Origin of the sequence: Candidatus Dedyshia acidiphila (assembly GCF_051025295.1) — a bacterium.
GTDB lineage: Bacteria > Acidobacteriota > Terriglobia > Terriglobales > Acidobacteriaceae > KBS-83.
Window position 1 is genome coordinate 1 of sequence record NZ_JBMGJV010000034.1, and the last position, 49,836, is coordinate 49,836.

Sequence of the window (49,836 nt, forward strand, 5' to 3'; positions counted from 1 at the left end):
TAGTGCGGCGAAGGTGACGCTGGGCCGAAGGCGACCGGGTAGTGCGGCGAAGGTGACGCTGGGCCGAAGGCGACCGGGTAGTGCGGCGAAGGTGACGCTGGGCCGAAGGCCACGTGTGGGCTGGGCGACGCCGGGCTGAAGGCGACCGGGTAGTGCGGCGAAGGTGATGCCGGGCCGAAGCTCTGGTTTGCTGTCGATACTGATGCGTAAGTAATCGTGGGTACGGCGAGAGTGGCGCAAAGTGTGGCGATCGACAGCAGCTTCATGAAAGGGTCCCCCAACAGGTCTAACAACACGCGTCCTAGTGACTGCGTGTCTTGAACTTAGCTAATGGTTTGGGGGGTTGCTACAACTTTGGTGGAATTTAACAAGGAGGCGACTGGTAACATTACTGGAGTACTAGAAGTATGGACATGCGATCGGCGCGACCGTCACGCAGGAGAGGGACTGATGGCCGGTTTGGTCACAAGAGCATCCATTCCGTGACTCCTCAGCCAACCCGTCTACTCTCTTCGTGGGATGGGCGGCCAGGACGGGCACCCCTACAGTGAATCTTATGAACTCCGCGCTCTCGACAGAGACCAGGGCGGAGGCGCCGGTCGAACTCAGAAACGCCGTCCGCTTCCCCTTGCAGATCCCGCTCCGGCTATTCACAGCTTCCGGGGAGACGGCTGCGGTGACAGAGAACATCTCAGCCACCGGGGTGGCGTTTACGCTGCCACGCCCGTTAGAGGTGCAAACCCAGGTGCGTTTCACCATGAAAATGCCTGCAGAGGCCATGGGCACCCCTACAGATGTTGTGGTTCACTGCACGGGCCGTGTGGTACGCTGCAACACCAGCGAGACCTGTTGGCGTGCCGCAGCAGTTATCGATGAATATTACTTCAGTCAGTAGAGTTGTCATGAGCGCAGCGAAAACCGACATGTTGGACGAAACCTCCGCCGACGAATCCGTTGAGTCCGGGGCTCCGACGGAGCCCAACATCATCCGTGTCATTCTGGCCGATTCGCAGGCTATCTACCGCGTCGGCATGCGGAAGATCTTCGCGCTCGAGGACGACATCCGGGTGGTGGCACAGGTCGACAATCTGGCCAACCTGGATGCGTCGATTCAACGGTTTCCGAGCGACCTGGTCATCCTCGAAGGCGGGCTGATTGCCGGCACAACGGACGCCATTCCGGCTATCGTGCGCCGCAATCCTCAGATCAAGATCATCATCCAGGCGGTAGGGACCGACGAGCAGAATACCGTCGAACTCTACCGTCGCGGGGTGCGCGGCATCATCCCGCGGTCGATCTCTCCTGACCTGCTGGTCAAGTGCGTACGAAAGATTGCCCAGGGTGAGACTTGGATTGATAACCAATCAGTAAACTGGGTAATCGAAGCGTACCGTTCACAAGCGACCGCTCTGACCAGCCCCAAGAGCCAGCCTCGTCTCTCGCCCAAGGAGATGTCGATCATTACTTGCATCACCCAGGGTAAGCGCAACAAGGAGATCGCCTACCAGCTCAACACGACCGAGCAGGTGATCAAGAACTATCTCCGGAAGATCTACGACAAGCTGGGGGTTTCGGACCGGCTTGAGCTGGCGCTGTACTGCCTGCATCACCAGCTGCATAAGAAGTTCGCAGAGGGGTCGGCCAATCCTGACGGGGGAGATGCGGTGCTTGCGCCGATTCTCGTGCCCACGGCTCACCTGCAGAAGTAGATCCCAGACACCAATCGTCGTGCATAGCAGAAGAGGGAGGCACATGCCTCCCTCTTCTGCGTTTAGGCGCAGCCCTGGTTTGATTCCCCAACCGCAGGCCTTAAGGCCTGGCGAGGAGCTATAGTGCGCGGACTTCGTCAGCCAGCCCGAGTGGTGGGCAGGGGACGGGTCTCCGGCAGCTTTTCCACGTTGCTCTCCCGGGCACTGTCGCGGGCGGAGCGTCGCACCTCGTCCAGCAGGTCCAGCAACTGCTCGATCCGAGCCTGGGGAAGGTTGGCGAAGAGTTGTCGGACGCGAGCGTCGAGTTGCGGGCTAATGGACGCCAGCAGCGCGGTGCCTGCCTCCGTGATCTCGGTGAGCACGACGCGACGATCGCGGGCATCGCGGCGGCGTCGGACCAGGCCCTGCCGGGCCAGGCGGTCCAGCAGTCGCGTGATGTCCGGGTCGGCGCTGATCAGCCTACTGGCCAGCGCAGAGCAGGTCAGCCCGCCCTGGGCGCTGCTTTCGAGGCTGCGCAGCGCGTTGTACTGCGTGGAGGTGAGTCCGAAGGTGCGCAGCAACAGGTGGATCTCGCGGCGCAGATGATCCGTGGTCCGCTCGAGCGCCAGCAGCGCATGTTCAGGGGCGCTGTCCGGCGACATCGGGGTGCGTTGTTCGTACTTGAAGACCTTCTGCATGTCTCGCGCTCGTTCTCTGCTCTTTGTGATGTGGGCTGAGTACCTCCGGGGTGGATATTCTTCCGGAGGTGAATCCGCAGCGGTTCCGGCTGCGGGTGCGCGGTGCGTTCTTCCCCCTGTGCGGGTACGCTGGCGAGCACCGTCGTCGATTTCAGCTATGCTGGCGCTGCTTGGTAAACGCCCTGGCTCCATTCCGCATGCTGACCGGGAAACAGCGGCACGCCTTTGCCGCATGCTTTCTCGGATGGTCTCTCGATGCGTTCGACTACTTCATCCTTGTCTTTTGCGTGTCCGCCATCGCGACAGACTTCCACGCACAACGAAGCGCGGTGACGGAGGCGCTGGTCCTGACCCTGGCGTTCCGGCCGCTCGGTGCTCTTCTTTTTGGTTGGATGGCGGATCGGGTCGGACGGCGGCCCACGTTGATCGTGAACGTGCTTTGCTATTCAATTCTTGAGCTGGCCTGCGCCTTTACACCGTCACTTCGGGGGCTGCTGGTACTGCGCGCCCTGTTCGGAATCGCCATGGGGGGCGAGTGGGGGGTGGGGGCGGCGCTCGCGTTTGAGACGTTGCCCAAGGAGAACCGCGGCTTCTTCTCTGGCCTTCTGCAGGAGGGCTACGCGCTGGGCTACCTGGTCGCCGCCGCGGCCTTCGGGCTGCTCTTTCCCCTGATCGGGTGGCGCGGCATGTTCATCGTGGGCGCGTCACCGGCGCTGGTCGCCGGCTACATCGGCTGGAAGGTGGAGGAGTCGCCGGCCTGGGAGGAGGGCCGGGCCGCGCGCGGCGCGGGGCTGTCCCTGACTGGACTCGGGCGCGCCATCAAGCAGCATCTGCCGCTCTTCCTGTTCCTTGTCCTGCTCATGACCGGGTTCAATGCATTCAGCCACGGCAGTCAGGATCTGCACCCGGTCTTTCTACAGGCGGATCACCACTTCGACCCGCACACGGTAAGCCTGATCGGCATTGTGCTGGCGCTCGGGGCGATCTCGGGTGGCATTGTCTTCGGTTCGCTGTCGGAACGTTGGGGACGCCGACGCGCGATCATCACCGCTGCGCTGCTGGCCATTCCGGCGGCGCCGTTTGCGATGCTGGCGCACGGACCGGTGGCGCTGGCAGCGGGCGCCTTCCTGGTGCAGTTCATGGTGCAGGGCGCGTGGGGCATCGTGCCCGTCTACCTCAGCGAAATCTCGCCCGGTGCGGTGCGCGCCACTTTCCCGGGCGTGGTCTACCAGCTAGGGAACCTGCTGGCTTCGCGGATCACGAACATCCAGGCACGCGCGGCAGAGCGCACCGGCCGCTATGGGCCGGTGCTCGCCGTCACCATCGTGGTCGTGGCGCTCTGCATCGCAGTCATGATGAGCTTCGCCAGGGAGTCCAAGGGTGCTGAAATCACGATCGACGGCTGAGCCGGCTAGCAGAACAGACCGGATGACGTCCGTGCGCATGTATTGCCTGGTGAGCGCTCTCGCCGTGCTATTTCCCATCGTTGCTCTCGGTGCTTCTCCGCAATCCTCCTCCACCACTCGCCCCGCGCGAACCATGAACGTGTACCCCGGGCCCGTGCCTGGCGCGCTGGGCTCCTCTGCCGCGGATCGGCCCACAATCGATGTCTACCTGCCCGCGTCGAACCCGACCCACACGGCCGTGCTGATCATTCCGGGCGGTGGTTACACGATCGTGGTGGCCGATCGCGAGGGAGCGCAACCTGCGCAGTGGCTTGTTGAACGTGGCGTTGCGGCCTTTGTGCTGCACTATCGCGTCGCGCCTTATCGCTATCCAGCGGAAATAGAAGACGGTCGTCGCGCCATGCGCCTGCTGCGCAGCCAGGCCGCGAGCCTTGGCTTCGCACCGGATCATCTCGGTGTTTGGGGCTTCTCCGCCGGTGGTCACCTGGCGAGCACGTTAGCGACACTGTTCGATGGTGGCATCGCCGCCGATCCCGATCCGATCGAACACCAGAGCGACCGTCCAGATTTCGCGGTGCTCGCTTACCCGGTGATCAGCATGAAGCCGGGGATCACGCATGCCGGGTCGCTCGAGGCGCTGCTTGGACCGCAGCCCAATGCTGCTCTCCAGGCGCTGCTCTCGACCGAGGATCACGTCACCCCGGAGAGCCCGCCAGCGTTTCTCTTCGCGACAAACGACGATCCCGTGGTGCCGGTCGCAAACAGCATGTTGTACGCGGCCGCATGTCAGCGGGCGCAGGTCCCTGTCGAGATTCACGTCTTCGAGCACGGCCGGCACGGTGTCGATCTCGCGAGCGACGACCCAGTGCTGCGGCAGTGGACAGTCCTGCTCGAGAGCTGGTTGCGCGCGAACCACTGGATGGCGTCCCGCGATGAGGTTAGGTCCGCAACGCGGTGAGTCCGCGCAGCAGCCGTGAGCCGAAGGTCATCACCAGGCAGAGCACTGCAACCGAGAGCAGGATCGATGTGAGGCCGAAGTGCTTGCCCACGAAGCCGAGGCCGGGGGGCCCGGCGAGCAGGCCCGCGTAGCCGATACCCACCGCGGTCGCGATGCCGGTACCAGCGGGAATGTTCGGCACGCGGCCGGCCGTGCGATAGATCACTGGCGAGCTGTTCGCGATGCCTCCGCCGACCACTGCGAAGCCAAGCAGCCACCATCCCATGCCGTGCAGATGCAGCCAGCCCGTGGTGAGCACGAAGGCGAGACCCGCCGCTGCGATCAGCGTGCCGATGCGCAGCGTGCGCTCTTCTCCGAAGCGATCGACGATGCGATCGCCGGCCAGTCGGCCTGTGACCATAACGGCCGCGAACATGGCGAAGCCGTAGCCGGACACGCCCGGTCCTGCGGCGCGCATCACGCGCAGGTAGAGACCGCTCCAGTCCGCAATCGAGCCTTCGCAAACCATCGCGACGAACGCGAGTGCGCCCAGCAGCAGAAGCTTCCCGTGCGGCCGGCGAGCATGTGGCGCGTCGTGCAGCCCCTCTTCGCTGCGACTGAGCAGAAAGCGAGAGGCGCCGAGCACGATGACCACTGTGGCGAGCGTGACGCCGAGCACGACGAAGCGCGCAGGCACGTGTCGTGCTAGAAGAAAGCTGGTCAGTGCCGAACCGGCGAAGCAGCCGATGCTCCACAACCCGTGAAGGCGGGAGATGGTGCGCTCGCCGAGCTGCTCTTCGATGGCGATGCCCTGCGCATTCATCGACACATCCATACTTGCGCCTGCGACGCCGAACACAAGCAAGGCGAGCGTCATCAGCCAAACGTTGGGCGCGAGCACGACGCACGTCAGTGCAAGAGGAAAGACCAGGCCCGCGCTGCGGGTGACAGCACGGCTGCCCAGGCGCGCTGTGAGTCGGCCCGCGAGCGGCATGGCGAGCACCGCGCCCAGACCTGAGGCCAGTAGTGTCCAGCCGAGCGAGCCGGCATCGAGGTGCAGCTCGCGAGCGCGATCCGGCACATGCGGCACCCAGCCGCCCATCACTGCGCCATTCGCGAGGAAGTAGGCCGCGACAGCGCGCTGGGCGATGCGGGTGCGCGTGGGAGCCAGGATGGCGGGAGTGGCCATGTCATTCACGGACTGCCTGCAATCGTTCTTGCGTGGCCTCTGCGTGGCCGGCAGTCACGATAAGGTGAGGGCATGCCACTGTCACAGGAAGCCGCGCGTGTGCTGGGCGCGTTGATGGAGAAGGCGACGACCACCCCAGAGTACTATCCGCTTTCGCTGGTTGCGCTCACGGCGGCGTGCAATCAGCGCTCGAGCCGCAACCCGGTCATGGATCTTGAAGAGCACCAGGTGCGCACCGCGCTTGGGGAACTCGAAGAGCTCGGGCTGGCCGGGGCAGCACGGGGCGAGGCTCGGGTCACGAAGTACGAGCACCGTATCGGTGAGGTCTACAACCTGCGCCGCGCGGAGTCGGCGGTGCTTTGCGTGCTGCTGCTGCGCGGTGCACAGACACCAGGTGAGCTGCGCGCACGCACCGAGCGGATGCACAGTTTCACGGCGACCGATGAGGTCGAGAGCGCACTCGATCTGCTGGCGAAGCGCGAGCCGCCACTGGCGCGCGCCCTGCCGCGCGAACCGGGTGCGCGGGAGATCCGGTATGTGCAGCTATTATCGGGAAGCGATGCGGAGAGCAGTGCGCCACCTTCGCGCCCGGCCGGCGAACGCAGCGACACGGACCTCGTGCGGCTGGAAGCCGAGGTCACTGAGTTGCGCGCGCGTGTGGCAGCGCTCGAAGAAAAACTCAACACCGCACTCGGCGGTTGACCGTCGCCGCATTGTGCAGCAGGCACGGCATAAGCTGGACGGTATGACCTGGCTTGTGTGGGCGCTTCTCTCGGCACTGTTTGCGGCGGCAACTGCGATCCTCGCGAAGGTTGGCATCGCCGGCATCGACTCGAACCTGGCGACTGCGGTGCGCACCACGGTGGTGCTGGTGTTTACCTGGGCGATTGCGATTGCACTGGGCAAGCACGGCGACCTTGCGCAGATCGGCAGCCGCTCGTGGCTGTTCCTTGTGCTCTCCGGGATCGCCACTGGCCTGTCGTGGTTGTGCTACTTCCGCGCCCTGCAGCTAGGGCCGGCGTCGTCGGTAGCACCCATCGACAAGCTCAGCGTGGTGCTGGTGATCCTGTTCGCATGGCTGTTTCTGCACGAGGGGATCAACGCGCACAAGATCATCGGCGGCCTGCTGATTGCGGGCGGAGCAGCGACGCTGGTCTTTGGATGAGAGCGTGGGTTAGATCGCGCGGGGGAGGGACCAGCGATCGTCACCGCACGACATCAGCGCACCAGACCTCAGCGGGCGAGACTCAGCGGACCAGGAAGTCAGCACGACATCCGCGATCGACCCAGATACCCCGGCGATCAAAGCCCCAGGTAGAGCCCTGCGTGCACGCACTGCCACTGCGCTGCCGCACCATGCGGACACCCCGCCGCGTATCGACATCGCAGTAGTTGCGTTTGCCGTTGTCGGACGAGCAGGTCACACTGCGTGCGTTGTTCCATCCAGCGTCGGGCCGCTGCGGGTATGGGCCAGGCTGTCCTCCCAGGCGCCCCGGCCGAAAGCCGGAGATCACAAAGTCGGCGCGGCAGCCGCGGTCGACCCAGACGCCGCCACGGTCGAAGCCCCACGTTCTGCCCTGCTGACACGGCGAGCCGCTGCGCTGCCGCACCATGCGAACGCCGCGAGAATGAGACGGACTGGCTCACGGAAGCGGAGAAGGTCTTTGCGCCAGAGCGGACGATGTCAGATGTTTCAAAAGCCTGCAAAGGCGGAAGAAGGCGCCTCGCCCGAAGCCAACCGAGAAGCGCCAAGGCAGGAGGCAAGCTGCCCTGAGTGAGAGGGTCGCATTTCCGGCCCGGCTTCGTCGGGAGCGTTTTTTGCCACTCAAACGACGCGGGAGAAACCGCTTGGGTTCGTCCTGCGACCTTCGTCCGGCTTATGATCCGACCCGGCGCGCTGGCTGCACATAAGAAGTGCAATCTCGCAGCGCCAATAACGTGCTAAACTCGGCGACCGAGATCATCACCTGCGTGGTTTGGGAAGCGAATCTTACCGCGGTCCCGTGCAATGGCGGATGCGTCAACAATCCCCTCGAATCGGTCGTAAATGCGATCTATCTAAGCCGCACTAGCTCGGATCCAGAACGGGTGAGGGAACTGTTGCAAGTCGCTGAGCAGGAGCTCGCGCGTGTAGCACATGTAGTCACCCGTTCGTTGCGGTTCAATCGCCAGTCCACCACGCCTACACTGCAGGACCTGCAGCAATCGCCGATTCTGCTCTATCGCTCTACAGCGGCCGCTTACACCACGCACCGATTCGATTACTCCTTGACTACCGCCCAGCAGAGCCGCTTATGCGCTTCGAGGCGAGCTTCGGCAGGTATTTGCAACCTGATTGGCAACGCGATCGACGCAACCAGGGAGGGAAGAAATTCAAATTCGAGTCCGTGACGCGCGAGATCGCAGTGGTGCAGCCCCTTGCGTGCGCGTCACCATCGCTGATACCGGATCAGGCATCGACGGTAAAGTACTTCCACGTTTGTTCGAGCCGTTCGTCACCACTAAGGAAGACACAGGTACAGGGCTCGGCCTCTGGGTTACAGGAGAGATCTTAAGACGTCATCACGCATCGGTACGAGTTCGTACGTCGACGCGTGCTGGCCGCTCTGGGACGGCGTTCGTCATCACTTTTCCTCGGAATGACGAGGGTCCAGCACGTACGAGCATGACTGACCAGAGATAGGTGGGCTCAGTTTGGACCAGCAGACCGCCTTCGTCAGGCGGGCGAAATCGCGCCGCGGCTTGCGAGTGTTGGATGCACAGCGCGCGTTTCAGTCACTTTCCGTGTCGTAAGCCGACGCGAGGAAGAGATCGGCAAGCGCGATTCCAAATTGCACCCATGCTAGTGTCGCGAAACTTGGTCGACAGCATGAAAGCCGCCGCGCGGCAGCGAACAGGACAAAAACACAAATGCAGACCCTGCTGTCGCGCGTGAGATCACCGAAGAGAATGGCACGATTCCAACTTCCTAAGACCTCTTCGCCGCAAAGCAGCCAGAGCCGTTCACAGGGAGGCTTTCAATCTGAGATCGCGCAATCCGTCTGACGTTCCCCAAATCACCTCCGCACAGACCGAAGTGGAGCTAGGATGACCGCTAGTGTTCGCAAGTGCATCCCAGACCCAGTGTGGAGGCCTTTGAACATGCAACGCCTGATTACCCTTGCTCTTCTTGCACTCGCTTCCGTAGCGACGACCATCTGCCGGTCCACCACACGCGACCAAGCCGAGCAGCGAGCCCGAACGCTCCTGCAGCAGATGAATCTCGACGAGAAGGTGGGGCAGCTGAATCAGTCAGCCGGCGTGCAGATGCCGATGCTTGGATCGGAGAAGCCCGACAGCCTCATAGCCGAGGGCCGCGTCGGTTCTGTTCTATGGTTGACAGACGTAAAGGAGATCAACCGGCTTCAGCACATTGCCGTTGAAAAGTCGCGCCTCCACATCCCCATCCTGTTCGCGTACGACGTTATCCATGGCTACCGCACCGTCTTTCCTGTGCCGCTCGCCATGGCCTCGTCCTGGGATCCCAGTGTCGAAGAACAGGCACAGCACCTCGCCGCAGAGGATGCTCGCGCCGCTGGCATTCGCTGGACCTTCACACCGATGGTCGACATCGCACGCGACGCGCGCTGGGGTCGCATCGTTGAAGGCGCCGGCGAAGATCCCTATCTCGGCTCTGCCATGGCACGAGCGCAGGTTCGCGGGTTCCAGGGCGACCAGCTCGGCCCGGGCTCTGTTCTCGTCAGCGTGAAGCACTTCGCCGGGTACGGCGCAGCAGACGGCGGCCGCGACTACGACTCTTCTTACATTCCTGAAGAGCTCCTTCGCAACGTCTACCTGCCCCCGTTCCACGCTGCGGAGCAGCAGGGCGCGGGCAACTTCATGTCGGCGTATATGGACCTGAACGACGTTCCGGCGACCGGCAATCGCTGGCTCCTCACCGATATCCTGCGCGACGAGTGGGGCTTCAAAGGCTTCGTCGTTTCTGACGCGTTCGCCGTTGCCAGCCTGCAGGTTCACGGCTACGCGCAGGATTCATCGGACGCTGCGTACAAGGCGTTCACCGCCGGTCTCAACATGGACATGGCCAGCCAGACCTACACACGCAATCTGGCTCAGCTGGTGAAAGACGGCAAGCTCACCCAGGCGCAGATCGATGCCGCCGTCCTGCCGATCCTCACGACGAAGTATCAGCTCGGCCTCTTCGATCATCCGTACCTCGATAAGTCCAAAGTCGAAGCGACGCTGAACCGCCCGGAAGGTCTCGCTCTCGAGCGCAAGCTAGCCGCTCGCTCCATGGTCCTACTCAAGAATGAGAACAAGACCCTACCGCTCACGCCATCTATAAAGAAGATCGCGCTGATCGGCCCCCTTGCGGACTCCACACATGACATCGAGGGCGGTTGGACAGTGGAAGGTCTCTTCGGTGGTGCGCCGAAGAACCATCCGATCACTGTGCTTGCTGGCTTGAAGAACAGGCTGCCCGATGCAGACATCACCGTCGTTCCCGGCCCGGAGATGTCACGTGTCTTCCCCGGACTTCTCGATCAGCTTGCCGGGAAGAAGGTGCTGCCACCGCCGACGCCGGAAGAGAGCGCCGACTGGATTGCAAGGGTGAAGGCAGCTGCAGCCGATGCGGACCTGGTCGTGGCTGCTATGGGGGAAATCGCCAGCATGAGCAGCGAGGCTTCATCCCGAGCCACGCTCGACTTGCCTGGCATCCAGCAGCAGATGCTCGAAGCCGCCAACGCCACGGGCAAGCCGGTCGTTCTAGTGCTTCTCGCTGGACGTCCGCTCGACATCCGCAGGGCTTCGGAGCACGTACCTGCCATTCTTGAAGCTTGGTACCCCGGCACAGAGGGCGGCGACGCGATCGCTGATGTTCTGTTTGGGGAAGTGAACCCCGGCGGCACGCTGCCCGTAAGCTGGCCCCGCGTCGCGGGATCCGAGCCCCTCTATTACAACCACAATCTCACTCACGAACCGGAAGACCGTCCACAATTCACCTCGCGGTACTGGGACCTGCAGTCGAAGCCTCTCTATCCCTTTGGCTACGGCCTCAGTTACACCACTTTCAAGTTTGCGAACCTCAAGCTCAGCCAGTCGAGCATCGGCATCAACGGAAAGACTCAGGTCTCCGTCGACGTCACCAACACCGGCTCCATTCCCGGCGATGCGGTGGGACAAATCTACATTCATTAGCGCTACGGCTCAGCCTCGCGCCCCGTTCGTCAACTGAAAGGGTTCGAGCGCATTACCCTCAAGCCTGGCGAAACAAGAACGCTCACTTTTCCGCTCGGCAAGGATGAGTTGGAGTTTTGGAGCCCGCAGACCAAGCGCTGGGCCGTCGAGTCGAGCACTTTCGATGTCTGGGCCGGCGAGGACTCAACAGCAACCCTCCACACCGAGCTGACGGTGACCCAGTAATCCGGTGCTGCTCCACAAAGCTCTCTGAGCCTTACCTTTGCAGCTTTTCGCTTCGGAGCATTAGCGCGAGGTAGACTTGGCTCCCTCAGGTACGAACGCGAGGAAAAGTATGAAAGTCCTAACTTCAGCAGGCATACTCGGCCTATGCGGAGCAGTCGTGGCGCTTGGCCAGAATCAGCAGCCAAGCACTCGCAGTTGCCACATCTAGAGAAGCATAATCAGGTGATCCAAATGATCGTAGATGGGCGACCCTACCTGGCGCTTGCGGGCGAGTTGCACAACTCGAGCGCATCAAGCGCCACGTACATGCAGCCTATCTGGGAAAAGCTCACTGCACTGAATCTCAACACTGTCATCAGCACTGCTTCGTGGGAGATGATAGAACCGACCGAAGGCAATTTCGACTTCAGTTCGGTGGATTACCAAATCCGCGCCGCAGAAGAACATAAGCTGCATCTTGTGCTCATTTGGTTTGGAACTTGGAAGAACGCAAGCTCGAGTTATGTCCCCCTGTGGGTAAAGAAAGACCCCGACCGTTTCCCGATGACCACGACGAAGACAGGCCCCGGATCGTTCATGGGCCTGAAGTTCAACTCATTGAGCCCACTTGGAAGCGCTACGATCGCAAGCGATGCGCGTGCGTTTCAAGCGCTCATGAAACATATCCGGGAAAACGATCCAAAGCACACCATCATCATGGTTCAGGTTGAAAATGAGAGTGGTTTGCTTGGCGATAGCCGCGATCGTTCTTCACTGGCGGAGGCCGCGTGGAACGAGCCGGTTCCCAGGCATTTGTTGAGCTTTCTGTCAGCGCACAAAACTACTCTCTTGCCTGAGGTAACGAGTGCTTGGAGTTCTTCTGGATTCAAGACCAGCGGCACTTGGCCCGAGGTCTTTGGAACAAGTAGCGCTTCCGAAGAGGTCTTTATGGCTTGGTATGTGGGTCGGGCTATCAACACTGTTGCAGAAGCAGGCAAGAAGGAATTGGCACTTCCTATGTATGCGAACGCTTGGCTAGGTCCACAGCCCGGCGCTCTCGTACCCGGACAATACCCAAGTGGAGGCCCTGTCACCGGGATGCTTGATGTCTGGCGAGCAGCCGCACCGTCTCTGGATTTGTTTGCTCCAGACATTTACATCGCAGATTTCCAGGGTGTGTGCGAGCGTCAGGTCAGGTCTGGCAATCCTCTGTTTATTCCCGAGGCGAGAGCCAATATCGCCAACCTCTTTTGGGCAGTGGGACACCACGCAGCCCTAGGCTATTCTCCGTTCGGTATCCATGACCTGGCCGACTATAAGCCGCTGGGGCAGGCGTATGGCTTGCTCCGAGGCATGACACCTTTGCTCATGAGGTATCAGGTGGAAGGAAAGGTAATGACGTTACTAGAAGGCAATGCGGCTTCTGTAAAGGCGTTCGAAGATACGACAGGCCTCTCCGTTACCTTTGGAGGCATGCAGGCTCTGTTTGCTCCGGCGACTAAGAGCAAAGATCAGCAGAAAGATCTTCCTCCTGCTCCCACAGCGGATGCCTTCTCGGTCAAACCTGATGTCGACCCGCGGGGCTTCGCGCTCGTCGTACAGACCGGCCCGCACGAGTACTTCATCTCGGGGTCAAACTTACTACTCAGAAGCGCCAAATCCCAAGTGGGTGTGGTAGACGAGGGAACCTTCGAGAACGGTCAGTGGATAGAAGGCCGTCGCTTGAATGGGGACGAGACGCTTTCTGGCAACGTCGTGGCGTTTGGTCCGGCAAGCATAGACACTCGAAAGGTAATCACTTACTGATCGGTTCGCGCTTAAGCGTTCATGCAATGAGTGAGACGTGACATTCGCTTTCAAATGTCACACTGCTTGACCGCTCTGGCGGCAGGTAAGAAGCTCCGACCGCGGAAGTCCACTTGTCCCACTTGGGCCTCCGTCCTGGTTCACCCACATGTCGCCTTCGCGTCTTGGGCGTGAGTCAGAGGGTAGGTGTGCTGATGAGCCCCTGCCAACTCCATCCACTCCTCCAACCACTTCAACGAACTGTCGACGATCATCTCGGCGAGTTGGAACGCGTCGCTGATAGCCGCCCTCACCTGAGGAGACTTCCGGCGAATCTCCCCTGGATCGACTCTTGCCAATCGGACTGCTGCGAACAGGCTGGCGGATAGCGCGATAATCCCGAGTCTCCGGTCATCGGAAGTGGCTGAGCGGACGCGGCGATTGGGGCAAGGAAACACTCTGATGTCAGGTACTGCCGCGTGTCGCCACAATGCCGGCATTTCACGATCGGATTCGGTTCGACAGGCTCGATCTCTCCAGGGATGGGGAGATCCCGCGCAATCGTAATCTTCAGGCACTTTGCACAGGTCACATTCCAGTGCCGGTAGGGAGGTTCGTTCCGCACACGGGCAGGTTAGCGCACCTCCCGTTGTGGAAGTGAACAAAAGGCGGAAAAGGCATACGAAGGGCAGCTGTCTCGTACTGCTCCGGCAAAGGTCTAAGGGGCAGACCTGGTGGGTTCGACGAGGAGCTCTCGGCGACCATCAAGATGGCTCGCCGCGACCAGTGCGATTGCCCGGACATCACGAGTGCTATGGTTCGACCGGTGCGAGTTTCCAGCCAACCCGGGGTTCATTCCCGTGCAATAAGCCTCGGCGCCAGCCGTGCCCAGGGATTCAAGGGGTACAGCAGCTCAGGTCCCCATCACGGCACCGACTTCGCTACCGCACCGAAGGAACAACGAGCAGTTGACGATGTACCACCGGCTGGACGCCTACTGGAGGCTTTTTGACTTGCGCAACCCTCCTCATGAAAGCATGGGCGAATTCGCTCACGAGTTTCGAACGATTGTCGGCCCGTGAAGCCAGACATACCTCAAGCAAGAGTTGGTCGTCGGCGATGGGACGGACTATGCGCCATGCTGCGCAACGCGCGTAGCGCCGGGCATGCTCACAAAGGCAATGCCGGATGTTTCGGTCACAAGCTGCGCGGCGTCCTACGCAGCGAGCGTCTTCTGGCCGGTCCGCACGTGGATCTCCTCTTCGGACGCCCTACGTAGGATCGTGTCGTGCAGATCCGGATGCGCCTTCCTTTCAAACAGAATCCAGGTGTAGTCCGCGAGATCAGAGAGTGTGACCCCCTCCTTCGCAATCAGCGGGCTGCTTTCCGGAAGGATGGCGTACATGTGAGACTCGGCAACCACGCTGGTCGTCAGCTTCCGATTCGCTCCTGGATTCGCGATTAAGGCCAGATCTAGTTTTCGATCGAGCAGGTCGTGTTCCAGATCAGGCGCGAAGTCGCTATGGAGACTTACTTGAAAGTTCGGAAAGAGGGGCAGATGAATCGAGAGAAGCGCGGAGGTAAGGAACGGATCGGCGTAGGGCGACCGACCGACCTTAAGAATCGATTCCACTCCTTCCACGGCGGCCCTTGCCGACTGGATGGCCCGCTCATCATGGAGGAGAGCAAGCCTCGCCTCCTCAACGAAGATGCGACCAGCGTCTGTCAGTGTGACATTGGAGTGATTCCGTTCGAAGAGCTTGAACCCGTGCTGCGCCTCGAGTGAACTCACTCTCCTGCTGAGTCCGGGCTGGCTGATGCCCAAGCGTTTTGCTGCGCGGGTAAAGTTCAGCTCCTCTGAGAGCGTCACAATCGCGACCAGCAAGTGGACCTCAATGAGTTTGTGCATAGCCCGCCTCCCGGGTTCGAGAAGAGCGTATGTGAACGTGCCTAGTACGGGCACGAAGGCGAATCTATTCGTAACTAGAGCGGACATGCTCATGAAGGTCAAGAGATCATGTCATAAATTCACGTATAGCTGGGCGAACCCCGAGGGATGCACTGTGTCATGCCTTCTCCGCATAACGTGAGTTGCAGAATGCATTGGACAGAAAAGTGAATCGCAGGGGATCTTGTCTGCAGAGAGGCCTCTATGGGCTGGCAGAACGTAAACGATACGGAGCGAGTGACAAAGAAGCCGGTCGAGAGCCATCCGATCCACTCTGTCGCTTTGGAGCCTCACTACACTGTCCCTGAGATCGCGGCTTTGTGGGGAATCAGCGAAAAGAGCGTGCGTCGGCTTTTCGGCGGTGAGGATGGCGTTCTGCGTTGGGGCAGCTCCGAGACAACCTCCAAGCGCGGTTACCAGAACCTGCGTGTGCCCCAAAGCGTGTTGATTCGTGTCCACCAGCGACGTCACCGCGCTTCATGAATAGTCACGCCGCAGTCTTCGCGTTGGCGGCTACCTCGTGATCGCGACAATTCTGGCTCTCTTTCGAGGATCAGGTGCCGGAATCGCGCCAAAGGAGCCCCACGCATTGCGAACACTCGCCGCTAGCTGGTCCTGCCGCGCCTTGACCCAAGGCGAGTAGTGCTTCTCAGTGATCTTCACACTGGAGTGGCCAAGCAGCATCGAGACCTGATCGATCGGCACGCCGGCGAGCAGCATTTCTACTGCGAATGTGTCTCTCAGCATGTGGGGAAAGCATCGCTTCGCGCTGCCGTCCGGCTTCTCTAAACCGGCGAGCGTGAACAGTCGACGGAAGCTTCTTTGCCAATCTGCAACTGCGGTCTTTGGCAGACCGTTCCCCGACCAGAAAAAGTACCGCTGATTAGGCTTGTTTCCCGCTGGTACGTCCCTCAGAGCTTGAGCCACTTGCGGAGGCAGGGGAACGTAGACGGGAGTACCGGTCTTCGCTTGATACAACAGCAGATTGTCGCCCACAAGGCGCGTGCGTTCGAGTGTGATCGCGTCCCGAATGCGCAGCCCACTCCAACGCATGAGGAGTAGAAGTGTCCTGAGTCTCGTCCCTTGCACGCGTCCGATCGCCTCTTCCGAGCGGCTCTCTCGGTACAGATGCGTGCAGTCAAGAAGCCTGTCAAACTCCTCTCGGGTGAAGTAATCGGTTGGTGCTTGCGTGACCGAGATCCGTCCGAGATTGTGCGTGGGATTCGTTACGATCCAGCCCGCACGAATGCAGAACCAGAAGAAGCCGGTGAGGCGTTCCTGTTTTTTTCTTCTTCGCCATGGCGCCATCCTTTCAGGACGCGCGGAAAGAGCGGACAGAGGACAGGTCTAGTTCTGACAGCAACTTGTACCCTTCTGATGTGCACCAGGAGAGCATTTGCTTGCGGAAAAAGATGTCCAGCTTGTAAACGGTGGCTTCGCTCAGTTCACGAGCCCTTGCGTCAGCGAGGTACTCGGCGACTGCCTGCTCAATGGTGACGGGAGGGTCCTTGCGCTCCGGAGCACTGGCCGGATTTTTGGAGTCCTCGATCACCCGGGCGAGCTGGGACGCACGCTCCCAACTCCCGGTCTTCAGGCTCCAGCGAATGTATTCGCCCCTGGCCGTGCCCTCGACCCACATCGGGCACGAGCGGCGCTTGTAGAACCGGTCTGCAGTTTTCGAGCAGAGCTTCAGATGGCGTCGATAGAGCGTCAGCATGACGGGATCTGTCGTACGCGTATCGTACACGGCTGAACAAGCTGCCTGTAATCGTTGATTCTGAATGGTTAAAGCTTGGTGGAGGCGGCGGGAGTCGAACCCGCGTCCGAAATCGCTGTCAGCCGAGAGTCTCCATGCGTAGTCGCGTTCGATAGGTTTCGCACCGTGCGCTTAGAACGGACAAGATACGCACGGCACTAGTCCGATGATCTCGTCGCCTCGATACGGACCGAATCGAGGAAACCAGCCTGCTGTGTGACGTCCTGCCTTGGCCCGCAGACAAAGCCTCGGAGGACGGCTACTTAATTAATTAAGCAGCAAGTGCAAGATTGTTATTGGCAATCATTGTGTTTGCAAGCGATTACGGGTGCTCACACCCCGGCATGCCTCTCGTACCGCAATCAATCCCGTCGAAACCGTGACGCCCCCATCGGGTATGCCGGACAGCCTCGTCCGGTCTGTACAGTCTACCATTTTGAGCTAGCCGGAACTCTGTTGAGACCGTCGCAGGCGCATCTCGGGAAGCCTCGCCAAAAAGGTCTCTGCAGTCGCACGGCAACTCAGCGCCTGCTGCTTCCGGAGCAGCGCTGCTCTTCGCACGTCCTGCTTACAGCGCGCCGTTCAGGTCGATGGTCTGATACTCGTGGGCGGCAATGCCTGCGCGGATCTGGGCGGGCGTCTTGCCCTGCTTCGTCATGCGGTAGGCGTAGACACCCTCCTGCGCGCATGTGCTGCACTCCGCACCATGCAGGCCAGAGAAGCAGCTGTGCAGGCTGGTGTGGCCCAGTCCCCGATCACAGCGACAGTTACATGGCAGCTGCCAAAGCACCCTTGGCACCCGCGCGGCTATGGCATAGACGCGAGCCTGCCAGGGCAGGCGCAGATTCGCCGCCTGCAGCTGCTGTGCCGTCAGGATAGGCGGCAGGGCTGTCGTCGAGGTTGGTGCCTGAGCGTGGAACGCCGGAACATCATCGGAGGGAACCGCAAACTGAGCGGAGGCGCCCAGCGTGAGCAGGGCCAGGCAGAAGACGAGGAATGCGGACCGCATAGTTAAGTTTACCGTGTGCATCGATGGCAAAAAAAAAAGACGGCACGAACATTTGGAATGCCCGTGCCGGGAGGCCAGTGACGCAACTTGTACCAAAACTTCTGACGGTGGGCTTGTGCCTCTCCCGCCTCACATAAGGATAGACGCAGGTTCCACCGTATTGTTGCCCGCTGGGGCAAAATTCTCGCGAATTCTATGGAGGCAGGCACTCACTCGGGGCAGCCGTACGGGGTAGCTGCACCGAACGGACTATAAAGCTCGCTCGAATGCGACGCTGTCAACAGAAATCTGCAGATCGCGCGTCCGCTCAATGTCCATGCAACGGAGAGGCGAGAGACTCTGCTGCCTCCGCCAGGTCCACGTCCTTCTGGGTAATCCCGCCTGCGTCGTGTGTCATCAGGCCGATCCGCACTTTGTTGTAGCGGATATCGAGGTCGGGATGGTGCTGTGTCTGTTCTGCAACCACACCGAGCGATTGGACGAATCCCATGGCTTCTACAAAGTTCGGGAAGGTGTAGGTCCGGGTGAGCACACCCTGTTCAATCGTCCAGCCTGGCAGCTTGGCGACCGCGCTGCGCAGCACTTCTGACTCCAGCGGCTTCAGTTTTGGCTCGGGCATGGCGGGTGAGATGCCGTTTCGGGTCGCAGACGAGTCGCGGCGGGGTAGCAGGTGTTTCACAGCTCCCAGCGAGAAGGGATTGAAGCGTTGCGATTCGCCCAGAATCTCTCCCCGCAAATCCTCCCACACGCGATCGGGAAGCTGCAGGTAAACGTCCACAACACGTGGATCGAACTGCGTGCCCGAGTTCTTGTGGATCTCCTTGCGTGCCGTGGCGAAGCTGGTCGCCCGGCGATAGGGCCGGTCGGACGTGATCGCATCCAGCGCATCGGCCACCGCGAAAATGCGCGCTCCGAGCGGGATCTCTTCGCCGCGCAGCCGGCGTGGATAGCCCGAACCGTCATAGTGCTCCTGGTGGCTGTACACGATCTCCGAAGCCTCCTGCAGGTACGGGATCTTGCGCAGCATCTGGTAGCCCCGCCAGCAGTGCTCGCGCATGGTCGTCTGTTCCTCGAGCGTCAGCCGTCCGGGCTTGAGCAGAATGGCATCGGGAATCGCCATTTTGCCGACGTCGTGCAGGAACGCGCCTCGTGCAATGACGCGGATATCCTGCGGCGCCAGCTGCATGGCTCGCGACAAGGCAATCGTGTACGCGGTCACCCGGCGGGAATGGCCTTCCGTCTCCGTGTCCTTGAGGTCGAGTGCATCGCCCAGCGCTTCGAGAGTGATGTCGTAGGAGCGTTCGAGATCCGCAACCGCTGCGTTCAGCATCTCTGTCCGGGCAGCGACCAGCTCCTCGAGCTGCAGCCGGTACACATTGTTCTGCTCGACCAGTGCACGGTACTCAAGTGCGCGCGTCACTGTGCTGAGCAGGTGTTCCTGTTCGAAAGGCTTCAACAGGTAGTCGTACGCACCGTTGCGCAGCGTGCCGATCGCGATGGACAGGTCGCTGACGCCGGTCGCCATCACAATCGGAATGTCGGGGTGATGCTCCCGCACATGCGCCAGAAGGGAAAGCCCGCTCACCCCGCCCATGACGATGTCCGACAGGATGAGTCTAGGTTTCAGCCCCTCGGCCAACTTGCCGATCGCCTCTTCTGCGGAAGACGCTGTCACCGGCTGAAAGTCTGCGGTCGTGAGCATGGCGGAGACGATCCTGCGAATCGAGGCGTCGTCATCCACCACGAGAATAAGGGAAAGAGCCATGCAGGGATGAGGTGGCGAGGCCTTTCTTTGAGGACGCGTCCGACTGCTCGGTCGATCATAGCGGAAAGCGCAGGGCCGCCCAGTGATCACCACACCACCCGGTCACGCCGCATCGTCCTGCTTCGGGACGGCTTAGCTGCTGCAGGAACGAGGCAACACGGAAGCTCTCTTGACGGATCTCATGCGGGCAGCCATTCTAACGATGTTGCTTCGGATGCCGCCGGGGAGCTGACTGCTTCCGCCACCCATCCCCCAGAGGGCAAAGCTTTTGAACTTCGAACGCGACGTATTTTCCCGGAACACCTGTCAGATCGTTGAGCGGCAGGTCTCGGAACGCTCTCTCCATGAGCGCCAGCAGGACATCTACGAAACCCACAAACATCGCGCCTATGCTGTGGCCTACTACATGGTGGGCAACGAAGTGGACGCGGAAGAAGTGACCAAGGACGCCTTCGTGCGCGCCTTTCGTGCTGCCGAGGAGCCGGATGGGCGCTGCGTGGACAGTGCGCTAGTCAGCGAGCTCCGCGAGCGTGTGGCGCTTGATGAGCAAACCGCACCCGCCACACCCGCGGCCACCACAGCCCTGGGCAGCCGGAACGTTCGCCGCACTGACTTGGAAGAGGCCGTGGGTGATCTGCCTCCGAACGAGCGCCTCGTCTTTCTGCTGCGCGATGTAGAGGGCTACGACGCTGAACGTGTCGCGACTCTGCTCGAAGTGCCACGCGCTCAGGTCGAGCGCACCCTGCTCTCCGCGCGTATCCGCATCCGCGGCCTGCTTGCGCAGATGGAGCGTCCGGCCGCCGCGGCCTGACGCTCTCCTCAACCCTTTTCCAGAACCACCCGTGCTTCCCCAGCCCTCGGCCGCCTTGCGTCCGGGCTAGGATGGTGGCGCATGCCGAGACGAAGCGCCGGCCTCCTGATGTATCGCGGGCAGGGAAGTCTGCTCGAGGTGCTGCTTGTCCATCCCGGCGGACCCTTCTGGGCGAGCCGCGATCTCGGCGCCTGGTCCATTCCCAAGGGCGAATACCACGACGGCGAAGCCGCACTCGACGCTGCGAAACGTGAGTTCCACGAAGAGACCGGCTTCGACCCGGAGGGCGCCTACGTGCCCTTGGGCGAGATTCAGCAGAACAGCACCAAGCGGGTGACTGTCTGGGGCTTTGAGGGTGACGCCGATCCCTCGCTTTTGCGCAGCAATGTGTGCCAGTTCGAATGGCCCCCTCGGTCGGGCCGGCACATTGACATCCCCGAAGTCGATCGCGCCGCCTGGTTCACGATGGATGAGGCGCGCCGCCGCATCCTGAATGGGCAGCGGCCCTTCCTCGACCGCCTCGCCGCGGCTCTCGCTCAACCTCAACCCGGCGCGGGATCGTAGAAGCGGAGGCGGCAGGGAAGCATGCGCATGTTCCTCGGTATTCCAGTCGGCCTTGCGGCAGCGACAGAGCTCGCTGTCCTTGCCGAACGGCTGCAGGCCGCAACTTCACTCACGCAGGCGAACGAACTGCGCTGGTCCGCGCCCGACACCTGGCACATCACTCTGCAGTTCCTCGGATCGGTTACGCCCGGGCAGTTCGACTGCGTTGCCAGCCGGCTGCGCTCATTCTCCGCGCGCAGCTTTCCCGTGACGCTCAGCGACCTCGGCGCGTTCGATCGAGCCGGTGTTCTCTATGCCAGGGTGCAGCCGTCGGCGCCACTGCTCATGCTGCAGCAAAGCATTTTGGAGCTGACCGGGACCTGCGGCTTCCACCCGGAGGACCGGCCCTACCATCCACACATAACGCTGGCCCGCAGGCGGGGCCGCCACTCGTCTCTGTTGAGCGCTCTTGGGCAGCAGCCGTTCGCGGCTGCCTGGTTCACAGCGGAGCAGGTGGTGCTCTACGAGAGCGTGCCTACGCCTGGCGGATCGCGCTATGTACCACGTGAGATAGCGCCGCTGAGCTCAACTTCTACTTGAAAGGATGTCGTCGAGGTTTAGCTGCGGTTCCGCATCTTCTTCGCCCACTCCGGCTTGATCGTCTGGCGCGCGCGGCCCAGCGCCAGTGCGTCCGCCGGTACGTCCTCTGTGATCGTCGAGCCTGCGGCGATGTAGCTGCCGTCCGCGACCGTCAGCGGCGCCACGAGGGTCGAGTCGCTGCCGACGAAGCAATTCTCACCGATGGTGGTGCGGTGCTTGCCCTTGCCGTCGTAGTTGCAGGTGATCGTGCCGGCGCCGATGTTGGTGCCGCTGCCGATCTCCGCATCGCCCAGGTAGCTGAGGTGGTTCGCTTTGGCGCCTCGGCCCATCCGTGTCTTCTTCGTCTCGACGAAGTTGCCGACGTGCGCGCCCTCGCCGATTTCGGACTCCGGGCGCAAATGCGCGTAAGGCCCGAGCAGAGCACCCTTGGCGACGGTCGAGCTCGTGATGATGGTGCCGTGCCGCACCAGCACGTCGTCGTTGAGGGTCGCATCCTCCAGCACCGAATAGGAGCGAATTCGGCAGCCGCTGCCGACCTGGGTGTGGCCGAGCAGTTGCACAAACGGTTCGAGGATCGTGTCCGGCCCCACGCTGACGCTGCCGTCGATCACGGATGTCTCCGGCCGGAAGATCGTCACGCCCGCAGCCATCAGTTCGCGCGCCTTCCGCATGCGCATCGCGGCGTCCAGGTCCATCATTTCGGCGATCGTATTCGCGCCCAGCACCTGGTGAATGTCTGGCGTTTCGAGCGCAATCACGCGTTCCCCGTCCTTCACCAGCAGGGCCGCGACGTCGGTCAGGTAGTACTCGCCATGCGCGTTGTTGGTGGAGAGCTCGCCAATGTGGCGGAACAGCGGCTCCGTACGAAAGGCATAGATGCCCGAGTTGATCTCTGGTGCGGAGAGTTGCTCTGGCGTTAGCGCCTTCTGCTCGACGATCGCGGTTACATCCGGCTGGCTCTCCGCCCGGCGCAGCACGCGCCCGTAGCCGGTCGGGTTCGCTGGCCGCGCGGTCAGGATGGTCATCGCGGCGTTCTCGGCAAAGTGGAAGTCGCGCAGCCCCACGATGGTCTCGGGCGTGATCAGCGGGGCATCGCCGGAGAGCACAAGCAGGTTCTCGTAGCCGGTCACCTCGGGCCGAACGGTTTGGATGGCGTGGCCCGTGCCGCGCTGCTCTGCCTGCAGCACGAAGCGGACACCCGTGCCCTGGACCGCGGCGCGCACCTGCTCTGCTTCATGCCCGATGACGACGTAGATGTCTTTCGGCTCGACGACCTGCGCAGCCGCGGCGATCACATGCTCCAGCAGGGCGCGTCCGCCGATCTGGTGCAGTACCTTGGGCCGGCGCGACTTCAGCCGCGTGCCTTTGCCGGCCGCCATGATCACGATCGCCAGTTGCATGGATGTCCTCTGGTTTGAAGTAACTGCGACGGATACAGCCCGCTACTGGCTGGGGGGTCCGCCCTCGCCGCCTGCAGCTTCCGCGCCGCCGCGCATGCCCGGCGGTATCGGGATGGTGATATCGATCGGGTGCACCTGCCCCAGATCGCTGAGCGGCTTGCCCGCCGTTCCCGACGTGCCCGCAGCCATCTGCTGCGTGTTGCCCACCACCAGCACGGCCAGCTTCGATGCATCGACATATTGCTTCGCGACGCGCTCGAGATCCGCGGTTGTCACCTTTTCGATGGCGGTGCGATAGCGCTCGAGAAAGTCGGCGGGGTAGCCGTAGAACTCGAGCGCGGCCCGCTCCGCCAGCACCTTCTCTGGCGTGGCGTAGCGGAACACAAACGAGTTCAGCAAGGCGTCCTTGGCCCGACGCAGCTCCACGTCCGTGAAGGGCTGGGTCTTCAGATCGTTGATCTGCTCGAGCATCGCCTTGGTCGCGTCCACTGTGCTCGCGCTCTTGGTCGCAGCTACGGTGTAGAAGATGCCAGGATGGTCATAGTCCGCTCCGTACGCCCCACCCACCGAGTAGGCCAGTCCAAGCCGCGTGCGTACGTTCTGGAACAGGCGCGAGCCGAAGCCGCCGGAGAAGACCTGGTTCATCACGCTGAGCGCGTAATAGTCAGGATTCGAGCGCTCCGTGCCGATGCCCACGATCCAGATGTTGCTCTGGTTGACGTCGGCCTTATCGACCGAGTACACGCCCGGTGCCGGCCCTCGGAAGCTCTCCTTCGGCTGCGGCAGGGGCGTGCCCTTCTTCAGGCCGCCGAACGCCGAACGCAGCGTCTGCTCCATGGCCGCGCTGTCGAAGTCGCCGGTCACGCCGATGATCATGCCGTTCGGGATCACCGTCTGCTGGTGAAACTGCTCGAGGTCTGCCACGGTCACGCTCATCACCTGCGCCAGCTCCGGCGTGCGCCCGTAGGGGCTGTCCGCGCCGTAGGTGAGCCGCGCTGCCTCGCGCTCGGCGATCTGGCCCGCATCGTCGTTGCGCCGCACGATCGCTGTGGCCGTCTGCTGCTTGGCGAGCTCCAGCTTGCCGGGCTCGAACTTCGGATGCAGCAGCAGATCTGCTGCCATGTGAAAGACCGGGTCGAAGTCCGTCTTCAGGCACGACCAGCTCAGGCTGGTGGAGTCCAAATCGCCCGAGGTCTCTACCTTCGCGGCCTTCGCCTCGAGCACATCGTCCATCGCATCGCCGGAGAGCGCTGCCGTCCCGCTGGTGCGCCAGGTGTCGCCGTACAGCTCGACCAAACCCGTCTTTGGGGCGGGAACGTTGCGGCCGCCGCCGCGCAGCTCGATAAAGCCATCGATGAAGGGCAGCTCATGATCCTCTTCGAGCAGGATGACGACGCCGTTCTCAAGCACGATGCGCTTCGGCTGCTGCGGGTGGAAGGCCGGCAGCGCGGGGATGGGAATCTGCTTCCACGGCTGCGCCTGTTGCGTGGCTGGAGTCGACGGAGTGGTCTGCGCGCCCGCTGCAACGGCGGCCAGAAGAGTCAGCGTCATGAGTCGCTTCACTGGCCACCTGCCTTCGCCGGAGCGCCGGCGGGCGCCACTGTTTCGATCACTGCGGAGGTGCGATTGCCCTCCGTGAACACCTTGTTCGACACGCGGCGAATGTCTCCCTTCGAGACCTTGTCGATCTTCGCAAGCTGGCGGAAGAGCTCGCGCCAGTCGCCGTAGCGCAACTGGTAGGTGGCCAGCGCCTGCGCGAGCCCCTCATTGTCGTTGAGCGAGCGCAGCAGCCCGACCCGCGCCCGCGTCTTGAACATGGCCAGCTCGTCATCGGTGACATCGGAGGTCTTCAGGCGCTCAATCTCCTTGTGGATCGCCGTGCGCATCTGCTCCGGGGTATGGCCGGGCAGCGGCACGGCAAAGAAAGCGAACAGTCCCGGATACTTGTTGCCGGGAAAGCCGCTGAACCCCTCAGCCACCGCGGCGATCCGCTGATCGCGCACCAGCGAGCGATAGAGGCGCGATACCCGGCCGTTCGAGAGAATATCCGTGATCGCGTCGAACACCTGATCATCGGGGTCGAGATAATCGCCGCGGTGGTAGCCCTCGAGATAAAAAGGCTGCGTCGCCTCGCGAATCACGACCGACTTCTCGACAGTCTGCGCCGGCTCGACCGTGGTCATCGGCTCTGGCTGGGGTCCGGAGGGAATGGGGGCAAAGTACTTTTCGAGCAGCGGCATCGCCGTATCCGGCTTCACGTCGCCAGCGACCGCGATCACCATGTTTGAGGGCGCGTAGTAGGTGCGATGAAAGTCGCTGGCCTCGGTCGCTGTGATCTGCGACAGCTCGGACTCCCAGCCCACACCGGGGCGGCCGTACGGATGCGCGACATAGGCGGTCGCCAGGAACTGCTCGATCATGCGTCCGATCGGGCTGGAATCCACGCGCATGCGCCGCTCCTCCTGCACCACGTCGCGTTCCTTGTAGAACTCGCGCGGCACAGGGTGGCCGATGCGCCCGCTCTCCATGTACGCCCACAACTCAAGCCGGTTCGCCGGCATGCTCCAGAAGTAGTTCGTCTCGTCCAGCGACGTCGACGCGTTGATGCCGGTAGCGCCGTTCTGTTCGGCGATCTCCGTGAACTGGTTCGGAACCACATACTGCTGTGCGTCCTTGCGCGCCGCGTCGAAGTCTGCACGAAGCTGCTTCAGCTTCTCCGGATCGCGGCCCACGCGCTTGCGCAGTTCGCGGTCGTACGCGGCATAGGTCTGCTCCACCTTCGCGAGCGCCACCTTTTCCGCGGGCCAGTTCGTCGTCCCGATCTCTTCCGTGCCCTTGAAGGCGAGGTGCTCGAACATGTGCGCCAGCCCGGACTGTCCGCTTGGATCGTTCGCATCGCCCGCGTCCACGAGCGTGTAAAAGGAGAAGACCGGCGCCTCCGGCCGCTCGATGACCAGCATGGTCAGCCCGTTCGGCAGCACCTTCACCGTCACCCGCTTCTCGAACCGCGCCAGCTCTTCCTGCGCCAGGTCCGGCTTGGTTGTTGAGGGCTGCGCCTGCGCCGTCGCGACCAGCGGCATGGCCGCGACCAGGGGAAGCATGCACCATGCGCGCCGCATCCGCGAGCGTGACGGACGTAACCGAAACGGGAACGACTCAGCCAACCGAACCTCCTCCGAGGGAATCTCTGCACCCACCGAAACACGTAGCCGAAAAGCGTGTCTGGAGATGCGAGCGGTGCCCTGGATCAAACTACCCCGAAGCTATCCGGGGGCCTCCATGGTGTCAAACGAAGCGAAAGTGCATACCGAAGTGTGTGGGACGGAAACCCGCAATAGCGCGGATTCACATGGCTCGTGGATAATGAGCCGCGCGGCGCGAAGCGGACCTGCTCGACCCATGCGCTCGACACCACGCCGATACGGCCTGACCCGGAACAGCGGGAGAAGCCCCAACGGCGTGAATCAGAAGGATTCAGGACTGCTATGACTTTTCCCTTGCCGCGACTGACCCGCACCCGGCCCTTCCGCTCGCTCCTTTCGTTTGGCCTGCTGGTCGCGCCCGCGGTGGCTCTCGCGTCGGGCCCGGTGGCCCCACCAGCCCCGCGCATCATGCAGCCTGTTAACAATCAGCAGCGGATCACGCTTGAGGGCAACGTGCGCCACCTGCCGGCCCGCGCTCGCGATCTTGGCGAGGTCTCTGCCGGTACGCCGGCCAGCCGCGTCCAGCTCCTGCTGCAGCGCTCGCCCGAGCAGGAGTCGGCGCTCGAAACCTTCATCACGGACGTCCACACGCCCGGCAATCCCGAATATCACCAATGGATGACGCCGTCGCAGTTCGGCGCGCAGTTCGGGCCCGCCGACTCGGATGTGCAGGCCGTGGTCGCCTGGCTCCAGTCGCAGGGCTTCGCCGTGGCCCGCGTGAATGCGGCAAAGACAGCAATCGAGTTCTCCGGCACAGCCGCGCAGATCGAAAGCGCGTTTGCGACCCGCATCCACAGTTTTGAGCTCGACGGCGTCAACCATGTCGCAAACGTAACCAATCCGAAGATCCCGGCCGCGCTCAAGCCGGTGGTGGCCGGTCTGTCGCCGCTGAACGACTTCCGCGCACGGCCCATGCACTCCGCGCCGCGTGCGGCCGTCGGCACACCCGCTCCGACGTCCAGCAATCCCCACGCGCTCACCATCCGGCCGGTCGGCTCGCCCGAGCTGAACACATCGAGCGGCGGACACTATCTCGTTCCCGCGGACGCGGCCACCATTTACGACGTGCCGAACGCATCCCTGAATCCGGCGTTCCACGGCACATCGCTCACTGGCAGCGGCGTCACTATCGGTATTGCCGGCACGTCGAATGTCGACGTGACCAATGTGGCGAACTACCGGAATCTGTTCGGCCTGCCGCCGCTTACCCCGAGCGTGATCGTCGACGGGACGGATCCGGGCGTTCTGGGCGATAACGCGATCGAGGCACTGCTCGATCTGGAAATGGCGAGCGCGATTGCGCCGCAGGCCAGGCTCGACCTCTACATATCCCAGGCCACCACCTTCCAGGATGGCCTCTTCCTCGCCATCCAGCGCGCGCTCGACGACAACCAGGTCAACATCCTGAACGTCAGCTTCGGCGCGTGCGAGGCGTTCCAGGGAACAGCCGGCAACCAGCAGGTCCTGAACTACTGGCAGCAGGCGGCTGCGCAGGGCATCTCGGTGACTGTCTCGACCGGCGACAGTGGCGCGGCAGGCTGCGACAGCGCAGACGCCCAGACCGCGACCCTCGGACTGCAGGTGAATGGCCTGGCCTCGACCCCCTACAACATTGCGGTTGGTGGCACAGATTTCAACCAGACCATCAGCAACGAGGGCACGTACTGGAACACCACAAACGCCGCCAACTACGGAAGCGCGAAGAGCTACATCCCGGAGATCCCCTGGAACAACTCGACCACGACCATAGGCGGCCTTAGCGGCAACTCCCCGACCCGCGATAAGAACAGCCAGACGCGGATCGACGGAGCCGGTGGCGGCGCCAGCGGCTGCCTCACCGGAACCTTCGACACGAACGGCAATCTCACCGGTTGCAAGGACGCGTACGCAAAGCCGAGCTGGCAGACGGGCTCCAATCCAACGCGCACACTGCCGGATGTCTCGCTCTTCGCCGCGAATGGTGGCCATGACTCAGCCTGGGTTATCTGCGCATCCGGTCTCGGGCGCGAGACATCCGGCACCGATTGCGTGAACAATGGGAGCGGGATCAACTTCCAGCTTGTCGGCGGTACCTCGGCCTCCGCCCCAGCCTTTGCAGGCGTGCTCGCCCTGGTCACACAGCAGTTGCAGGCGGGCGGCGGCCCAGTGCGTCTAGGCCAGGCCAACTTCACCTTGTATCCGCTCGCCGCTCAGCATGCCTCTGTCTTCCACGACGTCACCACCGGCAACATCTCTGTGGTCTGCAGCGCGGGGTCGTTGAACTGCGGCGCAAATGGCTTTCTGACCGGCTTTGACGCCGGTGCCGGCTACGATGAGGCCACTGGTCTGGGCAGCGTTGACGTGGCTCAACTGGTACAGAACTGGACCGCGATCAGCTTCAGGCCGACCAGCACTGCGCTCTCCCTGAATGGCGCGACCTCCCCAATTACGATCCAGCACGGCACAGCGGTGAACATTGGTGTCGCCGTGACGAGCAGTGGCGGCACGCCAACCGGCTCGGTCGCCCTGGAGGCTGGCACCAGCGCCCCGAACTCGGTGATCTCGCCCGTCAGCGGCTCGACCCCCTCGCCGTCTATTCTCACCCTGAGCAACGGCACGGTGACCGGCAGCTATCCCTACCTGCCGGGCGGCACGTACGCGGTCACGGCCAACTATGCTGGGGACGGCATCTTCGGCGGCAGCGTGTCAAACGGCGTTAACGTCACGGTCACGCCGGAGCCCAGCCAGCTTGGCCTCTTCGCCCGGGTCTTCGACTCTTCCACAGGCCAGGGCAGCAGCGCCTCGAGCGCTGGCGGCATCCCCTACGGCACGTACGTGTCCGTGGCTGCGCAGCCGGTGTCCTCCACATTGCCCGCCACTGCGACTTACGCAGCTCACGCCACTGGGACGGTCTCTTTTCTGTCCAGCTCGCGGGCGCTGAATGCTCCGGGTGTGCCGATCGACAGCGACGGAATAGCCGAGATTCCCAACCAGCAGAACCTCGCCTACCCACCGGGCAACTACTCGGTGTCAGCCACCTACTCTGGTGATCCCAGCTTTACCGGCAGCAGCGCCACCGCGGTCGCCTTTACCATTGTGAAGAACAGCGTCACCATCAATAGTGGCGTCAACTCTAGCGGCGCCACGGTGGTCGAGGTGGACCCGGTCGCGGGCAATCTCTTCTTCAACCCCGGCTTCTCGCTGCCGACGGGCACCGTCGCGCTGCTCAATAGCGCCGGCGCAACCGTCGGGACCGCCAACCTGGCTGTGGTCAACACGAACCAAGGCGCCGTGACGCAGGCGACCATCCCCGGAGCAGGGGCCTTCGCCAGCATCAGCTACAGCGGCGACGGCAACTACAACGGCGGCACTGCAAGCGCCACGCCGTCCTTCGCCGTGACCGCAGCAGGCGCCACACTCGCGATCTCACGCGGCGCCAGCGGCACCAGCACCATCAGCGTCACACCGCAGTCCGGCTTCACCGGCACGGTCAACCTCACCTGCTCTGTGACCGGCACGGGGACGCCGCTGCCCACCTGCTCGCTGGCCAAGGCCACCGTCACCCTGGGTAGCAGTGCGGTCACCGATGTCCTCACCGTCGGCACAGGCTCCGGCAGGGCCGCGTTGCATCTGCCGGCGAACCCGGCCACCGCGCCTCGCGGCACCTGGTACGCCGCAGGCGGCGTCACCCTGGCCGGCCTGCTGCTCTTCGGCATCCCCGGGCGGCGCCGCAACTGGCAGCGCATGCTCGGCCTCGTGCTCTTTGTCAGCGCGCTGGGCCTGGCCGGCTGCGGTGGCGGTAGCAGCGGCGGGGGTGGGGGTGGTGGTTCCGGCACGACGCCGGCCGGCAACTACACCGTGACCGTGACCGCGACCAGCGGCAGTGTCACCCAGACCACGATGGTCGCAGTCAGCGTCCAGTAGTTCACTCGCACTAGACGAGAAGGGCCGTCCACAGGGACGGCCCTTGTTGTTGCTGCTCAATCTGTCTGCCAGCCCACCCGCGCAGTTCCGCTACGCCAAGAAAAAGGGCGGCCACTCGTTGGAGTGACCGCCCCTTCATGCCGCTCGCGCTTTACTGCTGCTGGTCTTGCTGCGGCTGGTTATTGTCCCCATTGCTGTTGTCGTCGTTGAAGGTCCGCACGCCAGCACCGTTCGCTGACCGGCTGGTGGTCACCGACAGCGGCGACTGCAGCCGAAAGTTGATCAGCGTCTCTGCGGGAATCTTCACCTGCTCGCCGCGCGTCACTGCATTCACACCGGCGCCCAGGCCGCCGCCCGAAGCAGCGCCGATGGCCGCGCCCTTGCCGCCACCTGCAATAGCGCCGATGATCGCGCCCAGGGCCGCGCCGCCACCGGTCTTCACCGCAGTGTTCTTGCCCCGCCCCTTGCCCTGCTGCGTGAACGCTGCAGTCGAGATCTGCAGGGGATTGCCCTTCAGGTCCACCTGCGTCATCTCCACGGAGAGCACTGAACTGCCGCTGAAGTGCGCTGCGTCCTTGGCGTCGACCACGCGGCCGGTCACCGTCGTTCCGCGCGGGATGGCGATCATGTTGTCGGCAATGATGTCCGCCGCCAACGTGCCGTGGACCGTCTGCCCCTGCTGTGTAGTGGCGCTGTCGAGCGCATCCGCGAGGCGAATGGGCAGCGACGTTCCGGAGGCAACAGTAACCGTGCGGGATACGGGAGCCGCTGGCTTCGGAGGCGTGGCGGGTACGGTGCGCACCGGCTCATTTGCCTGCGCCGGCGGGGGGGGGCGCACTGGCCGTCTGCTTTGGCGTCTCCTCGCGCTCACGATCGCGGCGCTTGCGTTCCACCGGGGCTGGCGCGGGTTCCCGTGTGGCGCGCTGCGGGGCAACCGTCAGGTTGTTCACCACCGTCCGGATGCCGTTGACGCCGCCCGAATCGGCAGCCGCGAGGGCGCGTGCCGCGTCATTGTTGACGGAGCCGTTGAGCGTGGCCATACCGTTGTTCACGCTGACCTGGATGTTCTGCCCGTTCAGCGCCGACTCGGCGTTGATCCGGGACTGAATATCGTTGGCCAGGTCCTGGTCCGTCCGCTGCGCGGGTGCGGTGGCCATCGAAGAGGGAGAGGTCGCCGGCGTCTCATTGTTGCTCGGCGGCGAGCTCTGTTTGCACCCCGAAGCCACAAGCAGAGAGCCTGCCAGCAGGCCGGCCTGCAGGGCACGGGTTCCATGTCGCATCACCATATAGTCCTGATCCTTTCGCGGCGGCAGCGCTTTCTGACGCCATCGTCCCTATTGTGAACGCGGGTGAGGAAGAAAGTCGCGCAAGTTTTTGTCAACCTGCCCCCGCCCTGGGGAAATTACTTTGCTATCTCTGCTCTGCTGCCTGCCGCGACCGCCGCGGGCGGGCAACTCCAGCTTCCATGAGACGATGAGGGGGCCGGTTTGGCAGCAGATACCCTGAGCCGGGCATCTAGCTAAACAAAGACGCAGCGGAAATTGCCACGGGAGATACCCGCGCTGCTCCGCTGTGACGCGACGAGCAGCGTAGAAGGAGATACAAGCATGTCCTCTGAACGCAGTGGTTTTGGCTGGTTTCTAGTGGGGTTGGGGATTGGCGCAGCCGCGGGGGTGCTCTACGCACCGAAGCCCGGGCAAGAGACACGGGATGAGCTGGCGAACAGCGCCCGCGAAGGCACAGAGTACGTGAAGCAGCGTTCGCGCGATGCCGCTGACAAGGTCAGCGATATGACCGAACGCAGCCGCGATCAGCTCAATGAATACGTCGATCGCGGCAAGGACGCCGTCGATCGTGGGCGCGCGCAGTGGAGCCAGTACGTCGATCGCGGACGGGATGCAGTGTCGGATCACATTGACAAGGCGACCTCGGCAGCGCAGGACGCGACCGACTCCGTCAAGAACGCGTCGAGTGATCAGGCGGAGCGCATTTCCAACGCGGTCGAAGCCGGTCAGCAGGCCTACCGCACCACATAGCAGCGTGCAGTAAACGGGCCAGGTGCGGTGGTCATCCGCCGCCGCACCGCTCGCGATCTTTCTTCAGGAAGTGGCAAAGATGCACGATCCGTTAGTTGCCGTACTGCTCGCTCTCACTATCGTCATCGGGATTGGCGTTCTCATCCTGATTGTCGCGTTGGTCGGCGTCGCCATCGCCGCTATGAAGACCCGCAAGAAGGTGCACGGACTCATCGAACAGTACGAGACGCACGTCGCGCCGCAGATCGGGCCCATGGCCGTGCAGGCCCGCAAGCTGGTGGACGATGTCAGCCCCAAGATTCGCTCGCTCGTCGAGGATCTGTCGCCGAAGATCCGCTCACTCGTAGATGATCTGTCGCCGAAGATCAAGAACATCGCTACAAATGCATCGGAGATCAGCGACAAGCTGCGCGAAGAGACGCAGCATATCTCTGTGCAGGTGAATGATGTGGTCGATCGCACGCACCAGCAGGCCGCGCGCGTGGATCACATCGTGTCCAGCACGCTGAACGGCATAGGCTATGCGACGTCAGCAGTGCAGGAGGGAATTACGGCTCCGATTCGTCACATTGGCGGTGTTCTGGACGGTCTGCGCACGGGTGTGAACACCTTCTTCCGGCGCGATCGCGTGCAGCACAGCTATCGCAACGGCAAGCACGCCCATACGACGGCGATCGTGCACACGGTGGACGTCGAAGTTCAGCCCCCCGAGTACCAGTAGACCGAGCTCAGTCGCGGCGGGAGGCTGGAATCCACCCGCCGCCGACCACCACATCACCTTGGTAGAACACAGCAGCCTGGCCTGGCGTGATCGCCCGCACGGGTTCGTCAAAGGTCGCGGTCACCTCGTCCGCGCCAGTTTTCACCAGCGTGGCAGCCGCGGGCTCATGGCGATGGCGCACCTTCACTTCGACGCGCATCGGCTCGCGCAGATCAGCAATTGCGATCCAGTTCAGCCGGTTCGCAATCAGCGTGCGGCTGAGCAGTTCATCCTCGCTCCCGACCGTCACGTTGTGGCTCTCCGGATGAATCGAGAGCACATACAGCGGCACAGGCGACGCAACCTTCAGTCCCTTGCGCTGGCCTACAGTGAACTGGTGAATCCCCTCGTGGTGGCCGGCAAGCGTGCCTGATGTAGTCACGATCTCGCCCCGCGTGTCGGGCACCGGCTCGCCCTGTTCGTCCAGATACGCATCGATAAAGCGCTTGTAATCGCCACCTGGAATAAAGCAGATCTCCTGCGAATCCGGCTTGCTGGCGATGCCGAGATCGAATGTGCGCGCCTGCTCCCGCACCTCTGGCTTGGTGTAGCCGCCAAGCGGGAAGATCGTGTGCGCAAGCTGCTCCTGCGTTAGCCCGAACAGGAAATAGGTCTGGTCCTTCGCGTGGTCCACGGGGCGCTTCAGCAGCCAGCGGCCGCTCGCCGCGTCGTACTCATTGCGCGCGTAGTGGCCGGTCGCGATCAACTCCGCGCCGATCTGCCGCGCGGTCAGCAGCAGCTGGTCGAACTTCAGGTGGTTGTTGCACAGGCTGCAGGGAATCGGTGTGCGCCCGGCCAGGTACTCCGCCACGAACGGCTTTACCACATCGCGCTCGAAGCGCTCCTGCTGATTCACCAGGTAGTAGGGAATGCCAAGCCGTTCGGCCACGCGACGTGCGTCGTACACGTCGTCAATGGAGCAGCAGCGCCCCTGCACCTCTTCCGGCATGCCCTCGCGCCCGGCCAGCCGACGCTGGTTCCAGAGCTGCATCGTGAGCCCCACCAAGGTGTGCCCCTCCGCTTGCAGCATGGCCGCCACTGCGGACGAGTCGACCCCGCCCGACATCGCGACGGCGATCGTGCGCGGTGCAGCGCCCTTGAGTCGCGCGTCGACTGTCCATGCGTCTGCCGTCGTATCTGTCACTGCTACTGTCATCGATTCTCTCTAGCGCAAAGGGCCGCGACCGGGTCGCCGCTCTTGCTGTACACCGGCGAAAGCTCCCGCAGACGCTCCACCGCGGCGGGCACTAACTCAATGGCAAAGTCCACATCGGCGTCGGTCGCTTCCGTATCGAGGCTGAAGCGAAGGCTCGCCCGCGCGCGCTCCGGAAGGATCCCCATCGCGGTCAACACGTGCGATGGCTCCGTCGCGCCGGACATGCAGGCCGACCCGCCCGAGAGCGCCAGTCCCTTCAGATCGAGTGCGATCACCAGCGCTTCGCCTTCAAGATGATCGAACCAAATGTTGGTCGTGTTCGGCACGCGCGGAGCCTCGCCTCCGTAGACGCCTGCTTCGTCAACACGCGCCAGGATCTCGCGTTCCAGCCGGTCGCGCAGAGCCGCGACCCGCGCCGGCCCGCCGCTCGCGACGAAATCCGCGGCCATTCCGGCAGCTATCCCAAGGCCAACGATGCCAGGTAAATTTTCGGTGCCCGCGCGCCGCTGCCGCTCCTGCGGACCGCCGAAAAACAGTGGCTCCGGATGCGTGCCCCGCCGCACGTACAGGGCGCCCACGCCCTGAGGACCATGGAACTTATGCGCCGTGATGGTCAGCAGATCACAGCCGATCGCGGTTACATCGATCGGCACCTTGCCCACCGCCTGCACCGCATCGGTGTGGAAGTAGACGTCCGCTTCGCGCGCCAGCTTGCCGATCTCGGCTACTGGCTGCAGCGTGCCGATCTCGTTGTTCGCCATCATCACGCTGATCAATTGCGTATTCGGCCGCAGAGCCCGGCGCACATCGTCCGGATCGACCACGCCCGCTGCACCCACTGGCAGGAACGTGACCTCGAAGCCGCGGTCGCGCAGGCGCTCGGCCATGTGCAGCACCGCGTGGTGCTCAATCGCGCTGGTGATCAGGTGCCCACCCGGCGTCAGCAGCCCGGTCAGCGCCAGGTTGTCGCCTTCCGTACCGCCGCTGGTGAAGATGACCTCGGCCGGCCGGCAGTGGAGCAGCTTTGCGACCTGCTCACGAGCCCGCTCGACCGCGGCGCGCGCCCGCTGCCCGTGGAAGTGAATGGAGGACGCATTCCCGAACTGGTCGGTGAACCAGGGACGCATCGCCGCAAAGACCTCGGGGGCGAGTGAGGTCGTGGCATTCGCGTCCATATACACGCGGCGCATGGCTGTCATCAGTTTACGCCGGGGCCAGTAGCGCGCTCGAGGGCCTGCGTGCTCACGATCAACCTGCACTCTGCTACTCTCGTCCGCGGTGCCGTTGTGCACAGGAGGTCGTTCTCAGCTATGAACAGGAATCAGATTCGGGCTTGTTGTCTGGCCCTCGCGCTCGGTTGTTGTGCTTTGCCCGCGACACAGGCGCAAATGGGGGGTGGGGCAGGGAAGTCTGCTGCCGTAGGCGCCAAGCAATCTCCCGCTACGGTTTACAGCGGCATGGCCGCAGGAGTTGAGAAGGAGTTCCTCAGCGCCGCCGAGGCGATGCCGGCCGACAAGTACGGCTTTGCGCCCAGCAACGGCAAGTTCGACGGTGTTCGGACATACGGTCAGCAGGTGCAGCATGTGATCGGCGCGAATTACTACTTTTTCTCAGGTTTTGGTGTCCCGGGCGCGATGGATAGCGCCAAGATCAAGAGCCTGGCCAGCAGGGAAGAACTCCTGGCGGCGCTGAAGGATTCTTTCGCGTACGCAAACAAAGCCATGGCCACCATCACCCCCGAGAATGCATTTGTCGAGGTGGGCAGCGGCGAAGAAAAGATGACGCGTGCCGGGGCGGCCAGTCTGTTCCTGTACCATTCGATGGATCACTACGGCCAGATGGTCGAATACCTGCGCATGAACAACATCGTGCCGCCGGCAAGCCAGAAGTAAGCTCGCCGAAGCTTTATGGACGACAAAGGGCGCAGCCACACGGCTGCGCCCTCGTTGTTTGTGGGTACGCTCAGCGCTTCTCGATCGGCGTGTACGCGGCCGGGTACTCCGGTCCGATGTAGTCCGCACGTGGCCGGATCAGGCGGTTGTTGTCAATCTGCTCGATGACGTGTGCGGCCCAGCCCGCGATCCGGCTCACTGCGAAAATGGGCGTGAACAGATCGATGTCGATGCCCAGCGTCGTGTAGGTCGAGGCGGAGTAGAAGTCGACATTCGCGTTCAGCTTCTTTTCTTCGAGGATGAACAGCTCAATGCGACGCGACATGTCGAACCACTTCGGATTGTTTGACGACTTGCCCAGCGCCTCGCTCATGCGCCGGAGGTGCGTGGCCCGCGGATCTTCGGTGTGGTACACCCGATGACCGAAGCCGGAGACCTTCTGCTTGGCCGCGAGCATGCCACGCACATGTTCGACCGGGTCTTCGCCTGCCTTGTCGATCGCGAAAAGCATGCGCATGACGGCTTCGTTAGCCCCGCCGTGCAGCGGGCCCTTCAGTGCGCCGATCGCGCCCGTGATGGCGGAGTGAATATCAGACAGCGTCGCGGCGATCACACGCGCGGCAAACGTCGAGGCATTCAGCTCGTGATCCGCGTGCAGGATCAGCGCGACGTCCATGGTGCGCGTCGCGGTCTCGGATGGCTTCTCGCCGTTCAGCATCCAGAGGAAATTGCCGGCGTGCGACAGTGAGGGATCGGCTTCGACGAGCGGCTTGCCCTTACGGATACGGTCATAGAGCGCGACGATCATCGCGATCTGCGAGGTCAGCCGGAAGCTCTTGCGCACGTTCGCCTCGTGCGTGTTCTCGGCCTCGTCGGCGTCATAGCAGCTCAGGGCGGAGACAGCCGTGCGCAGCACCTGCATCGGCGTCGCCGCCTTGGGGAACGAGCGCAGCAGGTCGATGATCTTTGGATCGAGATGTCGCGCCTGCGCGAGTTCCTTGCGGAACGCCGCAAGCTCCGCTGCATTGGGCAGCTGACCATGCCAGAGCAGGTAGGTGATTTCCTCGAAGTTGGACTGCTCCGCCAGCGTGTGGATGTCGATGCCGCGATAGGCAAGCACGCCCGCATCGCCATCGATCCAGCAGATGCCGGATGTGGTCGCGACTACCCCTTCCAGACCCTTCGTTGCCACAGCCGTTGCCATCCGTCTCTCCCCCAAATGCTCGTGCGGGTCGCGCTCGCTCTGCTCAGTCACGCTGCCCTGGTTGTCTGCTGATTCGCCGCCGCGTCTCTTGTTTCCATCGCGTCTCTCTTGTAAGGAGATGCGCTGCCGCGCCTTTCAGCACAGGCGCTCTGCGGCTCGATCGTTTGAACCTTCGTTTATAGCGCAGCCGCAAAGTGCTTGTCACATGACGCGCGGAGCGGCTTGCGGTGTGCACGAAACGGCGTGAGATCGACTACCGGGGGAACGCCGCAGATCAGGTCAGCCATCGCCTCTGCCGTGCCTGGCGCCAGCAGGATGCCGTTGCGGTAGTGTCCCGTTGCTGTGAACACGCGCGGGCTGAGTCGGTCGAGCACTGGCAGGTCGTCCGCAGATCCGGGCCGCAACCCCGCCCAGCTCTCGACGGACCGCGCGCTGCGGATGGCAGGGAAGAGCTCGGCGGCGCGGCTTCGCAAGCGCTCGAGCGCATCCGGCTCCACTGTCTTTGAGAACCCCGCATCCTCGACGGTCGCGCCGATGGCAATGCGCCCATCGCCTCGAGGAATCAGGTACACATCCGCCGAGCGAAGTACAGTGTCGAGCAGCGCACCCTCACTCTGCTGGACGGTCAACATCTGTCCCTTGCGCGGGGCAATGGGCAGGTCCGGATCCAGCATCGCGGACCACGCACCTGCACAGTTAAGGAAAACATCGGCGGCATACGCGCCGCGTGCCGTCAGCAGGCGCACGCCGTGCTCCGTCTGTTCGATCGCCTGGACCGGGGTCTGCTCCTCGATCACCACACCAGCGGCCCGGGCTGCCACAGGCAGTGCGGCGCAGAGATCGCGCGGATCGAGGCTGGCTTCTTCAAGCAGCCAGAACTGACGACCCTGCGGCGGCGCACCGACGCCGGGCACCAGCGCACTGGCCTCCACGCCTGTGAGGACGCGGGCCGTCTCACTCGGGGCATGGTGGGCAGACACCATTTGCAGGGTCTGGCGGGTGCGATAGCCCACGCGATGCCCTGAATACACAGCAATTTCATCCAGGAAACGGTCGTAGAGAGCGCGGCTGTAGCGGCTAAGTGGCTGTAAAGCCAGGGGGTTCTCTGGATCTGCGACGGCCAGCATGCCGCCCGCCGCCCAGGAGGCCTCCCGCATCGCGGTTCCGGCTTCCAACAGGGTGACTGCGATGCCGCGCCGGCGCAGCGCCAGCGCACAGGCGAGTCCCACGATGCCCGCCCCGGCAATCGCGACCTGTTGAGGTCGATCCACGTTTCGATTGTAGCGGGATGTCAACAGAGGTAATCTCTGGGTTAACTGACTAGCGACCCACACAAACCGTGCCCTGGCTGCTCTCAAAAGGGAGCCGGGATCGTCAAGGACTGCACCAGCACTTCCCGCGACCATCCGTCCGGCGGGCTGCTGCCATCTCCTAAGGAGAGAGGTTGACCGCATGCGACAGTTAGGCGCCCGAATGCCGGAGCTTCCCGCCCTCGAAGAGGTGCAGGAAGAGCGTCCGACCCGCACGCCTGCCGCCCCCCCGCGCGAACCGGCAACAGCGTTTGCGGCTCCTGCACCATCGTCTGCCAGCGTTGAGGAGATGCCCGCAGCAACCGCGCCCGCGCCCGAGCCCGAAGCCCCGGTGCGCCTCCCAGGCCGGACTCGTATCACGGAGCACATCCAGCCGGCAGCCCCCGCGGGTCCGTCGGACGAAGTTCCCTCTGTCGTGATTCCGTCCGTCACGGAAGCGCCAGCCGCCGCAAGCCCAACCGCTCCGCCGAGCGCCGCACCGGACCTACGCGCGGCCGCCGCTCCCGCCCGGCCAGAGCCTCGCAAGCCCCCGACGCGTCCGTCCGATCCGCCCGCTCCACAGCAGCAGCAGCCGCCTCCACCGCCGCAGCCCGCGCCGCAACAGCGTGCCTCGCAGCCGGTCTACGGCGACGAACTGCCGTTCCGCAAGCTCGGCGGCCCACGATTTGAGGAGCTGCGTGGCGAGCCGCGCGTGGATGAGCTGCGCTTCGACGACATGCGCTTCCGCCACGTGCGTTTTGAAGATGCGCCTGCCCCGGAGGCGTCACCGGTCGTCGACGAAACCGTGCGCGCGGGCAGCATTCTGGGCCTCAGCTCGAACTATGAGCCGCGCCTGTCGACCCGCTCGCGCAGCATGCTCGATGACGAGCCGAAGCACCACTTTCCGTTCATGACCTTCGCTGTGCCCGGCGCGGCTGCGGTGCTGGCGCTCGGGGCGCTGCTGTGGAGCGGAGCGCTGCGCGACCGCATGCACGATCAGGATGCGGCGGTCAGTCAGTTGCAGCAGCAGAACCAGCGGCTGGAGGATGCGCTGGACCAGATGAACCGCGACAACCTGGGCCCGGCCGCACGGACCAGACGCACGGGCCCACTGCCCACGACCACCCATCCGTCGAACGCGCAGGACCTGGTGCCTCCGCCCGACAAGCCGCAGAACGCACCTGTTCCCCCGGTGGCGACGAGCCAGCCTGCCAATGCACCGGCTCCTTCGAACTCGGCTGCGAACACTCCCGACGCGGCGGCCTCGAACCCGGCGACAACCGCGCAACCATCGAGCGCGCCCGCTCCAGCAGCCCAGCTCAACTCGGGCCAGTCCACCCCGCCACCCATGGTTCATCAGGGGGAACGTTCCGTGCGAACGGGGTACCACCCTCAGCTCGTGGCGCCCTACCCGACGAATTTCCAGCCTGGGCACGTTGCAGACGATCGCGGAGCGAGCCAGGCTTCGCCGAATCCAGGGCTCTACGTGGGCCCCTCGGTGCCGCATGCGGGCACGACTCCGACGATCGCCCGCACTGAACGAAGCACTGGGCGCGGAGCCACGCCGCCTGCAACGGCCAGCACTCCTTATCACGCGCCATTCACGGTTGGAGCCGGTGCGACGCCCGTTGGAGGCAGTCCGGCCCCGGTCGGAACGACTGCGGCGCGGACAGCGACGCCGGATACGACACAATACACCGCCACCAGCAGCGGTGCGTACGTCAGCCCGCTGGCGCAGAACATCGAGATGGTGGAGAGCCTGCAGCGGCACAGTCAGGTGCCGCTCGAGGAGTTCCACGCCCGGGAGGGGCTGGTCACCCGAGTCGCACCAACCCTGGGTGTGACGGTCGATCGCCTGGATTCCGGCCACGGCTCGTACGGACTGCTGGTGCACAGTGGCTCAGCCAGCTACCAACTGCACGGGCAGGTGAACGCGCCGGTCATCTTCTCCGATGCCGCGACCAACCGCGCGTACGAACTGGTGGTCCTGCGCATCGCCGATCAGCAGGTGTACGGATACGTGAAGCCGGCTCGTCAGTGAGCCGGCCTCCGCTCTGGCCGCACGTTCTCTGAGTAGGTCGTGACTAGCTTTGGGGCGCGACCAGCGTGACGTCTTTCGCATTGTCGAGTGAGAGCGTGACCTGCATCGACTTGCGGGCGTCCCAATCCTTGCGCGAGAGCGGATAGCTGAACACCAGCAAGCCATCGACCGTCTGCCCCGGCTGCACGACCGTGTCTCGGCGCAGCGGCTCCATCCGCAGGGGTGCCAGCTGCGGGTAGGCCAGGAAGACCTTGTCGAAGTCGCTCGAGTTCGCAGCTAAGCTGCGGCGTGTCTCGCCGTCCGGCAGCGTGACCACGGCCCAGTCGTCCTCCAGCCGGATCGGCTGCTGGTTCGGGTTGTGCAGCCGCACGTGGGCCAGCACCAGCATCTGGTCGATGAACTGGTCCTGTCCCTGCATGCCGGGTGTGCCCGCGGCCCCGCCAGTGATTTTTGCCTGCACGGGGAAGATCGACACGCGCGCAATCTCACCAGTAGCAGCCGGCGTCTTTCGCTCGAAGCGCAGCCACGCAAGCACGATCAGGGATGTGAGGAGCAGAGCCCCGAGCACACGGATCGCGATGCGGCCGAAGTTTGCCGGTTCGTCGATCTGCGCCAGGTTGAGCCCCGAAGAGGAGGAAGGTTCGTACGCTTCAGTCACGGCTGTCCTGCATTCTAGCGCTGTCTCGTGAAAAGCAATCCGGCGCTGTGCAAGGCTTGCTTCACAGAAGCCTGCGCCTCGATGAGACCACACCTCCCCGCGTGGCCAATACCCACAAAGGGTGTAGAGCCCGGCAGTCGCGCCCGGATGGTAGGATCACCCACGCTGGCCACCTATGTTCAATCGGCGAAGACCCCTACGCCTGGCGTATTTCGTCAGCCATCCCATCCAGTACCAGGCACCCCTGCTGCGTCGCATCGCCGCCGAGCCGGACCTCGAGCTCGAGGTCTTCTTCGCGAGCGGCCACACCGTGCAGGGCTACGTCGATGAGGGCTTTGGAGTGAAAGTGGAGTGGGATGTCCCGCTGCTTGCGGGCTACCGCTCGTCCTTCCTGCCTCTTCTGCGGCCTGCGGGACGCGAGCCCGGCTTTGCCCAGCCGCTGAACCACGGAATCTTCTCGCGCCTCTCCGAAGGCCGCTTCGACGCGGTCTGGACCCACGGCTACAGCACCGCAAACAGCCTGCGCGTGATCGCGAGCGCCGCCATGCTCCACCGGCCGCTGTTGCTGCGCGCCGAGTCCACGCTCGATGACCGCGTCCGCTCGGGCGCGAAGCTCGCCGCCAAGCGCGCCTTCTTCGCGACGCTGCGTCCCCAGGTCAGCGGCGTACTCGCCATTGGTAAGGCCAACGCACGCTACTGGCGGCACTACCTTGGCGACGACATACCGGTCTTTCACATGCCCTATGCCGTGGACAACGACTTCTTCCAGCAACGTGCCGGCGCTGCTGCGCCCCTGCGCGAAGCACTGCGCGCCGATCTCGGCCTCTCACCGGGACGACCGGTCGTGCTGTTTGCCTCGAAGCTGACAGCGCGCAAGCGCTGCGCCGACCTGATCGAAGCGGTCGCGAGCATGGCCGAGCCGAAGCCTTATCTGCTGATCGTCGGTGACGGCGAGCAGCGGCGCGCGCTCGAGCAGCAGGCAGCAGCGCAAATCGAGAGCGGCGACGTGCAGTTTCTCGGTTTTCGCAATCAGACCGAGCTGCCGCGCTTTCTCGATCTCTGTGACGTGTTCGTGCTGCCCTCGGAGCACGAGCCCTGGGGTCTCGTGGTCAACGAGGCGATGAATGCAGCGCGCGCCTGTGTGGTGTCGACCGATGTCGGCTGCCAGCAGGACCTCGTGATCGATGGTGAGACGGGCGCGGTCTTTCCGACCGGCGATGTGCCAGCTCTTGCAGCCGCATTGGTGCGCGTTCTCGGTGAGCCGGGCCGCGCGGCTCGTCTTGGAGCGCAGGGGCTCGCGCGGATTGCAAACTTCAGCTTTGAGCAGGACGTGGCTGGTCTGCGCACCGCGTTGGCTGCGCTGGTCCCGGGCTTTCCCGCCGACGGCGCTGAGATCGCCGGCGACACCGCTCAACAGAGCGTGAGCCGATGAGCGCAGCCTCCATCCTCATCCTGACCAGGAACGAGGAACAGGATCTGCCGGGCGCGCTGGCCTCGGTGTCGTGGTCGGATGACGTTCACGTCTTCGATTCCTACAGCACGGATGCGACAGTGTCGATCGCAGAAGGGCTGGGAGCCCACGTGGCGCAGCGCGTCTTCGACAACTACGCCGCGCATCGCAACGCCGCGCTCAACCAGCTCCGCTTCCGTCATCCGTGGGTGCTGCTGATGGACGCGGACGAGCGCTGCACGCCGGCGCTTGGCGAGGAGATCGAGCGGGTCGCCAGCCATGACGATCCCGGCATTGCTGCGTTCCGGCTTCGTCGCCGCGACTACTTTCAGGACACGTGGCTACGCCACGCGCAGATCTCGCCCTGGTACATCCGGCTGGTGCGCCCGCAACTGGCGCGGTACACGCGCGAAGTCAACGAGGTGCTGGAGGTGGCCGGGGCCGTCGGCGAGCTTGCGGCCCCGCTCGATCACTACCCCTTCTCGAAGGGGATCGGGCACTGGCTGCGCAAGCACGACGTCTACTCGACCATGGAAGCCAGGCTGATCGCGGAGGGGGGAGGACTTGAACGGCCATCGCTTGCGACGGCGCTCACTGCCCGGGATTTCCACGAGCGACGCCTGCACCAGAAGGCCCTGTTTTACCGCATGCCAGCGCGTCCCACGCTGAAGTGGCTGTACATGATGCTGGGCCGCCGGGCGTTTCTGGACGGCCAGGCCGGCTGGACCTACGCCCGACTGCAGGCGATCTACGAGTACATGATCGTGCTGAAGACGCGGGAGCTCCGCGCACAGGCGGCGCGCGAGCGGGCCGGAGAGCGATGAAACGCGCTGCCTCTTTTGTGGTGCATGAAGTTGCTTGGGCAGCCTTGGACTGCTGAGGTAGTATCGAGGAACTGGCATCCGCAGAGCACGAGGCGGCCGGCGTGTGCCTTAGGCGCCGGAAGGCAAAAACAATGCCGCCATGCTCGAGCCGGGAACGAGCTACGCTCTTCTCAGAAGGGACGTCGCAGAGACGCCATCGATGGTGGACATCCCACAGTTAGCGCCGGCCAGCTTCGACGGGGACCATCCGCTCGGTCCCAGCGGAGCGAAGGAAGGCCTGTCGCTTACCGACATCGGTCGCATCCTGCTCAAGTGGAAGTGGCTGATCCTGGCCTGCCTGCTCGTCAGCCTGACGCTGGGCTACATCTACTCGAAGACCCGCATTCCCCTCTACCAGGGCACCGCCACGATCGATCTCAATCCATCTGAGACGAACGTCGGGCTGAGCGACCTGATCCAGCAGAGCCTGTCGTCCGAGGACGTGCGCCTGCCCACCGAAGTGGCGCGCCTGCAGAGCAATCAGGTGGTCTTCTCGACCGTCAAGGAACTCTCGCAGGTGCATCGCGGGCCATTCCCGAACGCGTTCGATCACCTGCCCATGGACGCCGGTATGGATGCTTTTCCTCCAGCGACATTGCAGGCCATGATCGGGGCCGTGCGCGGAGGGCTTCGCATCGCGCCCGAACCGGGTACAGACATTATCGCCATCTCCTTTCTCGATCCGCGGCCCGAGGTCGCGCGCGATGTGCCGAACAAATTGATCGAGGTGTACCTGAAGCAGAGCCTGGACCAGCACATGGCTGGCACAGGTCGGGTGACGCGCTGGCTGGCGACCGAGATGGAAGGGCTGAAGCAGCAGGCCACGGACGCGCAGGGCCGGCTCGCCGACTACCAGAAGCAGCACAACTTGATCGGGATGACACCGGGGTCGAATCAGGGCGAGAGCCTGGAGCTCGACCGGCTGCGCAGTGGCAACTCCCAGGTGGCGGGCGCGCAGGCGGATCGCATCGTGCGTGAGGCCAAGCTCCGGCTGGCCCAGTCGAACGATCCGGACATGGTGGCCACCGTCGCCCCGAGCAGCACGCTGGTGTCGCTGCGTGCTGAACTGCTCACGCTGACTGCGCAATTGACGCAGCTCACGACCAAATACGGTCCGAATTATCCGCACGTGCGCGAACTGCGCGATCAGTCTGCACGGGTGCAGTCCGAGATCGATGTCGAGATGCACAATGTGCAGAAGCGCATCCGCGACGAATACGACACGGCGACCCACACGCTCGACCTGATGCAGGCCCAGGTCGACCGGCAGTTGCAGGAGGCCTACAAGCTCAACGACAGCGCGGCGCAGTACGCGCTGCTGCGGCAGGACGCGGAGTCAAGCCGGCAGCTCTACGATCAGCTTCAGCTCAAGCTGAAGGAGTCGAACCTCGCCGCGGGTCTCAATACAGCATCCGTGAACGTGATCGATGACGCCCTGCTTCCGCTCGGCCCGGTCTCGCCGGATGTGCAGACCAATGTCATGATCTGGGGCGCGCTCGGCTTGCTGGTCGGCGTGCTCGGCGCCTTCATCTTCGATTCGCTCGACGACACCTTGCGCACTACAGACGACGTGGAGCTGTTCTCCGGTCTGCTCTCGATCGGCGCCATCCCGCACTTCCAGTCGCTGCCACGCGGACGGCAGGAGACCATGGGCGAGGAGCCGGGCGAGCGTCGCCGACTGATCTCGATCACGGCGCCAGCCTCACCCACGGCCGAGGCGTATCGCGCCCTGCGCTCGTCGATTCTCTTGTCGGCGATCGACAACCCGCTGCGCGCGCTGGTCGTGACGAGTGCATTCATGTCGGAGGGCAAGTCAACGCTCTCTGCGAACATTGCCGTCATGCTGGCCCAGCGCGGCGAGCGGGTCCTCATCGTCGATGCCGATCTGCGCCGCAGCACTCTGCACCTGCTCTTCGGCCTGCGTCGGCCAGCGCAGGGGCTCACCAATCTGCTCAGCCGGCAGACCGACGATTCCGTCATCCTCCATCCGCTCGCACAGGTGCCCACGCTGGCCTATCTGCCGGCGGGAGCGGTGCCGCCGAATCCGGCAGAGCTGCTCGCCTCGCACCGCATGGCAGAGATGATGCGCCAGTGGTCAGAGCAATACGATCGCGTGATTATCGACACGGCACCCATCCTGGCCGTCTCCGATTCGCTCGCGCCCGCTGCTCGCGCTGATGCCGTGTTGCTGGTCGTGCGCGCCGGCGTCACCCGGAAGAAGGCACTGATGCGGACTCGCGAGATGCTGCGCCGCGTGAATGCTCACCTGCTCGGCGCTGTGGTCAACGATATCGACATGCGCAAGGACACTTACTACAACTACTCCGGCCCCTACACGTACGGGTACGGCTATACCAGCGAGACTGTGCATGAAGAGGTCAAGTAAGCGCTCCGCGACCGCCATGCCCACCCGTCCCGCTGTGAACTTCCGATGTACACCGCGCCTTCTGTTCGCGTTTGCGATGAGTCTCGGGGCGCTTCCCCTGGTCGCGCAGACGCTGGGCCAGCAGGTCTCGCCCGACCCCATCGGCGTCCCACAGCAGTCTGGAACTTCTGGCACCACGCCGGGTACGAATGGCGGCTTCCCGCCGTTTGCCGGCTATGGCCAGCAGCAAACGCCCAGTGCGCCGCTCGGACCGGCACCAGGCACCGGACCGATGGTGAGCAGCACAGGACAGTTCGGCACCGGAGCCGATATTCCGCAGGCCAGCCCCAACACCAGGATTGAGCCCGGCGACCTGCTCGACGTTGTCGTCTTCGACACACCGGAGCTCTCTGGCCGCTTTCGCGTGAATGCCAAGGGGGACATCCTGCTGCCGCTCGCCGGCTTGCTTCATGTGGATGGACTCACGCTGGCCGAGATCACTGATGCAGTGAGCGCGCGTTACAAGAACGGCGGATTCCTGGTGAACCCGCAGGTCACCGTCTTCGTCGCCGAGTACACCCGCCGCACTATCACGGTCAGCGGCGAGGTGCGCTCGCCGGGCATCTTCGTCGTGACGGGACGGCGCACCCTGCTCGACACGATCACTCAGGCCGGTGGTCTGAATGAGAGCGCATCGCGCACGGTCAGCATTGTGCATGCGGCCGATCCAAAAAACATCATCCACGTGACGCTCAACGTAGGCGCGCAGACACCGGAGTCGATCGAGCAGGGCCGCATGGAGATCCTGCCCGGTGACCTGATCTTCGTCGCGCGTTCGGGAGTGATCTACGTCGTCGGCGATCTTTCCCGGCCGGGTGGGTACCAGGTCGAGCATAACAATCGGCTGAGCCTGCTTGATGCGATCGCGCTGGCGGGTGGTCCCACACGCACTGCCAACCTCAGCAACGCTCGCCTGATCCGTCGGTCTGCCGCCGGAAGGGAAGAGCTGAAGCTGAACCTGAGACACATCTTCTATGGAACTGGCCCGGACATGCTGCTGATGGACGGTGACATTCTTTACGTGCCGACCAGTCTCGCTCGTCAATACAGCTTCGCCGCTCTGGACGCGGGCATCGGCGCTGCGACCGGCTACGCCATCTACAAGATCAGCAACTTCTAGCGCCCCGCCCATTCACTGGAAAGGATTCATGCGCGTTCTTCTTTTCGGCAGCAACGGACAGGTTGGCCACGCATTGCTGGCACGGGAGCGCGACGGGCTGACGTGGATGCCGGCGACCCGCAGCGATTGTGACCTGGCCGACGCCGCGAGCGTTCGCCGCGTGATCGAGGACGCACAGCCGGACGCGATCGTGAATGCGGCAGCGTACACCGCGGTCGACAAGGCAGAGAGTGAGTGCGAGCTCTGCTACGCGGTGAATGCGCATGCGCCGGCGGCGATGGCCGAGACGGCGGCTGCCCTGGGTGCGCGGCTGATTCACTACTCAACCGATTACGTATTTGATGGCACCAAGCCGACGCCTTACGCCGAAGAAGATCCAACCGGGCCACGCAATGCTTACGGTGCGTCGAAGCTTGCTGGTGAGCAGGCAATTCTCGCCACGAGCGCGAATGCGGCCATCCTGCGCACAAGCTGGGTGTACAGCAACCACGGCGCGAACTTCCTGAAGACGATGCTGCGACTGGGCGGGGAACGCCCTGAACTGCGCATCGTCGCCGATCAGCACGGCGCTCCCACCTCGGCCGACGCCATCGCCGAGGCCACGCTGCGCTTGCTCGAGCAGCCCGCGATTCCGGGCGTGTATCACATGACGGCAGCGGGCGAGACGACCTGGTTCGGCTTCGCCAGGGCGATCTTCGCCGCGGCGGGTGGTGCAGCGCCGCGCCTCATCCCTATCGCCACGTCCGACTACCCCACGCCAGCCGCGCGACCAGCCAACTCGCTCCTCGACAACAGCCGCTTCGAACGCACCTTCGGCTTCCGCCTCCGCGACTGGAACGACCAGCTCGATGCGGTGATGGCCGCGCGACCCACGGCAGCAGCGACCGCGTCCCGATAACCCTATGCGCATCCACGATACCGATCTGAAAGAGGTTCAACTGCTGGAGCCCCGCGTGTTCGAGGACAGCCGGGGCTTCTTCCTCGAGAGCTACAACCAGCGCACTTTTGCCGAGCTCGGGATTCACGACAGCTTTGTGCAGGACAATCACTCGCGCTCGGAGCGCGGTGTGCTGCGCGGCATCCACTACCAGCTCACCCGCCCGCAGGGAAAGCTCGTGCGGACCGTACGTGGTGAGATCTTCGATGTGGCCGTCGATCTGCGACGCAGCTCACCCAGCTTCGGCCAGTGGACCGGTCACATCTTGACCGAAGACAACAAGCACATGCTTTGGATACCGGCCGGCTTCGGGCATGCCTTTCTCGTGCTCTCCTCGAGCGCGGAGGTTCTCTACAAAGCGACCGACTTTTATGCGCCCGACGGCGAGCGCAGCATCCTGTGGAACGATCCGAGCATCGGTATCGTCTGGCCCGATGCGGGCACGCCCGCGCTCTCCGCAAAGGATGCAGTCGGGAAGCCGCTGCTCGAAGCGGAGGTGTTCGCCTGATCGCCGGCCCTGATTCGATGAGGAACGTTCATGAGTAGTCGTCTCCTGGTGACCGGCGGCGCCGGCTTCATCGGCGCAAATTTTGTGCTGGCGCGCATTGCTGCTGGCGACGAGGTCATTAACCTAGACAAGCTGACCTACGCCGGCAATCCGCAGAGCCTGGCCAGCATCGCCGATCATGCGGGCTACACCTTCGCGCACGGCAGCATCGAGGATCGGGACCTCGTGGGCGAGCTGCTGCGCCGGCACCAGCCGGACGCGATCGTCCACTTCGCGGCCGAGAGCCATGTCGATCGCTCGATCCATGGCCCGGAAGCCTTCGTGCTCACCAACGTGGTAGGCACCTTTCGGCTGCTCGACGCCGCACTCGCGCACTGGCGTGCTCTCTCCGGACCGGCAAAGGAGCGCTTCCGCTTCCTCCATGTCTCGACGGACGAGGTCTACGGCTCGCTTGCGCCTGACGACCCACCGTTTTCGGAGACGACGCCGTACAGTCCGAACAGTCCGTACTCCGCGTCGAAGGCCGGGAGCGACCACCTGGTGCGCGCTTATCACCACACCTATGGACTGCCCACGCTCACGACCAACTGCTCCAACAACTACGGGCCGCTGCAGTTTCCGGAGAAGCTGATACCGCTGATGATTCTCAACGCGCTTCATGGAAAGCCGCTGCCGGTGTACGGTGACGGACTGAATGTGCGCGACTGGCTCTACGTGGTGGACCACTGCACGGCGATCGCGACCGTGCTCGACCGTGGGCGCGTGGGCGAGACCTACAACGTTGGCGGCTTGAACGAGATGGCCAATATCGATGTCGTGCATGCCATCTGTGACATTCTCGACGAGCTCGCGCCCGCGCCGCGCCCGCGCCGGGAACTGATCACCTACGTCCAGGACCGCCCCGGCCATGACCGCCGCTACGCAATCGACTGCGCGCGCATCACGAGCGAACTGGGCTGGCGGCCGGAGCAGAGCTTTGCTACCGGCATGCGTCGCACCATCGAGTGGTATCTCGCACACATGCCGTGGGTCGAGGCCATCACCACTGGAGCCTACCGGGAGTGGATCGACCGCAACTACACCACCCGCGCGGACGGAACCGCGACGCCCGATGCCGGCGAGACTGCTGCAGCCGGGGCCAGCGAAGGGCGGTCGCGATGAAGGGCATCATCCTCGCCGGGGGCTCCGGCACGCGGCTGTATCCGGTCACGCTCGCTGTTTCGAAGCAGCTGGTGCCGGTCTATGACAAGCCGATGATTTACTTCCCGCTCAGCACGCTGATGCTGGCCGGGATCCGCGACATCCTGATTATCTCGACGCCCCATGATCTGCCGCGCTTCCGCGATCTGCTGGGCGACGGCAGCTCGTGGGGGCTCACCATCGCCTACGCTGAGCAGCCGCGGCCGGAAGGCCTTGCACAGGCCTTTCTGATCGGCGAAAGCTTCGCCGCTGG

The 49,836-nt window shown here is 63.5% G+C and carries 42 protein-coding genes, 1 other RNA gene and 3 pseudogenes; 26 read left to right on the forward strand and 20 right to left on the reverse strand.

Translation table 11 applies throughout. From position 1 onward, the window contains the following. Window positions 1-266 (reverse strand): annotated as a pseudogene (locus tag AC5IJH_RS13620) (hypothetical protein); the annotation flags it as partial. A gap of 290 nt (window positions 267-556) precedes the next feature. Here AC5IJH_RS13620 and AC5IJH_RS13625 point away from each other — a divergent pair. Both AC5IJH_RS13625 and AC5IJH_RS13630 read left to right on the forward strand, forming a co-directional pair. Continuing rightward, on the forward strand, window positions 557-895 hold the full coding sequence (locus AC5IJH_RS13625; RefSeq protein ID WP_491903372.1) for a PilZ domain-containing protein: 339 nt from the start codon (window positions 557-559) through the stop codon (window positions 893-895). Window positions 896-902: 7 nt separating this feature from the next. Then, window positions 903-1,709, forward strand: coding sequence for a response regulator transcription factor (locus AC5IJH_RS13630; protein WP_491903373.1), 807 nt, complete (start codon window positions 903-905; stop codon window positions 1,707-1,709). A 137-nt stretch (window positions 1,710-1,846) separates the two neighbouring features. Here AC5IJH_RS13630 and AC5IJH_RS13635 read toward each other — a convergent pair whose 3' ends face one another. Continuing rightward, complete coding sequence (locus AC5IJH_RS13635) at window positions 1,847-2,386, reverse strand: MarR family winged helix-turn-helix transcriptional regulator (RefSeq protein ID WP_491903374.1); 540 nt, start codon at window positions 2,384-2,386, stop codon at window positions 1,847-1,849. A gap of 197 nt (window positions 2,387-2,583) precedes the next feature. On the opposite strand from AC5IJH_RS13635, the gene AC5IJH_RS13640 reads away from it, so the two are divergent. Next, window positions 2,584-3,792, forward strand: a complete 1,209-nt coding sequence (locus tag AC5IJH_RS13640) for an MFS transporter (RefSeq protein ID WP_491903413.1) — start codon at window positions 2,584-2,586, stop codon at window positions 3,790-3,792. 22 nt (window positions 3,793-3,814) lie between these two features. Further along, on the forward strand, window positions 3,815-4,750 hold the full coding sequence (locus tag AC5IJH_RS13645) for an alpha/beta hydrolase (protein ID WP_491903375.1): 936 nt from the start codon (window positions 3,815-3,817) through the stop codon (window positions 4,748-4,750). Here AC5IJH_RS13645 and AC5IJH_RS13650 read toward each other — a convergent pair. Then, the gene (locus AC5IJH_RS13650; RefSeq protein ID WP_491903376.1) at window positions 4,731-5,918 is read right to left on the reverse strand and encodes an MFS transporter; all 1,188 of its coding nucleotides are present in this window, start codon (window positions 5,916-5,918) and stop codon (window positions 4,731-4,733) included. The genes AC5IJH_RS13645 and AC5IJH_RS13650 overlap by 20 nt on opposite strands. Window positions 5,919-5,990: 72 nt before the next feature. On the opposite strand from AC5IJH_RS13650, the gene AC5IJH_RS13655 reads away from it, so the two are divergent. Next, window positions 5,991-6,620 (forward strand): YceH family protein, encoded by a 630-nt coding sequence (locus tag AC5IJH_RS13655; protein ID WP_491903377.1) that lies wholly within the window; start codon window positions 5,991-5,993, stop codon window positions 6,618-6,620. Window positions 6,621-6,663: 43 nt separating this feature from the next. Continuing rightward, entirely contained in the window at window positions 6,664-7,083 is a 420-nt protein-coding gene (locus tag AC5IJH_RS13660; RefSeq protein ID WP_491903378.1) for an EamA family transporter, read from the forward strand. Between the two features lie 82 nt (window positions 7,084-7,165). On the opposite strand, the pseudogene AC5IJH_RS13665 reads toward AC5IJH_RS13660, so the two are convergent. Continuing rightward, a pseudogene (locus AC5IJH_RS13665) lies at window positions 7,166-7,534 on the reverse strand (DUF3011 domain-containing protein); the annotation flags it as partial. Window positions 7,535-8,253: 719 nt separating this feature from the next. Here AC5IJH_RS13665 and AC5IJH_RS13670 point away from each other — a divergent pair. The 4 genes and pseudogenes from AC5IJH_RS13670 (at window position 8,254) to AC5IJH_RS13685 (ending at window position 13,127) form a co-directional block, all read left to right on the forward strand. Further along, window positions 8,254-8,601, forward strand: a complete 348-nt coding sequence (locus tag AC5IJH_RS13670; protein WP_491903379.1) for an ATP-binding protein — start codon at window positions 8,254-8,256, stop codon at window positions 8,599-8,601. Between the two features lie 458 nt (window positions 8,602-9,059). Next, on the forward strand, window positions 9,060-11,117 hold the full coding sequence (locus AC5IJH_RS13675) for a glycoside hydrolase family 3 N-terminal domain-containing protein (RefSeq protein ID WP_491903380.1): 2,058 nt from the start codon (window positions 9,060-9,062) through the stop codon (window positions 11,115-11,117). Window positions 11,118-11,135: 18 nt separating this feature from the next. Beyond that, window positions 11,136-11,342 (forward strand): annotated as a pseudogene (locus tag AC5IJH_RS13680) (fibronectin type III-like domain-contianing protein); the annotation flags it as partial. A gap of 144 nt (window positions 11,343-11,486) precedes the next feature. Then, window positions 11,487-13,127 carry a GH35 family beta-galactosidase gene (locus AC5IJH_RS13685; protein WP_491903381.1) on the forward strand — a complete coding sequence of 547 codons (1,641 nt, stop codon included), beginning with the start codon at window positions 11,487-11,489 and terminating at the stop codon, window positions 13,125-13,127. Between the two features lie 1,195 nt (window positions 13,128-14,322). On the opposite strand, the gene AC5IJH_RS13690 is transcribed toward AC5IJH_RS13685, so the two are convergent. The 6 genes from AC5IJH_RS13690 to AC5IJH_RS13715 form a co-directional block, all read right to left on the reverse strand. After that, complete coding sequence (locus AC5IJH_RS13690; RefSeq protein ID WP_491903382.1) at window positions 14,323-15,108, reverse strand: LysR family transcriptional regulator; 786 nt, start codon at window positions 15,106-15,108, stop codon at window positions 14,323-14,325. Between the two features lie 459 nt (window positions 15,109-15,567). Beyond that, window positions 15,568-16,362: a tyrosine-type recombinase/integrase gene (locus tag AC5IJH_RS13695; RefSeq protein ID WP_491903383.1), complete on the reverse strand. Its 795-nt coding sequence runs from the start codon at window positions 16,360-16,362 to the stop codon at window positions 15,568-15,570. Window positions 16,363-16,366: 4 nt separating this feature from the next. Then, window positions 16,367-16,771: a hypothetical protein gene (locus AC5IJH_RS13700; RefSeq protein ID WP_491903384.1), complete on the reverse strand. Its 405-nt coding sequence runs from the start codon at window positions 16,769-16,771 to the stop codon at window positions 16,367-16,369. Window positions 16,772-16,847: 76 nt separating this feature from the next. After that, window positions 16,848-17,200, reverse strand: a transfer-messenger RNA (tmRNA) gene (gene ssrA / locus AC5IJH_RS13705). Between the two features lie 178 nt (window positions 17,201-17,378). Next, window positions 17,379-17,819: a CYCXC family (seleno)protein gene (locus tag AC5IJH_RS13710; RefSeq protein WP_491903385.1), complete on the reverse strand. Its 441-nt coding sequence runs from the start codon at window positions 17,817-17,819 to the stop codon at window positions 17,379-17,381. Between the two features lie 307 nt (window positions 17,820-18,126). After that, a complete protein-coding gene (locus AC5IJH_RS13715) occupies window positions 18,127-19,584 on the reverse strand; it encodes a 4a-hydroxytetrahydrobiopterin dehydratase (RefSeq protein WP_491903386.1) in 1,458 nt (485 codons plus the stop codon). A 268-nt stretch (window positions 19,585-19,852) separates the two neighbouring features. Between AC5IJH_RS13715 and AC5IJH_RS13720 the strand changes: the two genes are divergently transcribed. From AC5IJH_RS13720 to thpR, 3 genes are all read left to right on the forward strand, one after another. Continuing rightward, a complete protein-coding gene (locus AC5IJH_RS13720) occupies window positions 19,853-20,395 on the forward strand; it encodes an RNA polymerase sigma factor (protein WP_491903387.1) in 543 nt (180 codons plus the stop codon). Between the two features lie 81 nt (window positions 20,396-20,476). Then, window positions 20,477-20,959: an NUDIX hydrolase gene (locus AC5IJH_RS13725; protein WP_491903388.1), complete on the forward strand. Its 483-nt coding sequence runs from the start codon at window positions 20,477-20,479 to the stop codon at window positions 20,957-20,959. A 21-nt stretch (window positions 20,960-20,980) separates the two neighbouring features. Further along, window positions 20,981-21,538 (forward strand): RNA 2',3'-cyclic phosphodiesterase, encoded by a 558-nt coding sequence (gene thpR / locus AC5IJH_RS13730; protein WP_491903389.1) that lies wholly within the window; start codon window positions 20,981-20,983, stop codon window positions 21,536-21,538. 17 nt (window positions 21,539-21,555) lie between these two features. Here thpR and glmU read toward each other — a convergent pair whose 3' ends face one another. From glmU to AC5IJH_RS13745, 3 genes are read right to left on the reverse strand one after another with little or no spacing between them, the layout of a single operon-like run. After that, window positions 21,556-22,938 (reverse strand): bifunctional UDP-N-acetylglucosamine diphosphorylase/glucosamine-1-phosphate N-acetyltransferase GlmU, encoded by a 1,383-nt coding sequence (glmU, locus tag AC5IJH_RS13735; protein ID WP_491903390.1) that lies wholly within the window; start codon window positions 22,936-22,938, stop codon window positions 21,556-21,558. A gap of 42 nt (window positions 22,939-22,980) precedes the next feature. Then, window positions 22,981-24,489: a M16 family metallopeptidase gene (locus AC5IJH_RS13740; RefSeq protein ID WP_491903391.1), complete on the reverse strand. Its 1,509-nt coding sequence runs from the start codon at window positions 24,487-24,489 to the stop codon at window positions 22,981-22,983. Between the two features lie 8 nt (window positions 24,490-24,497). After that, window positions 24,498-26,039 (reverse strand): M16 family metallopeptidase, encoded by a 1,542-nt coding sequence (locus tag AC5IJH_RS13745; protein WP_491903392.1) that lies wholly within the window; start codon window positions 26,037-26,039, stop codon window positions 24,498-24,500. A 384-nt stretch (window positions 26,040-26,423) separates the two neighbouring features. Here AC5IJH_RS13745 and AC5IJH_RS13750 point away from each other — a divergent pair, with 384 nt between their 5' ends. Then, the gene (locus AC5IJH_RS13750; protein ID WP_491903393.1) at window positions 26,424-30,044 is read left to right on the forward strand and encodes a protease pro-enzyme activation domain-containing protein; all 3,621 of its coding nucleotides are present in this window, start codon (window positions 26,424-26,426) and stop codon (window positions 30,042-30,044) included. Window positions 30,045-30,195: 151 nt separating this feature from the next. Here AC5IJH_RS13750 and AC5IJH_RS13755 read toward each other — a convergent pair whose 3' ends face one another. Next, a complete protein-coding gene (locus tag AC5IJH_RS13755) occupies window positions 30,196-30,882 on the reverse strand; it encodes a hypothetical protein (RefSeq protein WP_491903394.1) in 687 nt (228 codons plus the stop codon). Beyond that, the gene (locus tag AC5IJH_RS13760) at window positions 30,851-31,324 is read right to left on the reverse strand and encodes a BON domain-containing protein (RefSeq protein WP_491903395.1); all 474 of its coding nucleotides are present in this window, start codon (window positions 31,322-31,324) and stop codon (window positions 30,851-30,853) included. Before AC5IJH_RS13760 ends, AC5IJH_RS13755 begins: the two co-directional genes overlap by 32 nt. Before the next feature lie 327 nt (window positions 31,325-31,651). Between AC5IJH_RS13760 and AC5IJH_RS13765 the strand changes: the two genes are divergently transcribed. Beyond that, entirely contained in the window at window positions 31,652-32,080 is a 429-nt protein-coding gene (locus AC5IJH_RS13765) for a YtxH domain-containing protein (protein WP_491903396.1), read from the forward strand. A 79-nt stretch (window positions 32,081-32,159) separates the two neighbouring features. Beyond that, window positions 32,160-32,801 carry a hypothetical protein gene (locus tag AC5IJH_RS13770; RefSeq protein ID WP_491903397.1) on the forward strand — a complete coding sequence of 214 codons (642 nt, stop codon included), beginning with the start codon at window positions 32,160-32,162 and terminating at the stop codon, window positions 32,799-32,801. Between the two features lie 7 nt (window positions 32,802-32,808). On the opposite strand, the gene mnmA is transcribed toward AC5IJH_RS13770, so the two are convergent. Then, on the reverse strand, window positions 32,809-33,996 hold the full coding sequence (gene mnmA, locus AC5IJH_RS13775) for a tRNA 2-thiouridine(34) synthase MnmA (protein ID WP_491903398.1): 1,188 nt from the start codon (window positions 33,994-33,996) through the stop codon (window positions 32,809-32,811). Then, the gene (locus AC5IJH_RS13780; protein WP_491903399.1) at window positions 33,993-35,186 is read right to left on the reverse strand and encodes a cysteine desulfurase family protein; all 1,194 of its coding nucleotides are present in this window, start codon (window positions 35,184-35,186) and stop codon (window positions 33,993-33,995) included. The genes mnmA and AC5IJH_RS13780 overlap by 4 nt, the downstream gene beginning before the upstream one ends. A 120-nt stretch (window positions 35,187-35,306) precedes the next feature. Here AC5IJH_RS13780 and AC5IJH_RS13785 point away from each other — a divergent pair, with 120 nt between their 5' ends. Further along, entirely contained in the window at window positions 35,307-35,888 is a 582-nt protein-coding gene (locus AC5IJH_RS13785) for a DinB family protein (RefSeq protein ID WP_491903400.1), read from the forward strand. 70 nt (window positions 35,889-35,958) lie between these two features. Here AC5IJH_RS13785 and AC5IJH_RS13790 read toward each other — a convergent pair whose 3' ends face one another. Then, window positions 35,959-37,092: a citrate synthase gene (locus AC5IJH_RS13790; protein ID WP_491903401.1), complete on the reverse strand. Its 1,134-nt coding sequence runs from the start codon at window positions 37,090-37,092 to the stop codon at window positions 35,959-35,961. Between the two features lie 176 nt (window positions 37,093-37,268). Further along, a complete protein-coding gene (gene thiO / locus AC5IJH_RS13795) occupies window positions 37,269-38,363 on the reverse strand; it encodes a glycine oxidase ThiO (protein ID WP_491903402.1) in 1,095 nt (364 codons plus the stop codon). A gap of 181 nt (window positions 38,364-38,544) precedes the next feature. Between thiO and AC5IJH_RS13800 the strand changes: the two genes are divergently transcribed. Further along, window positions 38,545-40,422 (forward strand): hypothetical protein, encoded by a 1,878-nt coding sequence (locus AC5IJH_RS13800; RefSeq protein ID WP_491903403.1) that lies wholly within the window; start codon window positions 38,545-38,547, stop codon window positions 40,420-40,422. Window positions 40,423-40,465: 43 nt separating this feature from the next. Here the strand turns inward: AC5IJH_RS13800 and AC5IJH_RS13805 are convergent, their stop codons facing one another. After that, entirely contained in the window at window positions 40,466-41,080 is a 615-nt protein-coding gene (locus tag AC5IJH_RS13805; protein WP_491903404.1) for a hypothetical protein, read from the reverse strand. A gap of 175 nt (window positions 41,081-41,255) precedes the next feature. Between AC5IJH_RS13805 and AC5IJH_RS13810 the strand changes: the two genes are divergently transcribed. From AC5IJH_RS13810 to AC5IJH_RS13845, 8 genes are all read left to right on the forward strand, one after another. Then, window positions 41,256-42,512, forward strand: a complete 1,257-nt coding sequence (locus AC5IJH_RS13810) for a glycosyltransferase family 4 protein (RefSeq protein ID WP_491903405.1) — start codon at window positions 41,256-41,258, stop codon at window positions 42,510-42,512. Then, complete coding sequence (locus tag AC5IJH_RS13815) at window positions 42,509-43,354, forward strand: glycosyltransferase family 2 protein (protein WP_491903406.1); 846 nt, start codon at window positions 42,509-42,511, stop codon at window positions 43,352-43,354. The genes AC5IJH_RS13810 and AC5IJH_RS13815 overlap by 4 nt, the downstream gene beginning before the upstream one ends. 139 nt (window positions 43,355-43,493) lie before the next feature. Beyond that, a complete protein-coding gene (locus AC5IJH_RS13820; RefSeq protein WP_491903407.1) occupies window positions 43,494-45,779 on the forward strand; it encodes a GumC family protein in 2,286 nt (761 codons plus the stop codon). Further along, window positions 45,763-46,938: an SLBB domain-containing protein gene (locus AC5IJH_RS13825; protein ID WP_491903408.1), complete on the forward strand. Its 1,176-nt coding sequence runs from the start codon at window positions 45,763-45,765 to the stop codon at window positions 46,936-46,938. The genes AC5IJH_RS13820 and AC5IJH_RS13825 overlap by 17 nt, the downstream gene beginning before the upstream one ends. A gap of 28 nt (window positions 46,939-46,966) precedes the next feature. Beyond that, entirely contained in the window at window positions 46,967-47,836 is an 870-nt protein-coding gene (rfbD, locus tag AC5IJH_RS13830) for a dTDP-4-dehydrorhamnose reductase (RefSeq protein WP_491903409.1), read from the forward strand. A 4-nt stretch (window positions 47,837-47,840) separates the two neighbouring features. Next, entirely contained in the window at window positions 47,841-48,383 is a 543-nt protein-coding gene (rfbC, locus tag AC5IJH_RS13835; RefSeq protein WP_491903410.1) for a dTDP-4-dehydrorhamnose 3,5-epimerase, read from the forward strand. A gap of 30 nt (window positions 48,384-48,413) precedes the next feature. Beyond that, entirely contained in the window at window positions 48,414-49,544 is a 1,131-nt protein-coding gene (gene rfbB / locus AC5IJH_RS13840) for a dTDP-glucose 4,6-dehydratase (RefSeq protein ID WP_491903411.1), read from the forward strand. Beyond that, a partial coding sequence (locus tag AC5IJH_RS13845) for a sugar phosphate nucleotidyltransferase (RefSeq protein WP_491903412.1) occupies window positions 49,541-49,836 on the forward strand: 296 nt, incomplete at its 3' end. The genes rfbB and AC5IJH_RS13845, both read left to right, overlap by 4 nt.

Excerpts from the sequence above, each read along its gene's own strand:
- AC5IJH_RS13625 (WP_491903372.1), top strand. The coding sequence starts at position 557 with ATGAACTCCGCGCTCTCGACAGAGACCAGGGCGGAGGCGCCGGTCGAA.
- AC5IJH_RS13655 (WP_491903377.1), top strand. The coding sequence starts at position 5,991 with ATGCCACTGTCACAGGAAGCCGCGCGTGTGCTGGGCGCGTTGATGGAG.
- AC5IJH_RS13725 (WP_491903388.1), top strand. The coding sequence starts at position 20,477 with ATGCCGAGACGAAGCGCCGGCCTCCTGATGTATCGCGGGCAGGGAAGT.
- AC5IJH_RS13675 (WP_491903380.1), top strand. The coding sequence starts at position 9,060 with ATGCAACGCCTGATTACCCTTGCTCTTCTTGCACTCGCTTCCGTAGCG.
- AC5IJH_RS13700 (WP_491903384.1), bottom strand. The coding sequence starts at position 16,771 with ATGCTGACGCTCTATCGACGCCATCTGAAGCTCTGCTCGAAAACTGCA.
- AC5IJH_RS13790 (WP_491903401.1), bottom strand. The coding sequence starts at position 37,092 with ATGGCAACGGCTGTGGCAACGAAGGGTCTGGAAGGGGTAGTCGCGACC.
- AC5IJH_RS13685 (WP_491903381.1), top strand. The coding sequence starts at position 11,487 with ATGCGGAGCAGTCGTGGCGCTTGGCCAGAATCAGCAGCCAAGCACTCG.
- glmU (WP_491903390.1), bottom strand. The coding sequence starts at position 22,938 with ATGCAACTGGCGATCGTGATCATGGCGGCCGGCAAAGGCACGCGGCTG.
- rfbD (WP_491903409.1), top strand. The coding sequence starts at position 46,967 with ATGCGCGTTCTTCTTTTCGGCAGCAACGGACAGGTTGGCCACGCATTG.
- AC5IJH_RS13645 (WP_491903375.1), top strand. The coding sequence starts at position 3,815 with ATGACGTCCGTGCGCATGTATTGCCTGGTGAGCGCTCTCGCCGTGCTA.
- AC5IJH_RS13765 (WP_491903396.1), top strand. The coding sequence starts at position 31,652 with ATGTCCTCTGAACGCAGTGGTTTTGGCTGGTTTCTAGTGGGGTTGGGG.
- AC5IJH_RS13810 (WP_491903405.1), top strand. The coding sequence starts at position 41,256 with ATGTTCAATCGGCGAAGACCCCTACGCCTGGCGTATTTCGTCAGCCAT.
- AC5IJH_RS13785 (WP_491903400.1), top strand. The coding sequence starts at position 35,307 with ATGAACAGGAATCAGATTCGGGCTTGTTGTCTGGCCCTCGCGCTCGGT.
- AC5IJH_RS13820 (WP_491903407.1), top strand. The coding sequence starts at position 43,494 with ATGCTCGAGCCGGGAACGAGCTACGCTCTTCTCAGAAGGGACGTCGCA.
- mnmA (WP_491903398.1), bottom strand. The coding sequence starts at position 33,996 with ATGACAGTAGCAGTGACAGATACGACGGCAGACGCATGGACAGTCGAC.
- AC5IJH_RS13660 (WP_491903378.1), top strand. The coding sequence starts at position 6,664 with ATGACCTGGCTTGTGTGGGCGCTTCTCTCGGCACTGTTTGCGGCGGCA.
- AC5IJH_RS13800 (WP_491903403.1), top strand. The coding sequence starts at position 38,545 with ATGCGACAGTTAGGCGCCCGAATGCCGGAGCTTCCCGCCCTCGAAGAG.
- AC5IJH_RS13695 (WP_491903383.1), bottom strand. The coding sequence starts at position 16,362 with ATGGCGCCATGGCGAAGAAGAAAAAAACAGGAACGCCTCACCGGCTTC.
- rfbC (WP_491903410.1), top strand. The coding sequence starts at position 47,841 with ATGCGCATCCACGATACCGATCTGAAAGAGGTTCAACTGCTGGAGCCC.
- AC5IJH_RS13690 (WP_491903382.1), bottom strand. The coding sequence starts at position 15,108 with ATGAGCATGTCCGCTCTAGTTACGAATAGATTCGCCTTCGTGCCCGTA.
- thpR (WP_491903389.1), top strand. The coding sequence starts at position 20,981 with ATGCGCATGTTCCTCGGTATTCCAGTCGGCCTTGCGGCAGCGACAGAG.
- AC5IJH_RS13750 (WP_491903393.1), top strand. The coding sequence starts at position 26,424 with ATGACTTTTCCCTTGCCGCGACTGACCCGCACCCGGCCCTTCCGCTCG.
- AC5IJH_RS13770 (WP_491903397.1), top strand. The coding sequence starts at position 32,160 with ATGCACGATCCGTTAGTTGCCGTACTGCTCGCTCTCACTATCGTCATC.
- AC5IJH_RS13745 (WP_491903392.1), bottom strand. The coding sequence starts at position 26,039 with ATGCTTCCCCTGGTCGCGGCCATGCCGCTGGTCGCGACGGCGCAGGCG.
- AC5IJH_RS13640 (WP_491903413.1), top strand. The coding sequence starts at position 2,584 with ATGCTGACCGGGAAACAGCGGCACGCCTTTGCCGCATGCTTTCTCGGA.
- AC5IJH_RS13740 (WP_491903391.1), bottom strand. The coding sequence starts at position 24,489 with ATGACGCTGACTCTTCTGGCCGCCGTTGCAGCGGGCGCGCAGACCACT.
- rfbB (WP_491903411.1), top strand. The coding sequence starts at position 48,414 with ATGAGTAGTCGTCTCCTGGTGACCGGCGGCGCCGGCTTCATCGGCGCA.
- AC5IJH_RS13650 (WP_491903376.1), bottom strand. The coding sequence starts at position 5,918 with ATGGCCACTCCCGCCATCCTGGCTCCCACGCGCACCCGCATCGCCCAG.
- AC5IJH_RS13635 (WP_491903374.1), bottom strand. The coding sequence starts at position 2,386 with ATGCAGAAGGTCTTCAAGTACGAACAACGCACCCCGATGTCGCCGGAC.
- AC5IJH_RS13825 (WP_491903408.1), top strand. The coding sequence starts at position 45,763 with ATGAAGAGGTCAAGTAAGCGCTCCGCGACCGCCATGCCCACCCGTCCC.
- AC5IJH_RS13815 (WP_491903406.1), top strand. The coding sequence starts at position 42,509 with ATGAGCGCAGCCTCCATCCTCATCCTGACCAGGAACGAGGAACAGGAT.
- AC5IJH_RS13630 (WP_491903373.1), top strand. The coding sequence starts at position 903 with ATGAGCGCAGCGAAAACCGACATGTTGGACGAAACCTCCGCCGACGAA.
- AC5IJH_RS13715 (WP_491903386.1), bottom strand. The coding sequence starts at position 19,584 with ATGGCTCTTTCCCTTATTCTCGTGGTGGATGACGACGCCTCGATTCGC.
- AC5IJH_RS13710 (WP_491903385.1), bottom strand. The coding sequence starts at position 17,819 with ATGCGGTCCGCATTCCTCGTCTTCTGCCTGGCCCTGCTCACGCTGGGC.
- AC5IJH_RS13780 (WP_491903399.1), bottom strand. The coding sequence starts at position 35,186 with ATGCGCCGCGTGTATATGGACGCGAATGCCACGACCTCACTCGCCCCC.
- AC5IJH_RS13760 (WP_491903395.1), bottom strand. The coding sequence starts at position 31,324 with ATGCGACATGGAACCCGTGCCCTGCAGGCCGGCCTGCTGGCAGGCTCT.